The organism is Sphingopyxis sp. CCNWLW2, assembly GCF_037095755.1.
In the GTDB taxonomy this organism is placed as follows: domain Bacteria; phylum Pseudomonadota; class Alphaproteobacteria; order Sphingomonadales; family Sphingomonadaceae; genus Sphingopyxis.
In genome coordinates this window covers 2,144,142-2,201,812 of record NZ_JBAWKJ010000001.1, presented here as the reverse complement: position 1 = coordinate 2,201,812, position 57,671 = coordinate 2,144,142, and the positions used below count along the sequence as shown (strand labels likewise).

Sequence of the window (57,671 nt, the reverse complement as noted above, 5' to 3'; positions counted from 1 at the left end):
CGGCAATATGGCGCTGACCGACAAGGTGTATCTGTCAGCGGGGCTGTCGCACAAGCAGCGCGACGGCTTCGAATATAATGAGACAACGGGCAATGACGTCAACGACCTCAACCTGACGACGGGCCGCGTCGCGCTGCGTTTCGTGCCCACCGACACGCTCGACATCATCCTGCGCGCCGACATTTCGCATCAGGACCAGAAGGGCAATCCGCGCCACAATAATTGCGACACCAGCTTTCAGGGCGGCATCCACTGCGTCGGCATCAACCCCGATCCACGCGTCGTGAACGCCTATATCGACGGCGAGGTCAAACGGACGATCCAGACCTATTCGGCCGAGGCCAACCTCGACCTGCCGTTCGGGACGCTGACCTCGCTCACCGCGCTGCGCAAGGTGAAGTTCAATTTCGTCACCCCCTTCTTCAGCAACCCGGTCAACCCGCCGGCGCAGATCGAATCGACGAGTTTCGGCGAAGAAGACAACAGCCAGTTCAGCCAGGAGCTGCGCCTGTCCTTCGACGCATGGGGCGGGCGCCTGAAGGGCCAGACGGGCGTCTATTTCCTGAAGGAGAATAACGATCGCGTCGAAGGGCAGATCCAGGATTTCCCGAGCCCCGCCAATTCGGGGATCGGCATTTATCCGCAGTCGGTCAACGCGCGCAGCGTCGCGGTCTTCGGGCAGGTCGATTTCGAGATCGTCCCGTCGCTGACCGCAACGGTCGGCGCGCGCATGACATGGGAACGCAAGAGCGGCCGTTTCGCGGGCTTCAAGGCCGACAGCGGCCCCGGCCTGCCGCCGCCGCTGGGCTCGCTCGCCGGCTATGACGTGACCGGCAAAAAGAACTGGAAGGCCTTCACGCCGCGCTTCGCGCTCAACTGGAAGGCGACCGATGACGTGCTGCTCTATGCCTCGGTCGCGCGCGGCTACAAGAGCGGCGGCTTTCAGGGACTGTCGGGCACCGCGGCGGGGGCTTCGACCCCCTATGACCCCGAATTCGCCTGGGGTTACGAGGTCGGGGCGAAGACCGACTGGCTCGACCGGCGCCTGCGGCTCAACGTCGCGGCGTTCCGCACCGACTATTCGGACCTCCAGGTCTCGCAGCTCGTCCCGCTGTGCTGCGTCGTCGTCAGCAACGCAGCGAAGGCGCGGATCAAGGGGATCGAGGTCGAGGCGGTGGCGCGGCCGTTCGAGGGATTCCAGATTGACGGCAGCTATGCGTATCTCGACGCGAAGTTCACCGAATATACGATCCCGGGCCTGAACTATACCGGCAACCAGCTGCCGCGCTCGCCGAAGAACAAGTTCAACATCGGCGGCCAGTTCGAAACCCCGGTCGGCGACCTGTCGGCAAAGCTGCGCGTCGATTACAGCTGGGTCGACGATGCGTTTTTCGAGGCGTCGAACATCCCGCAGCAGCTCTGGCCTTCGCACGACAATCTGGATGCGCGCCTTTCGCTTTCGGGTCCCGACGATCGCTGGGAGTTGTCGCTGTGGGGCAAGAATCTGACCGACGAGCTGACGCCGACTTACGTCACCTATTTCGGACCCTTTCGCCAGATCCTGACGCCCTACGCGCCGCCGCGCACCTACGGCGTAACGGTCGCATTCAAGATGTGACCCGCGGGCGCGGCGGCACCCCTTTCGCCGCCGCGCCCGCTCCCCTGCACTAGTGAGAGGATGACCGATGGAAGAACCCCGTTTCCGCTACCTCTGTTCGTACAGAGCCAGCTTCACCGAGCCGCAGCAGATGATCGGCAAGGCGCATTTCGGGCGCCGGATGATCGCTGCGCTGACCGGCGGCGAGGTCGAGGGCGAGCGGCTGCACGGCCGCGTGATGCCGAGCGGCGGCGACTGGGCGACGATCGACGACAATGACACGCTGCGGCTCGACGCGCGCATCACGATGGAAACGCACGATGGCGCCTTGATCTATGTCTCCTATCGCGGCGTGCTGCGCCCGCTGTCGGCCGCGCACAAACATGCGCGGAACGGCGGCCCGCGGACGCCGGAGGAAAAGGCCGAAGTCTATTTCCGCACCACCCCGATGTTCGAGACCGGGGACGAGCGCTATCTATGGCTCAACGACATCGTCGCCGTCGGGCTCGGCGCCAGCATCGGCGGCGCGGTACGCTACGATGTGTTCGAGCTGCTTTAGGAGGGTCCGATCGCCGGCGAACTGGACTTCCGGGAGCGCATAGCGGACCTCGGAATCGCTCGCAGGAAAACGCAGGCCGCCCCCCTCGGTGTACCCAGTCGGTTGGCGACCATGGCTCGCCCCCCTCTGGAATCAGGCTTCTATGACCTGGATCCTGCGGCGGAGCAAAAAGAGCCCGCCAGCAAGCATCGCCGTCGGGACAAGCATCAGCGTGAACGCGGTGCGCCCGTCGAGATGCGCGAAGATGGCGCCGGTAATGACCGATCCGGTCGTCCCGCCGAGCGCCGAGAAGACGACGACGAGCCCCATCAGCGACGGGTGCTGGCGATTGGGCATGGCGCTCAGCATCACCGAAATGATCGTTGGATAGACCGGCGCCAGCGCGATGCCGATCAGCGGAAAGAGGAAGGCCGCGATCGGCGCGTCGCCCCACCTATGGATCGCCCCGGGGGCGACGCCGTCGGCAAGCGGCAGCACGAGGATGATCAGCGCGGCAAGCGATGCGAGGCAGACGTTCAGTACCGGATACCAGTCGAAGCGCGCCATGACCGCGCCCGCGCCGAAGCGCCCGATCGCGAGGCACGCAGCGAACAGGCTGGCCGCCTGCACGCTCATCTGCGCTGGCAAGTGCAGCACCTCGTTGTTGAAGGTCGGCAGCCAGCTCTGGATTCCCTGTTCGATCAGCACGAACAGAAAGGCGCAGGCGACGAAGACCAGCACCAGCGGCAGCGCCGCGAGCTTGAGCATCGCGACGAACGGCGGCCCCTCGCTTGCGGCCGCTTCTTCGCCCTCGTGCGTGCGATGTTCGTCGACCCGCGCTGTGAGTAACAGCGCGAGCGCCAGTGCCGTAATCGCGCCGAGCACCCAATAGGCGTTCAGCCAGCGGAGGCCGGTCGGGTCGATGAAGGCGCTGAACACCCAATAGGAGGAGAGGACGCCGACCATGAACATGCCTTCGATCAGGCTGGTCAGGCTGGCATGCTTTCGCGGGCTGTCGGTCACGAGGCCGATCATCGAATAGACGACCACCTTGGCAACCGCAAAGGCCGCGCCGACCATCGCGAAATGGAGCTGCGCGGCGCCGAAGCTGCCAACCAGCGGCATCACGATACAGCCGGCGATCGCAAGGATGAGCGCGCCGATCAACGCGTTGCGAAGGCCAAAACGCGGCAGATAGCTCGCGGTCACAAACGACACGACCGCGATCGTGATGTCCTTGAACCCCTCTAGCGTGCTCGCCTGCGGCTTGGTGACATCGAAACTGGAAATCGACTGAAGGATCACCGTCCCGACGCTGTTGAGCAGCATCGCAAAGGCGACATAAGTCAGGATCAGCGCGGCGATCAGTCGGGTGCGGGCCATCGGCTGTCCTTAGCAGAAAAAGAAGGGGTGACCGCGAAGAGGCCGCGGCCACCCAGGGAGGGATGATCCTCTAGAATTTATAGGCGGCGCTGAAGCGGAACGACCGGCCGAGGATCGGGCGCGCGTTGACGACTTCGCCCCCCGTCTGCCCCAGGGTGCGCGGATCGCCTTCGGTCAGCCCGACCTTGTCGGTCAGATTGTCGCCGGTCACCGCAAAGGTCAGCGCGTCGTTGACATCGACGGTCACCCCCGCATCGATCTTGAAATAATGCGGCAGCGACTGGGTGTTCGCGGTGTCGGAGAAGCGGTCGCCGACGTAGCTGAAGGTCGAATAGAGCGAGACCTTGCTATTGTCGCCGAACTCGATGTCGTACGACGGCGTCACACGCCATTGCCATTTCGGCTGGCGTTGCACGCGGTTGCCGCTGAGGTCGATCGTCCCGCCACCCGCGAAGAAGTCACGGTATTTCGCGTCGAGCCAGGTGCCCGAAAAAGCGATGGCGAAATTGTCGATTGGGCGGATCTGCCCTTCGAGCTCGATCCCGGTGCTGCGCGCGCCGCCGATGTCGGCAACCGGCGCGCCATTCTGGATCACCGTCGTCACCAGCCCCTTGAACTTGGTATGGAACAGCGTGGCATAGAGCGACACGAGATCGGTGCGGACCTTCACCCCGCCCTCGAAATTGTCGACGCGCGGCGACACGAAAATCCCGTCGCGCAGATTGTCGAAAAATGGGTTGGTGTTGCCGCGGTTATAGCGGGCATAGACGCCGACCGACGACGAGATGTCGTAGTTCAGCCCCGCAGTCCACGACCAGGCGCCCTTCTTGTACGCGATGTTGCGGAAGGTGCCGTTGAGCACCGCCGTGCCATTGTTATACAGCGTATTCGGGTTGTTGTCGGTGTCGACCGAGCTGTTATTCTCGATCGTGCCGGTCGCCTTGTAATTCTGGTAGCGGATGCCCGCGTCAAATCGCAGTTCGGGCGTAATCTGGAATTCGTCGACCGCATAGAAGGCATATTCGCGGCCGTCATAGGCGGCGTTGACGTTGAAGAACGACCCTTGGGTGAAGCCGTTGCTCGACGCGACCCGGCCATCGGCGAGCGTCAGGTTGAGCAGGCGTCCGTGGTTTTCGGCGGTCAGCAGGTGGACGTTGCCGAGGTTCCATTGGTCGTTCGACGAAAAGTCCGAATAATAGGCGCCGACGGTGAACTTGTTGCTCCCGCTTTCCCATTCGACCGCGAGATCGTTGGTGAAATCCTCGATCTGCTTGCGCACGATCCACGTGCCCGCACGGATCACCTGCTGCGTGCCGGCGACCGCCTGCCCGCCGTTGACATAGGTCAGGCTGCCGACGGCGCTGCCGAGCGAGGCGGCATAGGCGTTAGCGGTCGTTGCGGTGCTGGCGGGGACGAGACCGGTCGTGTCGGCATCACCCTTGAGATAGCTCGCGCGATAACGCAGTTGGAAACCCTCACCGATCTCATAATCGAAATTGGTGCCGAGGTTGACCAGCTTGGCGCCGCGACCGTCGGCGAGGTCGGCGCGCGTCCCGTCGGGAAGCGTGCTGAGCCGCGTTTCGGGGCCGGCGAGCACCCCGGTGCCCGGATCGATATTGCCGAACTGGCGCACCTTGTTGCCGTCGCGGATCACGGGGATCGGCAGCAGCCACTGCCCGCGATCATTGAGGTAGCGCGCGAAGACGAGGATCGAGCCCTTGTCGAGATCGTGGCGGATATTGCCGGTGATCTGGCCACCCTTTTCGGCCGTGAAGCCGGGGCTGCGGATGCCCTCGCCGCTCGAATAATAGCCGCCGACCATGAAGCTGGTGTTCTCACCGAGCGGGCCCGAGAGCAGCATGTCGCCGCGCAGGTCGCCATAGTCGGTGATGCTGGCCTTCACCAGACCCTCGAAATCGCGCCCGCCTTCCTTCTGGACGAAGTTGACGGTGAGGCCGGGCTGACCGCTGCCAAACAGCGCGCCGGTGCCGCCGCGAACCGCCTCGACGCGCTCGATCGTCTCGTCGATGCGGATCAGCTGGGTGTTTTCGAGGAACGACAAGGTCGGGGGCGAGAAGAAGGGAACGCCCTGCACCATCAGCGTGACGAATTCGGCGTCGCCGCCCGACGGATAGCCGCGCACGAAGATGTTCGCGCCATTCTGACCGCCCGAGCTTTCCGCCGACACGCCCGGGATGACCTTGAACAGGTCGGCGGTGCTGTTCGGCGCGGCGCGATCGATCGCGTCCGAATTGATGCTGGTGATCGCGAACGCCGCGTCCTGGCGGTTGACCCCGCCGCCGGCGGTGCCGGTGACGATGATTTCTTCATTGGCCGCCGCCGCGTCGTCGGGCTGAGGCGCTTCCTGGGCGAAAGCCGTGGCCGGCAGCGCGATCAGCGCAATCGACGACAGCAGATAGGTTCGATTCAACATGGCATATCCTCCACTTTACCTGTTCTGATTGAAAGGCGTCCGCGCGCCGCCGCTTCCTGTTCTGCCGACAGGATCCGGTCGAGCGTCAGATCGCCTATGGCGGTGACGTTGATCTCGGCATCGGGCAGCGCCTCTTCCGGCCCGATGCCAATGGCCACCATGCCCGCCGCATGGATGGCCGAAATTCCGGCGCGCGCGTCTTCGACGCCGATGCACTGTCCGGGAGACAGGCCCATGCCGTCGGCACAGGCCAGAAAGATGTCGGGCGCGGGTTTTGCGTGGGCAACCGCGCCGGCGTCGGCGATAAAATCGAATTCGCCCGCGATGCCGAGCAGGCGCACCACGTCGGGCGCGTTGCGGCTGGCCGACGCGAGGCCAATTTTCATGCCCGCCGCGCGGCACGCCGCAAAGAGCTCGCGAACGCCGGCGAACAGGTTTGCGGGCGAATAGCCCGCCAGCCGCTCGCGATAGAGGTCGTTCTTTTCGGCGAGCATCGCGTCGAAGGTCGCGGGATCAACCGCAGCCCCGGCATGATCGAGGATCAGGCGCAGCGAACCCGCGCGGTCGACGCCCTTCAATTGGTGGTTGGTTTCGCGGTCGAACGCTAGCCCGTGCCGATCGGCGAGCGCCTGCCACGCCTGATAATGATCCTCGGCCGTATCGGTGAGCACGCCGTCGAGGTCGAAGATCACGCCTTTCAGCGTCGGCCGCGGCGCGGCCACCGGCGCGTCGCTGATGCGCAGCGCGCGCCCATGGTCGACGATATCGAGCGGCGCGCCCGACAGCAGGCGATAGGTGCAACCCGCCGCGTCCACCGCAAGCTCGATCACGCTGCCGCGCCATTGCAGGCGAAAGCGATAGGCTTTCCACGCGGCGGGAAGCTGCGGCCGGAACGACGGCACCGCGCCGGCGAGAGAAAGGCCGCCCCAGCCTTGCGCGAGGATAAGCCAGCTACCGGCCAGCGCCGCCATGTGGAGGCCGTGCGAGGTGTTGCCGTGCCGATCCTCAAGATCGACGAAGGCGCATTCGCCGAGGAAACCGAGCGCAGCCGCCTCGTCGCCGAGCCGCGCCGCGATGATGGCGAAGGACACCGACGACAGCGTCGAATCATGCGTCGTGACGCGGGAATAATAATCGAAATTCCGCCGCTGCCGCGACAGCGGCACATCGACGAGGTCCATCGCCATCGCCTGGACGACATTGCCCTGTTTCGCAACCTGATGGCGGAACAGGATCATCGGGTGATAACGCATCAGCAGCGGACCATGACCGCCGCGCGACGCAAGATCGGGCAGCTCCGGACGGCCCAGAAACGCATCATCCTGCGGGTGGACACCGAGGACCGGGTCGGCGGGCAGCCACATCGCGTCCGCCGCCTTGCGCCAATCATCGATTTCGGCGTCGCCGAGACCGATCGCGCTGGCCAGCGCCGCAAAATCGCCGCGGGCGCGGAGCCAGTCCGCGGTCTCCGCAGCATAGGCCAGATGGCGGCGCGCGATGGCGTTGGTGTAAAAATCATTGTCGACAAGCGCCGAATATTCGTCGGGCCCGGTCACGCCATAGAGGCAGAAGGCGCCGCCGCGCCGCGCGTCGAACGCCCCGATCTCCATCCACATGCGCGCGGTTTCGAACAGCATTTCGGCAGCTTCGGCGCGAAAATCCGCATCGCCCGTCGCCGCGACATAGAGCGCGAGCGCATAAGCGATATCGCCATTGATATGATATTGCGCCGACCCCGTCGGATAGTGCGACGAGCATTCTGCCCCCGCGATCGTCCGCCACGGATAGAGCGCGCCGCGCGCATGGCCGAGCGCCTTTGCATGCGCGCGCGCGCGGTCGAGCTTCCCCATGCGATAGGCGAGCAAGGTCCGCGCCTTGTCGGGCGCCTGCAACGCGAGCACCGGCAGCATGAAGGTTTCGGCGTCCCAGAAATAATGGCCTTCATAGCCCTCGCCGGTCAGCCCCTTGGCGCCGATGCTGTGGTTCGGGTCGCGGCTTGCCGACTGGTGGAGCTGGAACAGGTCGAAGCGAAGCGCCTGCGTCAGCGCATCGTCGCCGTCGATCGCGAAAGCCGCGCTGTCCCATAGCGCCTCGACCGCTGCACGCTGGCTGGCGGCGATCGCGTCGAAATCGGTTGCCACATCGTCGAACACCGCGGGGTCGACCGGGCGGCCGCGCGCCGATGCCAGCGCGACCACCCGGTCGATCGTCAGGGTGCCGCCGGCGACCAGCGCGCCGCGCACGACATGCCCCGCGCCCTCGGCCGCCACTTCGGCGGCGGGGGCGGCGACATGCTGGCGATAGGCGAGCTCGACGGCATCCTGCGCGAACCGGGTAACCGTGGACGGGTCGCCCGGCAGGGGGGTGGCAATGGTCCAGACCGGCCGCAACCGGGCCGAGATGCGCGGATCGTCGGCTTCGCCGCCGCTCGCGCCCTTGTCTTCGATCCCATAAGTCAGCGATGCCTCGACCGCTCCGCCGAAATCGATCGGCCGGAGGCGGATGCGCGACGTGACACAAGCGCCGCCAGCGAGTGGGACGATGCGGTCGACCGCAATTTCGAGCGTGCCGACGCCGGCAAGCCGCCAGCGCGAGACGCGGCGAAGCTGGCCGGTCGCAAAATCGAGCGCGCTTTCGGTCGAGACGAGTTCGGCGGCGCCAAAGTCTACGGGCTGGCCGTCGATATGGAGGCGCAGCAGCACGGGGCTGGGGCACGGGACGCGCGTATCGGTCGCACTCGCATAACCCGGAAAGCTTTCATGATAGGCGATCGGCCGGCTGACATAGGCGTCGGGCAGATAGGCGCAGGGCCGGTCCGCGCGCTCGTCGATCACCCCTTCGACGCCGACCAGCCCGTTGGCGAGCGCAAAGAGCGCCGCCGCCTGCGCGCCGGTCGCGGCATCGCCATGGCGGACAAGCCGCATCGCTTCTGAAGGATTTTCGATTGTCGCCACGCACCCTCACCCACGGCGAAGGCTGCTTGGCCCTCCGCTCTGGGGCTCGGTTTCCCGCAAAATGGTATCGATGTCAAGGTATCGATACCATTTTGCGGGAAACCGCTGGAAGGCAATGATAAACTATCCTGTGAGCTAGCTGTCGCGGACGATCAGTGCGACCGGCATCGCGCGCGATTCGACCGCTTTTCCGGCGACGAGGTCGAGCACCTTTTGCGCGAGCAACTCGCCACCGAAGCCCCAATCCTGCCGAATGCTCGTCAGGCGGGGCGAAAAAAGCGCGGCGCCGGGCGAATCGTCGAAACCGACCACCGACACGGCACCGGGCACATCATGTCCGCGCGCCTGCAGCGCCTCGATGGCGCCCATCGCAATCGCATCGCTGCTCGCAAAAATGCCGTCGAAGCCGGGCTTGCCGCCTTCGAGCAGCGGCGCGACCGCGTCGCGGCCCGCGGCGAGGGTGAAGGCGCAGGGAATATTGGCGACCAGCACCGCGTTCGAACCCGCGAGCCCAGCATGGAAACCATTGAGGCGATCCTCAGCCTCGCCATGCTCCGCGTCGCCGAGGAACAGGAGCCGTCGCCGTCCGCGCCCGAGCAGATATTCGGCCGCGAGCCGCCCGCCCTCGCGATTGTCGCTGCCGACGACGATCCGTTCGGGCGGGCCATGTTCGGCGCCCCACACGACATAGGGCAGCCCGGTCGCCTCGATCACGGCGGCGGCGTCGTCATGCACCCCCTGCCCCAACAGGATCACGCCGTCGGCCGAGGGCGGCGCTTCCGAAAACAGGTCGATGGTGGTGAGCACCATATTCTGCCCCGCCGCGCTCAGTTCCTGAAGGATGCCGCCGAGCAGCAGCAACGGATAGGGCTCGCTCATCAGGCGCTCGTGCGACGGCGTCATTTCGATCACGACCGCGATCGTCCGCGTGCGCTGTTGCCGCAGGTTGCGCGCCGACACATTGAGCCGGTAACCCATGCGCTCGGCCGTCTCGCGGATCAGCGTGCGCGTGCTGTCCTTGACCGTCGAATGGTTCGACAGCGCGCGCGAAACGGTGATTTTCGCGACGCCCAGTTCGCGGGCTACATCGGCCATGGTCGGCCGCGCGCCATCGCTGGGCTTTGCTTTACTCACCCGCGGCATCGCATGGTGACGGATGGCGAGAATCGATGCGCTGAGCCATGCCGCACCCCTAACGCCCGACGGCCGGCTTTCACAAGCCGCTTCGCAGCCAGCGGCATCCATGACGGTTGACGCTCCCCGAAGCCGGCGCCAAGCCTCCGCAAGTGACGATCACCCTCTCTCTCAAGGAAGCGCGCCGGATCGCGCTCGCCGCGCAGGGTTTCGGCGTCGGTCGCCCCGAACAGCCGACGGCCCTCCATTTGCGCAAATCGCTGGGCCGCCTGGGGCTCTTCCAGATCGATAGCGTCAACGTTCTGGCGCGCGCGCACTATCTTCCCGCCTTCTCTCGGCTCGGCAGCTATGATCGGACTTTGCTCGAGCGCGATGCCTGGGGCCCCACCCGCCAGCGGCGCCTGTTCGAATATTGGGCGCATGAAGCCTCGCTGCTTCCGCTCGACCTTCATCCGCTGCTCCGCTGGCGGATGGCGCGCGCCGAGCGGGGCGAGATCGGCTATCAGGCCCTGAAGCGCTTTGCGATCGAGCACCGCGCCGAAGCGCAGGCGGTGCTCGACCGGATCATCGCCGAAGGGCCGTTGGCCGCCGCCGATTTCGAGAATGGATCGAGCAAAAGCGGTTGGTGGGAGTGGAGCCACACCAAACACGCGCTTGAATTTCTGTTCTGGTCGGGCCGGATCACCACCGCGACGCGACGCGGCAGCTTTGCGCGGGTCTATGACCTGCCCGAACGCGTGTTGCCCAAGGCCGTACTCGCCCTGCCAACCCCCGACGCCGCAAGCGCGCAGCGCGCGTTGATCGAACGGAGCGCCCGCGCGCTTGGCGTCGCGACGGCCGCAGATTTGCGCGACTATTATCGCCTGAAGCCCGACGAAGCCGATCATGCGATCGCTGCTGAGGCGGAGGCCGGCACCCTCATCCCCGCATGCGTCGAAGGGTGGAGCCAGAAGGTCTGGATGCACCGCGACGCCCGCCTGCCCCGCCGCGTGACCGGTGCGGCGCTGCTCGCCCCGTTCGACCCGCTGATCTGGGAGCGCAGCCGCACCGAACGTCTGTTCGGGTTCCGCTACCGCATCGAAATCTATGTCCCGCAGGACAAGCGCACCCATGGCTATTACGTCCTGCCCCTCCTGATGGACGACGCGCTGGTGGCGCGCGTCGACCTCAAGGCCGATCGCCAGGCCGGCGTCCTGCTCGCGCACCGGATTACCCTCGAACCGGGCGCTCCTGCCGAAACCCTCGAGCGTCTCGCGATCGAACTCGACCGGATGGCGGCATGGCTTGGCCTGGAAGGCGTCCGGATCGGCCTGACGGTCGCGTCATCCTGAGGCAGAAGCCAATGCCCTGATCGCCCTGGCGAGCATGTCCACGTCGCCCGGCCCGTTGAACAGCGCCGGCGTGATCCGGACGCATGCCCCGCGCGCCGGCCCGCCGCGATGCACCGAGAAGATCCGGTGATCGTCGAGCAGGCGTTTGGCGAGCGCGATATTGTCCGCTTCGCTGGTGCGCCCGGCGAGACGGAACGATGTGATGCTGCCGTGCAGCCGTGGATCGACCGGGGTCAATATCTCGACCCCCGGCGTGCCGCGCAGGGGTTCGGCCCAGCGATCGCGTAAATAGCGCAGGCGCGCCGCACGCGGCGCATCGCCGATCGCATCCTGGAAATCGAGCGCGGCGGGAACGGTGAGCTGCGCCGCGAAATCGACCGTGCCCGTATGCACGCGTGCCTGGGCGGTCGCGGCGAACGGCGGGTCGTTGGCGATGTCGGGATCGATCAGCTCGACCTTGGTCTTGCGGATATAGAGCGCACCGACCCCCAGCGGGGCTCCCATCCACTTGTGCAGGTTCAGCCCGACGAAATCGGCGCCCAAATCGGGAAGCGAGAAATCGAGCTGTCCCCAGCTGTGCGCGGCGTCGACGATCGCATCGACGCCGCGGGCGCGCGCCATCGCGACGATTTCGCGGACCGGAATAACCAGGCCGGTCCGGTGGCTCAGATGCGTGAGCAGGATCAGGCGGACGCGGGGGTTGGCCTTGAGCGCGGCTTCGTAGCAGTCGATCAGCCCCTGATGCGTCGAGGGTTCGGGCAGCGCGATGCGCATGACATCGACGCCGCGACTCTTCTTGAGCGAGTCGCAGCACGCCTGCATGCTGTCATAATCGAGATCGGCATAAAGCACGGCGTCCCCCGCGCGCAGCCGGTTATACCCGCCGATCAACGCCTTGAGCGCCTCGGTCGCGTTGCGCGTGAAGGCGATTTCTTCGGGCGCGACGCCCAGCTTCGCCGCGACGCGCGCGCGCACCGCGAGAAGGTCGGGGAAAAGCCCGCGGCGGGCGTAATAGCTCGTCGCGCGATTCACCCGCCGCACGGCGGCTTCATAGTGCTCAAGCACGGGCCGCGCCATCATGCCCCAATTGCCGTTTTCGAGCTGAATGATGTCGTCGATCACATCATATTGCGCCGCGATCTTCGCCCAATATTGCTCGTCGTCGGGGCGGGCGCCCGCCGGCAGCGGCGCGGCTTCGAGCCGCCCCGCCACCGGCGCCGCCGCGGCGGCCATCAGCATCTGCCTTCGATTCAGCTCCACGCCCGCTCCCTTTGCCGTCAGAAATTGATCCCGACGCGGACATAATATTGACCGCCGTCGGTGTCATAGGGGGCATTGCGCGAATAGATGAGCCCGCGCACCGCCTGGTTGGTCGCCTCGTCGGGATAGGTGTCGAAGATATTCTCGGCCCCGGCGCGGATCGACAGATGATCGTTCAGCTGGAGACTGGCCGACAGGTCGAACATCACCATCGATCCGAAGCGCTGGAAGACCTCGCCCGTCGCATTGCCGCTGACGTCGGTCCACGCGCCATAATAGCGCGCGCGGCCCTGCAACCCGAAGCGGCCGATCGTGTAGCCGAGCGAGGCGGTGCCATTATGCTTGGGCAAGCGGTCCTCGAACAGGACCCGCTGCGTTTCGTTCCCGATCGACGCGCTTGTGCCGCTCGTCACCCGCGTCTGGTTGTAGTTGTAGGCGAGGCTGATGTCGGCCTTGCCCGGGCCGACGTCGCGCGCATAGGCGAGCACGACGTCGATCCCGCGCGTGCGCGTGTCGAAGTCGTTGGTGAAATAGGTAACCGCGGTGAAGCGCTGCGGATTGGGCAGATTGGCCGGCACCGCGAAGGTCGCCGACTGGCCGAAACGGTCGCGCAGCTTGATCTGATAGACGTCGATGCTGCCCGTCAGTCCGAAGTCCGACTGGAAGGTCAGGCCCGCGGTCAGCGTACGCGATTTTTCAGGCGTCAGCGGCTTGGCGCCGAGGGCGACCGCGATCGGGTCGCTGGGCGACAGCCGTCCGGTGTTAAAGATCTGCAGCGTCCGCGTGTCGAGCCCCTGGCTGGTGGTGAGCGCGTTGAGCTGTGCCGGGGTCGGCGCGCGGAAACCCGTCGACCAGGTCGCGCGCAGCGCCACGCCGCTCAGGGGTTCGAGACGCGCCGACAGCTTGTAGTTGAACGTGTCGCCAAAGGCCGAGAAATCCTCGTAACGCCCCGCCGCGCCAAGCGTCAGCATCTGGGTCGGCTTGACCTCGACATCGAGATAGCCGGCGTAGCTCGTCTGCGACCATTCACCCGCGCTCAAGGGGCTGAAACCCGGGAAGCCGTTGCTGTTCGGCGCCAGCCCCGTCGCTGCGCCGGGACCGATCGCGTAGGAAGCGGGATCGCCGGGCCGGATGGCATAGCTTTCGTTGCGCCGTTCGGCGCCGAACGCGATATTCGCGGGTTCGGCCAGCCCAAGCGGCAGCCGGTAGACGAAATCGGCGTTCAGGTTGAACTCGTTCTGCCGCAACCGCCCGAGATAGAAGCTGGTCGGGCTGTTGGGGCCGAGCGACGCGTTGAGCGACTCGCCCATGTTATAATTGATGCGGCTGCGTCCCAGCGCCGCGCTGAGGTCATAGGTAAACTGATCGCCAAGCCCGCCGCGAAGCCCGCCCGCGGTCTGGAAATCGTCGTATTTTGTGCCGAACCGCGGCGTAAAGCCGGCCGGATACAAGCTCCGGAAACTGAAGCCGGGGAACGCCGTGCTGGGGTTGTAGACATTCGCAGTGCCGGCGGGATTGCGCCAGTTGAAGTCGGTTACCCCCTCGCCGCTTCCCACAGTGCCAAAGGCATAGACGGTCGCGCCATCGGCAATCTCGTAATCGGCGTTTACCGCGCCGCGTACCGAGCGCAGGTCGGGCTGGCCCCAGCGTTGCACCGGGTTCGGGACGTCGAGGTTCGGGTTCGCCGCCTGGAACGCCTCGGCATCGGGGCGCTGCCGCGTGCGCGAGGTCGCGTCGGACTTCGAAAATTCGCCAGCGAAGACCAATGTGCCGCGATCGCCGAGCGCTACGCCGCCCTGCCCGCCGGTCTGATAACTTTGCCCGTCGCCTTCATAATAGCTCGAATATTGGCCGAAGGCGGTCATGCCGGGCTGGTCGTCGAGGATGATGTTGATGACACCCGCGATCGCGTCCGAGCCATATTGCGCCGATGCGCCGTCGCGCAGCACCTCGATCCGCTTGATCGCAAGGTTCGGGATGGTGGCGAGATCGGCCGCCTGCGCACCGCGCGTCCCGAGCAGCGCGGAGCGGTGATAGCGCTTGCCGTTGACGAGGACGAGCGTCTGGTCGGGCGACAGCCCGCGCAGCGTCGCGGGGCGCACAAACGCCTGACCATCGGCGGCGGGCAGGCGCTGCACGTTGAACGACGGCAGGAGCTGCGCGAGCGTATCCGACAGGTCGTTCGACACGCTGCTGTCGATCGCCCGGCCCGACAGCACGTCGATCGGGGCCAGCGTGTCGAACTGGGTCCGCCGCGCGTCGCGCGTGCCGGTGACGATGATCGTCTCGCCCTCGGCGCTTTCGGTTCCGGCCGTCGCCATCTCTTCGGCCGAGGCCGTCGCGGGCGCAACAAATTGCAGCGCGACAAGCGCGCAGGCGGTGAGGCTTTTCATGGATGCTCCTTGGATCTCGACGGGGGAGAGTTATGTTTTGATTGCCGTCGCGACCTAGGAATTCATTGTGACAAACCGGTGTCGCTCGATGCGGATCGGGAGCGTTGCTGCGGGCGGCGGTTCCTTTCCGCATCATTAGCGATTAGGCCCATGATCCGTCACACGCCGGTTTGGGAGAGGAGGACGTCTTGCGGCAGCTCGCCAGATTCGATCTCAACCTGCTGCGGATATTCGACGCGATCTTCGTCAAGGGCGGCGTGTCGGCGGCGGCTCGCCACCTGAACCTCTCGCAGCCGGCGATCAGCCACGCCCTGACACGATTACGAACACAGTTCGACGACCCGCTCTTCGTACGGCAGGGCAATGGGCTGGTGCCAACCCCGGCGGCGCGTGCGATCGCGGGGCCGGTGCGCGAGGCATTGCGCGGGCTCGACGCGGCGCTCGACGCCGCGGCGTCATTCGACCCCGCCGAGGCGACGCGCGAGTTCCGCATCGGGGTGCGCCTGTCGGGCGAGATGCCGCGCTTCTCCTCGCTCGTCGCGCGCGTCCGGCGCGAAGCCCCGCATGTCGCGCTCGCCAGCGTGACCTTCCGCCGCCGCGACCTCGTGATCATGCTCGCGAGCGGCGACCTCGACCTCGCGCTGGATGTCGCGCTGCCCGCCGACGACCGGCTCCAGCGCCATTATCTCGGGACCGAGCCCATCGTCGTTGTCGCGCGCAAGGGGCATCCGCGCGTCGACGGCGCGATCGACCTCGATACCTATCTCGCGCTCGAACATATCATCGCGACCTCGCGGCCTTATGGTCCCGGGATCGAGGACATTGCGCTCGGCCGCATGGGCCTCGCCCGGCGCGTAGCGGTGCGCTGCCAGCACGCGATCACCGCGTGGCAGATCGTCGCCACGTCCGACATGCTGTTTTCGCTGCCGCGCTCGCATGCCGAGGTGTTGGGCGCGATGTGGCCGATGCAGCTCGTTGACCTGCCGCTGCCGGTCGAACCGGGCGGAAGCTATCTCTACTGGCATCAGGCGGCGCAGGCCGATCCGGGACTTGGCTGGCTGCGCACGATCATCGCCGACGAGCTGGCGCGGCCCGCATAGTCATTCACTTCGCGAATATCCTATATTCGCTCCTATCATTTTCCTTGATGACATGGTGCGGCTAGACTGCGGGCGAAACCCAGCGGAGAATTGCCATGACCGAGATCGAACTCGAAGCCGAACTCAACGACCTCAGAATGTCGAAGGAGGCGCAGCCGCTGTTCGACGCGGTCAAGCGCCACATCGCCGAGAATGTCGATCCGATCACCGAGGAATTTTTCCGCCTCGGTGAAGGCCGCGCCGATCGCTGGAGCTGGGCGCCGGGCCAGCTCGAACTGCTCGAAGGCGCGAAGGACAAGGCGAAGGCCGCGGGCCTGTGGAATTTCTTCCTCCCGCACGGCGACACCGGCACCCCGCTCAGCAACCTCGACTATGCCTATATCGCTGCCGAGCTCGGCAAGTCGCCGCTCGCGTCGGAATCGCTCAACTGCTCGGCGCCCGACACGGGCAATATGGAAGTGCTCGAAATGGTCGGTACGCCCGACCAGAAGGAGCGCTGGCTTAAACCCCTTTTGAACGGCGAAATCCGCTCGGCCTATGTGATGACCGAGCCCGGCGTCGCCTCGTCGGATGCGAGCAACCTCGAAACGCGCGCGCGGCTCGAAGGCGATGAGTGGGTCATCAACGGCGAGAAATATTTCATCAGCGGCGCCGGCGATCCGCGCTGCAAGATATTGATCTGCATGGTCAACACCAACCCCGAGGCGGCGCGGAAGGCGCAGCATTCACAGATCCTCGTGCCGATGGACACGCCCGGCGTGCAGGTCCTCGGCCCGATGCACGTCTTTGGCGCCGACCATGCGCCGCAGGGGCATATGCACATGCGCTTCGACAATGTCCGCGTGCCGAAGGACAATATCCTGCTCGGCGAGGGCCGCGGGTTCGAGATTTCGCAGATGCGCCTCGGGCCGGGGCGTATACATCACTGCATGCGCACGATCGGCAAGGCCGAACGCGCGCTCGACCTGATGGTCAAGCGCGGCAATTCGCGTACCGCCTTTGGCCGCCAGATCTCGCAGCTCGGCAAGAATCTGGAAGTGATCGCACGCGCCCGGATCGAGATCGAGGCGATGCGCCTGATCGTGCTCAAGGCCGCGAAGGCGATGGACCTGCTCGGCAACCGCGAAGCGCGCGTCTGGGTCAGCATGGCGAAGGCGATGGTTCCCGAACGCACCTGCCAGATCATCGACCAGGCGATCCAGATCCACGGCGCGACCGGCATCTCGCAATGGACGCCGCTTGCCGACCTTTATGCCGATGTGCGCCACCTGCGTTTCGCCGATGGTCCCGACGAGGTCCATTATATGGTGGTCGGCCGCGAGGAACTGGGACGACACTGACGGCCCCTACAGTGACGGCCGCACCTTCGCGCCCGGGATCGGGCGCCGCGAACGCTTCTGCGGACGCGGCGCCGCCCGCGCGGCATGGATGGTGTAGCCGCAGAGCAGGCCGTAGAGCGCCAGCCCCTCGACCTGCCAGAACGGCATCGTCGCCATGTTGAGCAGGAAGAAGGCGAAATGCGCCGCGAGCAGCTTGAAGCGCTCGCCGTGCGCTGAGGCGGCCGCGGTGAACATGACCGTCCACAGCGCGATCATCGCCGCCACGCCGAACCAGCCGAGTTCGTAGAGCGTCGCGATCAGTGTGTTGTGCGGATAGACCTTGAACACGCCCTCCCAGCTCTCCGGCCCCAGGCCGAACAGATGCTGGAGCGGCGTGCCCGCGGCCCAGGCATAGATATAGCTGCTCCAGATCAGCGGCCGCCCGGACATCACCTGCCGTTCGAGCAGGTCGAAGTCGCGCGGCGGTTTGATCAGCCCGGCGGGGTCCGCGAGGAAGGCGGAAAGGTCCGCGAAACTCGCGCTGTACGACAGGGCGGCGACCGAGACGAGCAGCACCCCCGCGACCATGGCCGTCACCGCCATCGGCGCGCGCTGGTCGCGCCGCACGCTCAGCGTCAGCCCGCTTAGGAAGGCCGCCAGCGCGAGCGGCGCGAACGCGAGGATCGTCGTGCGATAACCCGCGAGCAGGATGCCGATCAATGTCGCGAGCAGGAAGGCGATGCGCACCGCGCGCGGCGCCGACCGGGCGAAACAGCCGACCAGAAACCCCGTCATCATCGCGACCGAGAAGGCCGCTTCGTGATTATAGCCGCCGATCCAGACCAGCCCGTCGCCATCCTCGGACCCCTTGGGCAGGTTGAGCGCCAGCGACAGCGCCTGAAAGACGAGCAGCGGCAGAAACGAAACCATCGCCCAGCTCAGGAACCGCGCGTCGGGATCGCTGCGCAGCGCCTGGAACACCGCGAGCATGATGACGATCATATAGGCATATTTGACCGCCACGTTGATCCCGCCGGTCGCATCGCCGTTGAGCGCGGCGCTGAACAGCGCGAGCCCGACCAGCGCGTAGACGGGCAGCAGCCATTTGAGCGCCAGATTGGCCGGCCGCACCACAAAGAGCAGCCCGAACGCGGTGACCCCGATCGAAAGCAGGGCATTGCCCGAAAGCCCGCCCGCGAGCGGCTGGAACATATAGAGATGATAGGCGCCCGCCGTGTAGCGCATCCACAGCGCCACCACGACGAATGCGCCCGCGACGCTGCCCGCCCGCCGCGCCGCGATAACGAGCGCGACGAGCAGCACCGCCGTGACCGGCAGCAGGATGCCAAGCCCGAACGCCGGGCCATAAGGTAGCGCCTGCGCGGTCACGGCGCCGCCGGATCAGTCGGCATAATAAGGACGGTACGCCTTCAGGAAGGTGCCGCCATCCTCATAGCCCGCCCGCTCCTGCTCGCGCACGTCGACCAGCGTCAGCACCGCGCCCAGCATCTCGGCATGGACATCGTACAATCGCCGCAGCGCCACCGAGGCCGCCTTGGCCGGCGTCTTACGCCAGCGCACGAGGAACACCACCCCGTCGGCCATGCTCGCGATCACGCGCGCCTCGTCGACCGGCAGCACCGGCGGCGTGTCGAGGATCACGAGGTCGTACCGCCCGCGCACTTCCTCGATCAGCTCGGCCAGCCGCGGGCTTTCGGTCAACCCGACGCCTTTGGAATCGAGCCGCTGCGGCAGCAGGAAAGCGCCCGACATGCTGTCCTTGACAATCGCCTGTTCCAGCGTCGCCTGCCCCGCCAGCACTTCGTCCAGCCCCAGCTTCACGCCGTCGGCGAACTGCCGGCTGGACGCACGCCGCCGTGCGTCGGCGTCGATCAGCAGCACCTTGCCGCCCGCCGCCGCCACCGCGCGGGCCAGCCCCATCGCGGTGGTGGTCTTGCCTTCGCCCGGCACCGCCGAGGTGATCGCGACGACGCGGATCGGGCCCGCCGCCTCGGCGAACTGGATCGACGTACGGAGCGTGCGGAAGGCTTCGGCATAGGTCGATTGGGGCCGCTTGAGCAGCAGCTCCGCCGGGGGCGCCGGCGGACCCAGCTTGCGATAGCCGGGCAGCGTGTTGGCGTCGGGGATCGAAGCGAGCGTCGACAGCCCCAGCATTTCCTCGATCGCATCGCTCGTTTCGATGCCGCGTTCGAGCAGCTGGAGCAGGACAACGAGCAGCACGCCGATGCCGAGCCCGCCGACCACGGCCATCGCCGCATAGATCAGCATGTTCGGCGAACTCGGCGCGCCGGGAACGCGCGCGCGGCTGACGACATAGGCATCGCTGCGCTCCAGCCCCGATTGCGCGACCGTCTGGCGATAGCGATCGAGGAACGCCTGATAGAGCGTCCGCGCCGATTCGGCGTTGCGCTCCAGCTCGTTCAGCCGCACCGATGCCGCATTGTCGCTGGCGAGCTTACCCTCGGACTGCGCCACCGACCCCGCGAGCGAACCCGCGCGCTGGTTGGCGATACTCGCCTGGATCGCGACGTTGGAGACGATGCGCTGCACCTCGGCCGCGATCTGCTGATCGGCGACGCGGAGCTGGCTCTGCGCGCGAACGAGATCGGGATGCCGGGGGCCATAGCGTTTTTCGAGCGCCCCGACCTCGCGCGCCACCTCGGCGCGCTGGGCGCGCAGCTGGCTGACCACGGGGGAATCGAGCGAATCGCCAAGCTCCTCGCCAGTCCGCCCGCCGCTCAGTTGCGCGCGCGCGGCCGAAAGGCGCGCCTGCGCCGCGGCATTTTCGGCCTTGGCTTGGGCAAGCTGGGTCGACAGCCCCGACAGCTCCTGCTGCGTCACACTGCTCGCTTCGGAGACCGCGAAAAGATTGTGCGCGGCGCGATAATCGGCGACCGCGCGCTCGGCGCCGACCACTTGCGCGCGAAGATCCTGAAGGCGCTCTTCGAGGAATCCGCGCGCGCGATGCGTCGCCTCGGTCTTCGATCCGACCTGCCCCGATACATAATCGTCGACTAGCGCATTGGCGATCTGCGCCGACTGCACCGGCGTGGCGCCCTCGAACGAGACGCTGATCGCATAGGATAGCCCGTCGCGCTTCACCGTCAGCCCGCCCAGCAGCGTACCGATCGCGCGCTGGCGCCCGATCAGGTCGGGCTGCGCGGTCGGCTGGCCCTGTCCGGCGGCCTCGTTGAACGCCGGGTCGCGTTCGAGCTTCAGCCGATCGACCACGCGCCCGATGAGCTCGGGCGAGCGCAAGACCTGCACCTCGGTATCGACCGCTGCCGAATCGGGATCGGTCGTGGGGATCACCGAATCGACCTTGATGACCTGCTCCGCCGTCCGTTCCAGCGCGACCTGCGCGGTGGCGAGGTAGCGCGGTTCGGCGGCGAGATAGGCGGCCGCGGCGATCACGATCGCCGCGGCCATCGCCGCACATAAGATCATCCATCGCCGGCGCAGCACACCGCCGACCCGGCGCAGGTCGATCAGCGCGCCGCGATCGACCTCAGGGTCCGCTTCCCGGCCGCGCGGAATATGCCGTGTTACTGCGTCCATATTATGCGGCAGCCAGAAAGGCACGCACCGCGGGCGCGATGTCAGGACGGGCGAGCGCGAGCGCGAGCGTCGCGGTCACAAAGCCGCTCTTGTCGCCGCAATCATAACGCTGACCTTGAAAGGTGACGCCGTGGAACGGCTGCTGGCCGATCATCCGCGCCAGTGCGTCGGTGAGCTGGATCTCGCCGCCCGCACCTTCCTCCTGGCTGCCGAGGACGTTCATCACCTCGGGTTGGAGAATGTAGCGGCCGATGACGGCCAGCCGCGACGGCGCGACGTCCGGCGCCGGCTTCTCGACCAGTCCCCGGACCTCGGTAATCGCCCCGGCGCTCGCACCCGGCGTGACGATGCCATATTTTTGCGTGTCCGCAGCGGCGACTTCCTCGGTGCAGATCAGATTGCCGCCAAGATCGGCATAGGCCTCGACCATCTGCTTGAGGCAGCCGGGTTCGCCGACCATCAGATCGTCGGGCAGCAGCACCGCGAAGGGTTCGTCGCCGACGAGGCGGCGGGCGCACCACACGGCATGGCCCAGCCCGAGCGGCTCCTGCTGCCGCACGATGTTGATGTCGCCCGGCGGGGGACGGGTGCCGTCGAGCGCGGAAAGCGACTTGCCGCGCCGGGCCATCGCTTCCTCAAGCTCGAAGGCATGGTCGAAATGATCCTCGATCAGGCTCTTGCCGCGGCTGGTCACGAAAATGAACTGCTCGATGCCCGCCTCGCGGGCCTCATCGACCGCATATTGGATGAGCGGCCGATCGACGACCGGCAGCATTTCCTTAGGCATCGACTTGGTCGCCGGAAGGAACCGGGTTCCAAGGCCGCCGATGGGGAACACGGCCTTGCGTATTTTTCGCATTTTTTCACCCTTTTCTGGTCGCTGGGTTCCCCCCCAATTAACCAGCATTGGATCGGCAGGCACGATCGCCGCGTACTGCCGGGGAGCGACCTGCGCCTTTACGCTGCATTGCAGCAAGAGCCCGGCGTCGAAGCGTGTGCAAAGTGCGCCAGGCCATTCAGAGCTTTGGAGGTGTTCCGGCAAAGGACACTCCGCCCGGCACCGAACCGCCGCCGCGCGAGCGGACCAGCGGTGTGCCCGGCGGAACCTGGATATCGTGCGAGCCGATGATGATTTTCGCCGGCCCATGATGCACGTCAAAGATCGGCCAGCCCCGGGCGCTCTTCACCACCAGATGCTCGATATGGATGATCAGCGGCTCGCTTGCGCCTTTCGCCGCCATGATCGTGAAATGGTTGGTGTCGCCGATCCCCCCGACCTTGACGGGATCGACGCTGGTGAGCCGCGTCGCGCGGATGCTCGACCAGAGCCGGAAGTTGCGCGCGTTGCGGCCGCTGATGCAATCGTCGAGCAAAGTCTCGGTCGACTTCAGGTCGAACCCGCCGTCGCTATTATCCCATGCGGCGCATTGGCGGAACAGGATCCGCGCATTGCCGCGTTCGGTCGAGAAACCGTCGCCGTTCCAATATTGCCTGGCCTTGCGCTGCCATTGAAAGCCGCGCATGGAGCAGCGCTCGACCCGGAAGTCGTGCGCCGTGCCGTCGAAGGCGATGCCCACGGGCAGGTCGGTCGCGCCCGTCGTCCGCATGCCGCTCGCGCTGACATCCTCGATCACCCCGTCATGGCTGTCATACCGGATTCGCGCGAAGCTGCGTTCGAGATTGCTCGCCTTCGCCCCCCGGACGCGAAGCCCGACGCTGCCCGCCCCCGCCCGTTCGGGTGCCGCCTTGTTCTCGATCACCCGGTAGCCGCCCTCCACCCGGATATCGGCGATCTGCACATTTCGCACCGGTTCGCGGATCACGAACAGGCCGTTGCCGACGTCGCGCGCGCGCACGCCGCGATAGACGGCGCCCGACTCCACGAAATAGACCGGTTCGCCCCCTGCATTGATCTGAACCGGCTTGGCGGCGAAACGAGAGGATGGGTCGTCCATGCCGCCGCGCTAATCGGAGCGCACCGATCAAGGCCAGCGCGATGCGGCGCGGCGTGGCGCGTCCGGGGTCAGTGCAGCGCGGGCGCCGCTCCACCCAAATCGTCGCCGCCGTCGCGCGCGGACGCACGCGCAAAACCGGCCAAAGGCTGGCGACAAACGTGCCGCGTCCGGCTGAATCGCCGGAAACCAGCTTCGCCGTGATCGATGTTGAGCGTCATGCCCGCATCGGCCTTCGCCGCGGACGGAATTCGCCCGTCGATCGCGATCGCCGCAGACAGCGTATGTTCGAGCACATGGCGGCGCTCCGCAGCATCGCGGCCGAAATACGTGATGGCGAGCGGCGGCGGTCGCCGATGGATCGTGGCGATCGCATCCTCGATCCGCGCATAATTGCGCAGCGGCAGGATCGGCCCCCGAAACTCCTCCTGCATCACCAGCATGTCTTCGCTGGCGTGGCGAATGATGTGGAGCGGCATTCCCGCCCCGCGCGGCTCCGCCGTCATCACCTCGCCTCCGCGCGCGCGCGCGTTATCCAATAGCCGCGCCAGCCGTTGCTGTTCGGCGCCCGGCAGCGCCGCTTCGTTCGCCCCGGGCTGCATCGCGGCGCGCCACAGCCAGGACGCAATCGCCTCTTCCTGCTCTTCGGGCACGAGAAGATAGTCGGGCGCGAGCGGTGCGCTTCCGCCCTTGAGGCGCTTGCGTGCGATCACATTGTCGGCCGCCTTGGCAAAATCGGCCGAGCGTCCGAGGATGACCGGCGACGGGCCCGAGCGCGCAATCATAACCCCATCACCTTCCTGCGGTTCGCTTGTCACCAGCAGGTCGAACGGCTGCTGTGCAAAGTCGCCATCGGACGCGACCGCCAGTTCGAGCGGATCGAAGAAATCGGGCGCGAGTTCGCCGATCAGCCGGCTCAACTGCTCCGAGGCCGCGTCGAATTTCAACGTCACCCGGTTGCCTGCGGCGAGCGCCCCCGCGAGGATGCCCGCCGTCCGGAGCAGCGGCAGCGACGCCGGCGCCGCGATGCCGATCACCCCGACCGGCAGATATTCCACATAGTCGCCGGCCCCGCGCAGCCGCGCGAGCAGGCTGCGCCCGCCTTTGGGGCGCATCCAGCGGCCCACTCCGTCGATCGCTGTCCGCAGCGCCGCCAGCGCCGGCGCCACTTCGATAAGCCTGGCGGAGTCCGAATCCTGATTCGGCTGGTCGGCGGCGAGGGCGTCGCACAGCGCGTCGGCGTTTTTTTCGATCATCAGCATCGCACGCCGCAGCCGGTCGCGGCGAAGGGCCAACGACACCGGCAAGTCGGCGAAAAATGCCCCACGTTGCGCTTCCAGCATCTCACCCTTCCCGCATTTTATCCCGTCCAGCTTCTACTCCGACGCTGACCCGTGGCAAGTTCAAGTCGAAGCGTTTCGTCGCATTGCAGCCAATTCGGCTGGCCGTCGTTTAGGCAAAGCCTCGAATTATCCGCTTCTAAACTATCGCATTTTTTCTCCCTGTCCCGTTCTGGGTCGGGATTTTGGGAACGATCATTTCGCCTTTCAATTGCCTCCGCTCAAAGCTGGCAAGTTGACCGTTAACCGTTGCGACGCGATTGTTCGCACGTGCAGCAAAAAGCCGACTTCATATAAAAAGGGAGCAACGCGTAATGCGTATCGTAATGATCGGGTCCGGCTATGTCGGGCTCGTTTCGGGCGCGTGTTTTGCCGATTTCGGCCATCATGTGACCTGCGTCGACAAGGACGCGAACAAGATCGCCCGCCTGCAGGCCGGCGGCATCCCCATCTATGAGCCCGGTCTCGACGATCTGGTCGCGCGCAACGTCGCGGCGGGCAATCTCGCCTTCACCACCGAACTGTCCGAGGCCGTTGGCGCCGCCGATGTCGTGTTCATCGCGGTCGGCACCCCCAGCCGCCGCGGCGACGGCCACGCCGACCTGTCCTATGTCCACGACGCGGCGCGCGAGATCGCCGGCGCGCTCTCCGGCTTCACCGTGATCGTCACCAAATCGACCGTGCCCGTCGGCACCGGCGACGAGGTCGAGCGCATCATCCGCGAGTGCAACCCGGCGGCCGAATTCGCCGTCGCCTCCAACCCCGAATTCCTGCGCGAAGGTGCCGCGATCGAGGATTTCAAGCGCCCCGACCGCGTCGTGATCGGTATCGAGGACGAACGCGCGCGCGCGCCGATGGAAGAAGTCTATCGCCCGCTTTCGCTCAACAAGGCGCCGATCGTATTCACCAGCCGCCGCACCAGCGAGCTGATCAAATATGCCGCCAACGCCTTCCTCGCGATGAAGATCACCTACATCAACGAGATGGCGGACCTGTGCGAACAGGTCGGCGCGGACGTCCAGGAGGTCGCCAGCGGCATCGGGCTCGACAACCGGATCGGCGCGAAGTTCCTGAATGCCGGCCCCGGCTATGGCGGCTCCTGCTTCCCAAAGGACACGCTCGCGCTGATGAAGACCGCGCAGGATCACGACGCGCCGCTGCGGCTGATCGAGGCGACCGTCGCGGTGAACGAACAGCGCAAGCGCGCGATGGGCCGCAAGGTCATCGCCGCGATGAACGGGCAGGTGCGCGGCCGCACCGTCGCGGTGCTCGGCCTGACCTTCAAACCCAACACCGACGATATGCGCGACGCGCCGTCGATCGCGATCATCCAGACGCTGCAGGATGCCGGCGCCAAGGTCCGCGCCTACGATCCCGAAGGCATGGACGCGGCGAAAGCGGTGCTGACCGACGTCGAATATGCATCCTCCGCCTATGCCGCCGCCGAAGGCGCGGCGGCGACAGTGATCGTCACCGAATGGGACGCGTTCCGCGCGCTCGACCTTAAGCGCCTGAAGGCCGCGATGGCCGAACCGGTGCTTGTTGACCTCCGCAACATCTATCCGCCCGCGCGGGCCGAGGAAGCGGGCCTGCGCTATGTCGGCATCGGCCGGCCGGGCCAGCCCGCGGGCGAAGCCGAAGCCGCAGACGAGAGGCACGCCGCATGACCGACGACAGCCCCATCCTGGTAACCGGCGCCGCCGGCTTCATCGGCCATGCGGTGTCCGAACGGCTCCTCGCGCGCGGCGAACGCGTACTCGGGCTCGACAATTTCACCGACTACTACGACGTCGCGCTCAAGAAGGCGCGCACCGCGCGGCTGGTCGATAATTTCAGTTTCCGGCTGATCGATGGCGACATCGCCAGCCCCGGGTTGATCAGCGAGCTGGTCGAGGCGAACGGCATCCGCCGCATCGTCCACCTCGCCGCGCAGGCGGGGGTGCGCTACAGCCTCGAAAACCCCTTCGCCTATGAGCATAGCAACCTCAAAGGGCATCTCGCGGTGCTCGAGGCCGCGCGCCACGCAGGCAACATTGAGCATCTCGTCTACGCCTCGTCGAGTTCGGTCTATGGCGACCGCCCGCTCGGCGGCACGGGCTTTCGCGAGGACGAGCCCTGCACCGCGCCGGTCTCGCTCTATGCGGCGACCAAGCGCAGCTGCGAGCTGATGAGCGAAAGCTATGCCAAGCTCTATCACCTGCCGCTCAGCGGCCTGCGCTTCTTCACCGTCTATGGACCCTGGGGCCGGCCCGACATGGCCTATTATGGTTTCGCGCAGAAGATCCTGCTCGGCCAGCCGATCGAGGTGTTCGGCGAAGGCCGGATGGCGCGCGATTTCACCTATATCGACGATATCGTCGACGGCGTCGTCGGTGTGCTAGACCGGCCGCCGGCGGGCGGCGAGAACCGGCTGCTCAACATCGGCGACTGCAATCCCGTCGGGCTGATGGACATGATCGCGGTACTCGAACGCGCGCTCGGCCGGCCCGCGATCAAGCTGATGCGGCCGATGCAGCCGGGCGACGTGACCGCGACCTACGCCGACATCTCGGCGATCAACGCGCTCACCGGATACAGCCCCAAGGTCCCGCTTGCCCGCGGGATCGAGCGGTTCGTCGACTGGTATCTGGGCGAAATAGAAAATGGTGGAAGAGGGCCGATGGCAGCGGTGGCCTGAACCGGAAAATCCGGCCGGGCGCTAATGGAGTTGAATATGCTGCAACGGACAAGTCTGTCTTCCAGCGCCCCCGCGGGCGCGCCTATCATCTGCGTGACCGGCCTTCGCGGCTTTCCGCATGTGATGGGCGGGATCGAAAGCCATTGCGAGGAGCTTCTCCCGCGGATCAAGGCGATCTGGCCCGATCATCGGTCGGTCGTGCTCGGCCGCGCGCCCTATCTGCCCGAGCCGGTGGGCGAGCATCGCGGTGTCGAGATCGTCGGTATCCCCTGCCCGCGCTCGCAAAATCTCGAGGCGGTGGTGTCGACGTTGCTCGCGGTCCTTTCCGCCCGCAAGCGCGGCGCCGGGCTGATCCATATCCATGCGATCGGCCCCGGTTTGCTCGCGCCGCTGGCCCGGCTGCTCGGTCTGAAGGTGGTGGTGACGCACCACGGCACCGATTATCACCGCGCCAAATGGGGCCTCGCCGCGCGCACCGCGCTGCGCGCCGGCGAGTGGCTAGCGCTGAGTTTCGCCAACCGGGTGATCGCCGTCTCGCCCTCGCTCGCCGCGCAGCTGCGGCAGAGCTTCCCGAAACGCGCGCACGCGATCTCCTACATTCCCAACGGCACGTCCGACCTGCCCGGCGACGCCGATCCGGCGCTCGTGCTCGAACGGCTGGGGCTCGAGGACGGCGATTTCCTCCTCGCGGTCGCGCGGCTCGTTCCCGAAAAGGGCCTGCACGACCTGATCGACGCGCATGAGCGGTCGAACTGTACGGCGAAGCTCGTCATCGCGGGTTCGGCCGATCACGAAAGCGAATATGCGCGCGACCTGCTCGCGCGCGCCAGCGACCGCGTGATCTTTGCCGGCGTCCAGTCACGCGCGACGCTGAAGTGCCTCTACGAGCATTGCGCGCTGTTCGTGATGCCCTCCTATCACGAGGGCCTGCCGATCGCGGCGCTCGAGGCGGCGAGCTGCGGCGCGCGGATGCTGCTGAGCGACATCTCCGCCAATCTCGACATTGGGCTCGACGCGCCGAACTATTTCCCGGTTGGCGATGTCGCGGCGCTCACCGAACGGCTGAACGCCGATTGCGCGGAATTTCAGATCGATCGCGACGCCGTGCGCGCGCGCTTCAGCTGGGACAAGGCGGCGGAGGACACGCTCGACGTCTATCGCGCCACGCTTGCGCCGGGCCGGACGGCGCCGCGCGCGCCCAATTATTCCGACGCGGTGGAAGCTTAGGCGCCGAGCCGGGCGAGGACTTTCGCCCGGTCCGCCGTATCGATCGGCCCGCTCACTTCAATACCCGCGCCGGTCCGCGTCGCGCGCGCGATCCGCGGGTGCCACGCGTTCTTGCGCCACTCCCAGCTGCGAATTCGCCAGCGCCCCGGCCCGTCGGAATCGATCGCCAGCGTCGGCCGTCCCGTCTTTTCGGACCCGGAGCCGGCATCTTTTACGTTACATGCACTGCCCGCGGCCGCGGCGGCCATCGAAGTCAGAAGTGTTCGTCGATCCATTGCCATATCCTATAGCTAGGGCGCGGCGATCTTTTCGGGCACTGTCTGAAGCGCGCGCGGCGTGCTGCCCCCGGCCACGCGCTTGATCATCGCCTTGCCCAGCCGCTGCCCGGGCAGCTCGACCAACCTGTAGGTCACAAAAGCAAGGGCATAGGTCACCGGAACCACGATCGCTCCGGTCAAGGCGAACCGCCCGGCGGCGCCGAGCCCGGTGCCGAATTGTCCGATGACCGCCGCCGCGACTGGCTGCAGGATCAGCAGGTGGATCAGATAGGTGCCATAGGACAGCTCGCCCAGCCAATAGAAGGGGCGGCTGCCGAACAGGCGCGAAACCCAGCCGATCACACCGAGCGAACGCCAATGAACCAGCGCGAAAAAGCCGAACACGAGCAGCTCGCGCACCGCGAAATGGAGCAGGTCCTGATCGCCCCCGATCGGGATCGCGGCGAGCAGCATCGCGGCGCCAAGGCGCATCCATAGCCGCGCAAGGCTCTCCCCCGGATCGGCGGCGATCAGCATGCCGGCGAGGAAAAGCTGGAGCTTCAACGGCAGGAAGGACGGCATCGGATAGTCGAGCCCCGCCGCCCCGGCGATCAACGCGATGGCCACACCGCCCCCCGCCGCGACCAGTGCCGCGGGGATCCAGCCGATCCGCCGTCCGAGCAGGATGAGGAAGGGAAAGAGCAGGTAGAATTGCATTTCGAGCCCGAGGCTCCAGTCGGGCAGCGGGGTGCGAAAAGCGTATTCGGGCAGCGCTCCGAACAGGAAGGTCAGATGCATCACGATATTGGTGAGGCCCCCGTCGGTATAGCGCTCGGCGGGCTGAAGCGCTTGCCCGAGGAAGCTGTCGATCGCGACGCGGTCTGCATAAATCGACGGCCCCGCGATCAGCGCCGCCGCGAGCGTCACATAAAAAAGCGGTGCCAGCCGGAAAAAGCGGCGCGTCCAGAAAGCCGCCCAGGTGCCGGGCGCATCCCAGTCCTCACTGCCCGCGCGCAGCCGGTACTGATACATCATCAGGAAGCCCGAGAGCAGGATGAACAGGTCGACGCCGAGGTCGGGCTTGCCGATCAGCGGCAAGCGGAAACCGGTCAGGATCATCATATGCCCGATGAGCACCCAGAGGGCCGCGACGCCGCGCAGGCCATCCAGACACTCGACTCGCCGAATGTCCATTAAATACCTCCGCAAAATCGTCCGTCGATGTTCGCCCTGATAGACGCCTCGCGGCGCGAAACCCCTTTAAATCGGCCAGTTGCCCCTGCGGGACGATGAAGCGGGCAAGCCTGTGTGCACCGCAACAAATGCCCGTGGTAGGAGTTCTCCAGAGGCGAATTCCGCCCGAAACTCCAGCGAGGAACCATGCTGCACCGAAAGCGGATTTTATTCGCGATCAACTCGCTCGCGGGGGGCGGCGCCGAGCGCGTCCTCGCCACGCTGCTCGGCGGTTCCGAGCCCTGGCGCGCGCGCTACGACATCCATCTCGCGCTGCTCGACGACGAGCCGCGCGCCTATGACGTACCCGAATGGGTCGAGGTTCATCAGCTCGATGCCCGGCACAAATTGCTGTCGAGCCTGATCCAGCTGCGCGCGCTCGTCGGACGCGTGTCGCCCGATGCGACGCTCAGTTTCCTGACCCGCGCCAATATCGCCAATGCCTGGGCGATGGCGGGGCGCGGCCGGCCCTGGCTGATCAGCGAGCGGGTCAACACCAGCGCCCATCTGGGCAGTGCGCGCGCCGCCAAGGCGATGGTCCGCATCGTCTATCCGCGCGCCGCGCATGTCATCGCGGTGTCCGAAGGCGTGGTCGACGATCTTGCCGCCAATTTCGGCGTCGCGCGCGCGCGCATGTCGGCGATCGCCAATCCGGTCGACCATCGGCGCATCGCCGAGCTTGCGGCCGAGCCGCCTGCCTTCGTGCCTGCCGATCGCTATATCGTCTCGGCCGGACGGCTCATGCCGAACAAGAATTTTCCGCTCCTTCTGCGCGCCTATGCGCAGGCCTCGCCGCGCGAACGCCTCGTCATCCTGGGCGAAGGCCCGGAGCGCGGAGCGCTCGAAGCGCTCGCCGCCTCGCTCGGGATTGCCGACCGGGTCGACATGCCCGGCTTCGTCGCCAACCCCTTCGCGGTGGTCGCGCGCGCGCAAGCTTACGCGATGCCCTCCAATGCCGAGGGTTTCCCCAACGGCCTCGTCGAGGCGATGGCGTGCGGGGTCCCTGTCGTCGCGACCAATTGCGCGTCGGGCCCATCCGAAATTCTGGCCGGCCGGTCGCGCGATACGATCAGCGGCAGGATCGATGTCGATTCCGGTGCGTTGGTGCCGACCGATGACGTCGAAGCCTTTGCCGCAGCACTCGTCGACGTGCTCGCCGAGCCGCGCCGCAGCGCTTGCGGCGCGCGGGCGCGCGACCGCTCGCTGGCGTACGGCGTCGAACAGGCGGCCGCAAATTACTGGACACAGATCGAGGCGGTGCTGCGCGCGCCGTCCGCCGCGTCCCAAATCGAAGACATATCAGCATATCGTCCGGGAGTAAGTTCATGAAATGGCATAGGCAAATCGCACTGGCGGGGGCGCTGATGGCGCTCAGCGGGTGCGCCGGGCAAACCCCGCTCGCGGGCAGCGGCGCCGCGCCGCCTCCCGCCACGGCTTTCGTCCTTTCGCCCGGCGACAAGATCAAGGTCGCGACCTATGGCGAAGAAAAACTCACTGGCGATTTCGAGGTTTCGCCCGCCGGCACGATCGCCTTCCCGCTGATCGGCGAGGTCAAGGCGGCGGGGCTCCAGACCGAAGAATTATCCAAGGCGATCGAGGCAAAGCTCGGCGACGGCTATCTGCTCGAACCACAGGTTTCGGTACAGGTCGCCAATTTCCGCCCCGTCTACATACTCGGCGAAGTGAACAAGCCCGGCGAATATCCCTATACGCAGGGCCTCACCATCCGCGGTGCTGTCGCGAAAGCCGACGGCTTCACCTATCGCGCCAACGAGAAACGCGTCTTCCTGAAGCGCGCGGGCGAGGCCGGCGAGCAGGAATATCCGATGAGCGCCGATTTCGCCGTGCTCCCCGGCGACACGATCCGCTTCGGCGAGCGCTATTTCTGATGAATATGGCCACTGCATCGCTGACGCCCGTGCCGGCGTTCGAAGAGCCCGCGTCCGACGAGGCGGGCAAGCCGCACCGGCGCGGCTGCCCGGTGAGCTTCGCTAAATTGAAGGCGTTGCTCGCCGCCGATCTCTATCGCTATGCCGGGCGTGTCAGCTTCGGCGCGTTCGCCAAACATTATGCCTTCACCCCCGGCTATAAGTATACGGTGCTGATGCGCACGGCGGGCTGGCTCAAGCTCAAGCCTGCCAAGGCTTTCGGCCTCTACCCTTTCGCCAAATGGCTGCTGCTGCGCGCGCGCTACAAATATGGCTTCGCGATCCCCGAATATATGGAGATCGGGCCCGGCCTGTTCCTCAACCGCTTCGGTGGCTTCTATTTTCACGGCGACACGGTGCTGGGCAGCAACGTCAACATCACGCACGGCGTCGTGCTCGGCTATATGAATCGCGGCAGCCGGCGCGGCGCACCGATGATCGGCGATCGCACCTTCCTGGGGTCGGGCGCCAAGGTGATCGGCGGCATTCATGTCGGCGCCGAGGCGGCGATCGGCGCCAATGCGGTGGTAACGAAGGATGTGCCCGAGCGCGGCGTCGTCGGCGGCATCCCTGCGAAGCTGCTCTCCGATCAGGGATCCGACGGCTATATCAACCGCCTTGCGCCGCCCGAACTGCTCGCGGCGTGCGAGGGCGCGCTCTACGGATCGCGCACAAAGCCCGGCTGATCGGGCCTAAAGGCCCGAGAAGGTCAGCCCCACCGAAACGCGATTGTCCGTAAATTCGCGGCCCGCGGTCGCACCCCAGCTCGACTGGGTGCGCCGCTGCAGGTCGAACCGCAGCGCCATCCGCTTGCTCACGAGGTACGACGCGCTGCCACGCCAGGTCCAGCGGTCGTCGCGTCGGTCTATGTTGTTGAAATCGCGCTTTTCCAGCTCGCCGCCGGCGCTGATGATCAGATTACGCAGCAACTCATAATCGGCGCGCAGCGTCATATTGGTCGCGAGATAGCCGGTCGCGCCATTGACGCCCGTTTCCTTGATGCCGCGATCGACCGTGCCGGTAATCGTCACCAACGGGGTGAGGAAATAGGCCAGCTCGCCGCGCACGAGGAGGCCCGAGACGTCCTCGAATTCGACCGGCCGGTAATCCTGCTGGAAATAGCCGAGCCGCAGCGCCCCGCGCGCCTTGCGGCCCAGTTCGAAACTCGCGCCGCCGGCAAGCTCGAAGCCTTTGGAATCGCGCGCCGGCACCGGCCCGATGCGCTCGCGATAGTCGCGCTTGTTAAGCGAGCCCGCGACGAACAGCGCGATGCTCGGGCTCAGCGCATATTCGCCGACCGCCGTGCCGGTGTAGGTCGTATGATCGCGGAAATCCTGATCGATCGGATCGCCGCCGGGGGTGACGCTGTCGCTGTAGTTGCGGTTCTCGACATCGACCACGCCGCGCACGCGCAGCCGGTTGAAGACATGCGTGTAGGTCGCCGTCCCTCCGCTCAGCGTGAAGCGGACCGGCCGCGATGCCTGCGTCGGACTATCGGGCGAGACGCGTTCCTGGCTGTAGCGCCCGTTGCGCAGCGTCAGGTTCAGCGTGTCCGACTTGCTGATCGTGTAAAGCGCGCCGGCATTGACCGAATATTGGGTGGCGTTCTCGCTCGCACGGCTGGCGTAGCGCAAGAGGTCGAGCTCGCCGTCGAGCGACAGCTTGAGCGTCGGCGAAGGTCGGACCAGCGAGACGCGCGGGCGAATGCGCAGATAGGCGTCGCCGATCCGGTCATTCTCCTGCGCATAGAGATTGTCGTCATAGCCGGCGCCGATCGCCATGCGCGGCATCAGTTCGAGGACGCCGAGCTGGATCGGTTCGGGCGTATAATCGGGCCGGCGGCGTTCGAGCACGCCGATATTGCGGTCGCGCCCGAAACTATTCTCGCTCGAAACCGATCCAAGCCCGTCGGTCGCATCCGATTGTTGGGCGAGCGCGGGCATCGCGAAACCGCAGCTGCCGAGCAGCGCAAGGGTGACAACGCGCTTCATCGGCGGGCCAGCGTCACGAGCAGCGGCAGATGGTCCGATCCGGTGGCGGGAAACCGCCGCGCCGACACCAGTCCCCAGTCGGGCCCGGCATAAAGCTGGTCGATCGGCAGCACGGGAAAGGCACGCGGCCAGCTAGGCAGCGCGCGCGTCATGCGGGTGAGCGGTGCGAAGGCACGGTCCTGCTCACGCATCGCCGCGGCCCAAGGGGTCAGGTTCATGTCGCCTCCAACGATCAAGGAGCCGCGTTCGATCCGTGCCAGCGCGCGCGCTACATCGTGTCTGCGCACCGCCTGATCGCGCGATGTCGGGCGCGGATAGTGGAGCGTCACCACGGTAAACGGATCGCCGCCGGGCTCCGCAACCCGCGCCCAGAGCATCGCGGGACCGAATTTGCGGCCGCCCGGATCCTTCAGGAAATAGCCGCTGTCCACGATCGGCCAGCGCGAGAAGATCGCGAGGTCGCAGCCCGGCGGGCATTTGGTGGAAAAAGCGAAATGCTGGTCCAGCGCCGCTAGCATCGGGCGGAAACTGCCATCCACCTCCTGCAGCATCACGACATCGAGCTTGGCGTCGATGATCGCCTGCGCCGTATCGGCGGGGTCGCGATTGCTCCGCCAGACATTGTGGGTGAGCAGCCGGATCCGGGTCGTGCTCTTTTGCGCGGTCGGAATCGCGCGCGTCAGCTCGGGCATCACGCCAATCGCGACCGGCGTGAGGCCAACCACGGCTGCCACGACAGCCCAGCGCAGCTGCGGCCGGGCGAGCAGCAATCCGACCAGCACCGCCACGCCAAATATCGGCAGGAACGACGCCAGCACATCGAGCATCGGCACGAGCGCGTCGGCAAGCGACAGCCATGCAGCAAGACACGCCCCGCCGGTGAGCAGGATGCCAAAGGTTCGGGCCAGCTTCACGCCCGCGCGCGAATCCGGTTGCGCAGGGCATAGCTCGATTGCCGGACCGATGCGGGGATCAGCTTCGCGGCGAGCAGCAGCGCCGCGGTGCCGGCCCCCTCGGGCAGATAAAGATCGCCCACCCGGATCGCCGTGCGGCCCGGATATTTCATCGCATAGCGCGCATAATGCGCGATTTCCTGGTTCACGAGCCGCCGCAGCAACGCCGTCTCGCGCGCCGTCGCACCAGCGAGCATCCCGCGCGCGGTCGCAACGAGGCAGGGCACGTCGAGCGTCGTCGTCGACTTGCTGACCTTGTTGTCGCTGTCGCGGTGAAAGACCGCGGTGACGCGCGGATCGTACCGCAGCGCGCCCTTGGCGAGCACGCGCAGCCACAGATCCTTGTCGCCGCCGCGCACCGCGCGCCCTTCGGGGAACAGCCCCGCCTCGAACAAAGTATCGCGCCGGATCGCGATCGCGCCGGTCCACATCGGACATTCGCGCACCGCCAGCCAGGCCGCAAGAAAGCCGGCGAGATCGAGGCTTTGCGGCTGCTCCAGCTCGGGCGCGATCCGCTGCGGCTGCGAACGATCCTCGAACACATGGTCGAACCGCGTCGCCGCCGCACGTACGCCCGGGTCCGCGCTTATGCCTTCGGCGAGCACCGCGAGATGATCGGGCTGCCACAAGTCGTCGGCGTCGAGAAAGGCGATCCAGTCGCCGCGCGCCGCACGGATGCCGATATTGCGCCCGGCATAGCCACCCGGCCCCGGCGTCGAAAGGTCGAGCAGCTGGATCCGCGCGTCACCGATCGCGGCAACGATCTCACGCCCGCCATCGGTCGAACGATTGTCGACCACCAGTATTTCGTGTGGCGGAAACGTTTGGGCAAATACGCTCTCGATCGCGGCGCGCACATGCGCGGCCTTATTATAGAGCGGCATCACCACGGAAAATCGTGGAGCGTCATGGGGAGGAGTCATCAGTCGCGTGCTGCCTTTCGTCCCCCCGCCAGATTGAGATATTCGCTCACCGCCACCCCGGCGAGCTCCAATGTCAGCCACATTACGGCCAGCCGCCGCCGAAGCGACAATTCGCGCGAGATCGCCGCGCGGCGCAGCCGCCGGATCGTATCGACCGCGGTAATCCCGAGCACATGGACAAGGCGCGGGCGCCGCCGCGTGCGATCCCAGCGCCCGCCGCTCAGCCGCTGCCGCTTGCGTACCAGCTCGGCGCGGCTCGCGCGAACCGGATGGCGCACCATCATCGCCGGCACATAGATCAGCGGGTGACCGCTGTCGCGGATGCGCAGCGCCATCTGCCGGTCGCCGCCCGATTTGAGCGCCGCATCGAACCCGCCCAGCGCCTTCAGCAACGCCGTCTCGCTCGCCCAATTGGCCGTCGCGCAATTGCCGCGCGCGGCGTGCGCCTGCGGAAAGCTGAACAGCCGCTCGTAATCGCCGAACACCTCGCGCTCCTGCGCGATCTCGTCGAACAGCTCTATCTTGCCCGCAAGCACGCCGAACCCCGGATTCGCCGCCGCCGCGCGCAGCACTTGCTCGAGCCAGTCGGGCGCGGGTTCGCAATCGGCGTCGGTAAACGCGATGATCGGCGCGCGGACGCGCCCGATCGCGAGGTTGCGCGCGGCATAAGAGCCAGGGCGGCGCTCTTCGAGGAGCTCGACACCCAGATAGCTGCGCGCAATATCACGCGTTGCGTCGCTCGATCCATTGTCGACGACGATGATCTGATAGGCCGCGCGTGGAAGCGTCTGGCGCGCGAGCGCGTCGAGGCAACGGCCGAGCACCTTTTCGCCGTTCCACACGGGTATGACGACTGCGACTTGAAACATAGATACGCCTGTCCAGTGCCCCCGCACCGTTCCAATCGGCTGTCGACGGCATGCCGGTCAACAATATGCTGCACCTGCGAAGACGAGTTGCCCCGTTGACCGGACGACCGGAGCGCCGGTGCCTTCGCTCTCAAATAATTGCCCGCTACCAAGGATCGCGTCGGCCCGTCGTTGGTTCTGAACCGCGCAGCCATGCGCAACCGCAAGCAAAAAGGCGATCCAAGTGGGTGATTCCCTACCCGAATCGGGCAAAACCACCGAAGTCCTGGTGGTGTCCCTCGAATCAGCCGCGGCGCGCCGGGCGGCCTTCGCCGCGCGCGCGGCGGACACGTCGCTTGCATGGCGTTTCTTCGATGCCTGCACCGGCCCGGCGCCGGGGATGACGATCGACGAGCCCGCGATCCGCAGCAACAAGGGCCGGCCAATGAGCAAGGGCGAGATCGGCTGCTATGCCAGCCATTTCTCGATCTGGCAGGACATGGTCGCGCGCGGCGTGCGGCAGGCGATCGTCCTCGAGGATGATACGGTGGTCGACTGGGCCTATCTCGAACCGCTCGCGCGTACCGATCTTCGCGCCGAGGGGATCGACTATCTTCGGCTTTACGCCAAGCGCCCGACCTGGCAGCGCGTGGTGCGGCGCGACTTCCTCCAGCATTCGCGCGCGATCGTCGAGCTGGTCGGGCTTGCCTATGGCACGCAGGGCTATGCGATCACGCTCGAAGGCGCGCGGCGGCTCGCCGAGCATTGCCGCACCGTCCGCCGCCCGATCGATGACGAGATGGACCGGTCGTGGGCGCACGGCCTGCCCAATCTTGCGCTCTATCCCGCGCCGATCCTCGAAGCCGCGATCGTCTCGGACATCGGCAATTCGCGCTTCGGGCCCAAGGCCGATCCGCTCTATCATTCGATGCGGCAAAGAATGTGGCGGCAGGTCGAACGCGCACGCATGCGGATGCTGAAAGCGAGACGCCTGCTTGAGCGCTGACCTTCCCGCCCGCTTCGACGACGGGTTACGCGCGCGCAGTCGCAGCTCGATCGGCTGGACGATCACGCGTTTCCTGTCGGACCAGATCTTCTCGTTCGTCGTCTTCGTGATCCTCGCGCGGCTGCTCACGCGCGCGGATATCGGCGCATTCGCCGTTATGGCGGTGACCGCCGAAGCCTTCCGCATCATCGCCACCGCCGGGCTCGTGCAGACGATAGCCCGCAAGCGCGACATCACCCCGGCCTTCCTCGACACCATCTATCGCTCGCAGCAGGGCTTCTCCTTCCTCTCCGCCATATTGATCATGGCGCTGGCGCAGCCGATCGCGAACTGGATGGGCGCGCCCGACATCGCGCTGCCGCTCGCGGTGATGAGCCTCGCGCTGCCGATCTCCTCGTTCGGCGCCACGCATATGGCGCTGCGCCTGCGCGAGTTCGGGCATCGCACCACTGCGCTCCGCTCGGTCGTCGGCGGGCTGATCGGCGGCACCTGCGCGGTCGCCGCCGCCTTTGCCGGACTCGGCCTCTGGAGCCTTGTCATCCAGCGCCTCGTGACCGAGATCGTCGGGGTCATACTCTCGCGCGCCTCCTATGACTGGAAGCCGGGCTGGCAATTCGACTGGGTCATATTGCGCGGCAATCTGATGCTCAATGCCAGCCTGATCTACGTCCAGCTCGCCTTCCTCGCGACGGTGCGCGTGCAGGAGATGGCAATCGGCGCCGGGATCGGGCTCGCCGCGGTGGGTGTCTATCGCACCGCCTGGCGCACCGTCGAGCTGATCGGCCGCGGCGCGATCCAGCCCTTTACGCAGGTCGCGGTACAGACGCTCGCGCGGGTCAAGGACGACCCCGCCGAGCTCAGCAAAGCCTATCGCTGGATGATTGCGCGCGCGTCGGCGCTTTCCTTTCCCGCGCTCGTCGGTTTCGGTGCGCTCGCGCCGGTCGCGATCCCCACCGTGTTCGGCGCCAAATGGGCCGAAGCCGGGCAGCTCGCCCAGATCTTCGCCTTCATGGCGGTGCCCTTCACGCTCAACTTCTTCGCCTCGCCCTCGCTCAGCGTGCTCGGCGCGTCGCGCAGCCTGATCTCGCTGTCGACGACGCAGCTGATACTCGGCGTGATCCTGACGCTCGCGGCGCTCCCTTACGGGCTTTTCGCGGTCGCCGTCTCATACGTCGGGCGCGCCTACCTCACCTTGCCGCTGCAGATCTGGCTGCTCCGCCGCGCCTCGGGCATTCGTCCGGTCGACAGCTTACGCGCGGTCGGCGCGCCGCTCATCGCATCCTCGGTGATGGGCGTCGCGCTCGCGATCGCGATGCGGCTGCTCGATACGCATCTGGCCGGCTGGCAATCGCTGCTGCTGCTCACCGCGATCGGTGCGCTCTTCTACGCGGTCGCGCTGCTCGCCATCTCGGGCGCGTGGCGCGGCCGTTTCCTGTTCCTGTTCAAACGCTTCAGAAAGAGCCCGATATGACCAAGAAGACCGCCGACCAGCTCGTCGGCGAACTCGCCCAGCGTTTCACGCGCACGCTCGATGCAGTGATCCCCGCGGGCCCGCTCGCGCTGGTCGACTTCCCCGATCACTCCAATGTCGGCGATTCGGCGATCTGGCTCGGCGAGATGGCGTATCTGCGCAAGTCAGGCCGCCTTCCGGCCTATTATTCGGCGATCGCCGATTTCGACGATACGGCATGCCGCGCGGCGATCGGCGACGGGCCGATCCTGATCCACGGCGGCGGCAATATGGGGACGCTCTGGCCCAAGCATGAAGCCTTCCGCCTGCACCTCCTTCGCACGCATCGCGGCCACCCGATCGTCCAGATGCCGCAGTCGATCCACTATGCCGACCCCGCTGCCGCGGCGGAAATGGCCGAGGCGATCCGTGCGCACGGCCAATTCACCCTGCTCGTCCGCGACGCCCGCTCGCTCGCCTTTGCCGAGCAGCATTTCGATTGCGATATCCGGCTTTGCCCCGATGCCGCGCTGATGCTCGGCCGCCAGCGCCGCGATCCCGCTACCGCGCCGGTCTTCGCGCTGCTGCGCACCGATCATGAACGCGCCGCCGGCGACGCCGCGCTGCCCGCGGGCGTCATCGCCGACGACTGGCTCGAAGAGGATGCCGGCCAGAAACGCCGCCTGCGCCTGTCGCTGGGGCTCGGCCGCCTCCTCACCCGCGATCCGATGGTACAGCGCGCCGCGCGGCAGCAGCGTCTGGCCGAATGGCGCTTCCAGCGTGGCCTTACGATGCTGTCGACCGGCGAGCTGGTCGTCACCGACCGGCTGCACGCGCACATCCTCTCGCTGCTGCTCGACATCCCGCATGTGCTGCTCGACAACATCTATGGCAAGGTCGCGGGCTTCGCCGATCAATGGACGGGCGATTATGCGGGGCTGATGCGCGCGACAAATCGCGCCGAAGCCTTCGACACCGCGTTGGCGTGCCGCGCGCCCCAAATCGTGGACGGCTAAGCGCCGTCCACGGGGCACCGTTCAATAAGCGTTGCGGTGGACGAGCACCTGCGCGGTGCGCGCGAGGATCGAAACGTCGCGCAGCAGCGACCAGCCGTGCTGATATTCCAGATCGGACTCGAGCCGGTCCAGAATATCGCGCCGGGTGTTGGTCGCCCCGCGAAACCCGCGAATCTGGGCGAGGCCGGTGATCCCGGGCTTGAGCGCGTGACGGTGCCAATATTGCCGGTCGACCCGCCAGAACAGTTCGTTCCCGGCGGTCGAACCCAGCGCGTGCGGACGCGGCCCGACGAGGCTCATCTCGCCCGACAGCACGTTGATCAGCTGCGGCAGCTCGTCGATGCTTGTCGCGCGGATGAACCGTCCGACGCGCGTGATCCGGTCGTCGTCGCGGCTCGCCGAGCGCGCGCCGTTCGCGTCGGTCGTCTCGGCGCGCATGCTGCGGAATTTCAGGATCCGGAAGATGCGGTTGCCGCGCCCCATTCGCTCCTGACGGAAAAAGACCGGTCCGGGCGAGTCGAGCTTGATCGCCAGCGCGACGATCAACAGCAGCGGCGACAGCAGGATCAGCGCCGGAATCGTCACCGCCAGATCGAGCGCACGCTTTTTCACCCGGTTCGCGCGGTTGAGCGGCCCCCACGACACCACCAGCGTCGTCACCCCGCCGCGCTGGCGCGTGGTTAGCGGCCCCAGTTCGGCAATCTCGGGCATCACGATCTCGCCGACGATGTTCACGCCCTTCAGCGCGCGCGCCCACTCGACCTTGTATTCAGGCGCGCAAACGATTGTCACCCGGTCGTAATCCTGAAGCACGGTGCCGAGGCGATCGAGCATATAGGGATCGTCGAGATCGGTGCGGAGCCCCGACGCGCGTGCGTCGATAATCTCGCGGCCAAAATAGGCAGTGGGCAGGTTCGCGCCGTCGACGATCACGAGCTCGGCAGTCATGTCGCCGAAAGCCCGGCGCACGATCCGGCACAGCAACAGCCGTTGGCTTACCAACAAGGTCACCGCGGTCACCATGCCCATGCCGACCGCCAGACGCGGCATCTTGCCGGTCAGCCGGAACGAAAAGGCGACCAGCAGAAAGACGAACAGAGTCGTCGCGAACGACAGCAGCGTCTGGCGAACGCTCTTGACCGGACGGGTCAGACAGCGCGGATTATAGGCCTGATTCTGGAAGGCGATCGCGAAATGGACGAACAGGGCGCCCAGCATCGCGGTCAACAATCCTTCCGAGATGCTCCGGGGCTGCTCGATCATCAGCGTCACGGCGAAGCCCACCGCGAGCGCCGCCGCGTCCAGCGCTATCAATCCCAGACAGAGCCATATCTTGGCATCGCGCCGCGCCGCTTTCGCGAGCGGCGTTCGAATGGGTGCGCCTTGGAGCGCCAAGTCGATTTTGGTCATGGGATGGGGAGCTCCCTGGGGTTGGCTATATTGTTGCAATGCAACATGTCTTGAGCGCCAGGGAATACAAGCGGGCCGCGCGGGCACGTGCCGGATACAAGATGATCCGTGCGGATACCATTTGGTACGCCGCAATGCGGGCAAAACGGCCCGGGCGGCGCGAACCGCCCGGGCCGTGCGTTTATCAGAAGGCTGCGGTCAGGCTGGCCACCACCGCGGCGTCGGCAATCGAACCGGTCCCGTCCCCACCCTTGCTGAAATTGGGCTGCAGGCGCGCCGCCTCGGACTTGCTGATGTTCGTATCGATATAGGACACGCCCAGCGTCAGGTTGCGCCAGCTGGCGTCCATACCGAGCGACCAATCCCAGTAGCTACCCGTCGGGGCAACGCTGGTGCCGTTGGGGCCGAGGCCAGGATTGCCGTCCGAATGGCCGACATGCGCCTTTGCGGTGAACGGGGTGCCGGGAATGGCGACCGCGCCGTCGCCCCACAGATACAGGTTATCGTCGCTCTGCCCGCGGCTGTTCGGTGCGTTCGAGACATTGGCGAGCGCATGTTGCTTGGGCGCATAGGCGGCCCCCGCAGTCAGGGCGGCCGGTCCGACGGTTCCCGACAGCTTTACATAAGGCTCGGCGAAATCCGATTCATCGGCGCCGCCGGGATACATGTACCAGACGAGGCCGACATCGAGCGCGGCCTTGTCGCTCAGCGGCAATTTATAACCGCCGATCAGATCGAGTTCCATATTGGCGCCCCCGAACGTACCCCACCCGGCGAGGTTCGATGCCCAGACACCTGCATAGAGGCCGCTTTGATGGGTCAGCGTCAGGCCGCCCTGAACGGCCATTTCTTCGTCGGACTGCGAGACGCCGCGGAAACGGTAATCGGATGCGATGGTCGCGGACCCCGTAATCGTGACGGATTTTGCCTCTTCTTCCTGCGCAAAGGCGGCGGCCGGCAAAAGGCCCGCGAGCAGGGCGGCGGCTGAGATAATGGTCTTCATATGATCCTCTGATATGGCCTCTTTCCGGAGTGGGGAGGCTGGCGAGGACGCCCAACTAGATCAGCGCGGCATTGGAAATCGAGAGGAACGGACGATCAATTGCATAGTGTTTTCGTTATGCTCCGGGCCGCCCGCCCGCCGGGGGTCCGGCAGGATTCTGCAAATCCCCTTCGAAGGAAAATGGCGCGTCCGAAACCCCGGGAGGCAATCGCCGCCATCGCACCGAAACCTCGACCGTTTCCCACAATCCCGGGCCGACAAACAGCAGGGCGCTTCCGGCGCTCGCGCTAAGGAAGGTCGCCGCCGACAGGATGATCATCAGCGCACCCGGATCGCGCGGTCCGGTGATCAGCGCCATGTGATGAAGCCTGAACGCGAACAGCCAGCCGATGCCGACGAGGACGATACCCAGAGCGCGCAGCCCGATATTGGCGGCGCGCGTTTCATGCCATTTCTTCATCTCGAACCTCCAACGGGAGGCCGTCCAATTACGCATGATCGCGTAGGAATTCGAGAGCGGGAAACCGGAACGCGCATTGAGATTGCGTATAATTCGGACGGCTTGCGGCGGAGGTCCGGCCTCAGCGCATCGCGTCGGCCAGGAAAGCGACCAGCGCGATGATCCCGCACATATAGATTGTGAGGATCAAAGGCCCTTGTGCGCCCAGCCAGTCGACGATCCGGTCGTGCTTCGACTGCCGCGAAGCGTGCGGCGGGGTTTTGAAATTGTCGCGAATCATGACGATTCAATAGGGGCTTGCGCCATTTTAAATCGAGAGCAGGTCAGCCCGAAGTCCATATGATCGGCATAGAATCTGCGCGATTTAATGCTCCCGTCCGGCTTCGTCGCCCGGCATGTCGCTCACCGACCGCAGGCGATAGCCGATTCCGAGTTCGTTGCTGATGATCTGCGGTTGTTGCGGATCGCTCTCGAGCTTCTGGCGCAGGGTGCGGACGAGAACGCGCAGATATTCGACATGATGCTCGACCTCGTGCGGCCAGACCTCTGCCATGATCTGCTTGTGCGTGATGACCCGCCCCGGGTGCCGCGCAAGCTGCGCGAGCACCGCATATTCCTTCGGAGTCAGATGGATCTCGCGGCCCGCTTTGACGACGGTGCGCGCGATGAGGTCGATCGTCACATCGCCCGCGGTCACCGCCAGCATTCCGCCGTCGCGGGTCATCCGGTTGCGCAAGGCGACGCGCACGCGCGCGAGCAATTCGTCGGTGTCGAAGGGTTTGGTCAGATAGTCGTCGGCGCCCAGATCGAGCGCGGCAACCTTCTGGTCGGTCGCATCGCGCGCCGAGACGACGATCAACGTCGTGTCCGACTGCTGTTTGACGAGGGGCACAAGCTCCAGCCCGTCGCGATCGGGCAGGCCCAGATCGAGCAGCACGATGTCGGGGCGCTCGTCGCGAAGCATTTCGAGCGCTTCGCGGGCACTCTCGGCTTCGACGATCGCATAGTCGGCGCGCGCCAGCGCGGCATGGATCAGGCGGCGGATATGCAGCTCGTCGTCCACGACCAGAACCTTGTGACGCACTTTCATGGTTGTTCCTTGTCGTCCAGATGCGTGATGATCAGCCGCTCGGGGATGCGAATGGTAAAGCAGGCGCCGTGCGGATCTTCATTGTTGCTCGCCTCGACCGACAGCCCCATCGCCTCGGCAAATCCCTTGACGATCGCGAGCCCGAGGCCGGTGCCGTGCTTCGCGCGATCGCTGCCCTCGAGCCGGGTGAAGGTTTCGAAGACGCGCTTCTCGTTTCCGGGCGCGATCCCCGGCCCCTGATCGATGATCGACATCGATATGGCATCGGCGGCGCGGCGGGCGCGAATGACGATCGGGGTGCCGGGGTCGGCGTAGCGCCCGGCATTGTCGAGCAGATTGATCAGGCAATGGTGGAGCAGCACCGGATCGACCCGCACCAGCGGGATATTGGGCGAAATATCGACCTTGACCTCGTGCCCGGCGAGCGAGGCGCGCGTATCGTGCGCCGCGCTGGCGGCGGCGTCGAACAGGTCGGTCGCCTCGACCTTCATCGGCAGCGCACCCGCCTCGACACGCGCCATGTCGAGCAGGTTCGACACGAAACGATTGAGGCGAAGCGCCTCGGTCTCGATCGTCTCGGCCAGCAGCGCCGAGGGATTGCGCCGGATTTCCTGCGCGGCCGAGAGGATTGTGGTGAGCGGGGTGCGAAGGTCGTGGCTGACCGACGACAGCAGCGCCGAGCGCAGGCGATCGCGTTCGTCGACCTGCCGCGTGCGAAGCGATTCTTCCTCAAGCTCCATGCGGTCGAGCGCGATCGACGCCTGATCGAGCAGGCTCATCAACAGCGGCACCTGATCCGAACGGACGGGCTCGCGCGCGTCGTCGCGCGTCATGCCGAGCACGCCGAGCACGCCGCGCGTCGTGCGCAAGGGATGGAACAGCCAGTCCGACGCGGTGAGGGTCGACGACCCGCGCCCCGCCGGCTGCTCATTGTCCATCGCCCACTGCGCCGCCGCGCGCTCGATCTGTTCGAGTCGATCTTCGGGCGGAACTGCGGCGCGCAGCATCGGACCATCGGCCGACGGCAGCAGCAGCGCGGTGCGGACATCGAGCAACCGTCCGACCTCGGCACAGATCGCGTGCATCAGCGTGTCCTGATCGGGCGCCGCGGTCAATTGCCGCGAGAAGCTGGCGAGCGCCGCATTCTGGCGCGCGCTCCACTGGGCCAGATCGGCCTGGGCGCGTACGCGCGCCGCAAACTGGCTGGTCACCACGGCGACGCCGAGCAGCACGAGGATGCTGACGACATTTTCGGGATTGTTGACGCTGAGCGTCCCGACCGGCGGCAGGAAGAAGAAATTATAGGCGAGGCTGGAGGCGAGTCCGGCAAACAGACCGGCGCGCAGGCCAAAGGTCGCCGCGGCGAACATGACCGGGAGCAGATAGAGCAAGGCAATATTGCCGAGATCGATAACGGCGAGCAGAAGACGGCCGAGCGCCGTCATCGCGGCGACCATCGCCAGCGACCAGAGATAGTCCGAAGGTTTGCCCCAGCGCCCCGGAACCATCAGCCGACCGCGCCGGGTCAGCTGCGCACCGGGTTCGCCGGGCAGCACATGCACCGCGACATCGTCGATCGTCCGCACCAGCTGGTCGACGACCGACCCGTGGCGCATTTCGAACCACCAGGGCCGGGCCGACTTGCCGATGACGATCTGCGTCGCGCGCGCATCGCTGGCGAAGCTGCGCAGCCCTTTGACCACGCTCTCCGCCGGAACGGTCGCGGTCGATGCGCCGAGCCGCGAGGCGAGCGCGAGCGTGTCGGCGAGCTGGCGGCGATCGGCGTCGGTCATATGCTGGCTGCGCCGCGTCTCGATATAGACCGCGGTCCACGGCGCCCTCAGCGCATCGGCAAGCCTTTTGCCCGCGCGGACAAGCTCGGCGGCAACGGGCAGCTCGCTGACCGCCACGACAATCCGTTCGCCAACGGCAAAGCTGCCCGCGAGCGCGTGGCTGCGCACATGCTCGAGCATCTGCGCATCGACCGCCTGCGCGGCGCGGCGCAGCGCGAGTTCGCGCAGCGCGGTGAGGTTCGATTTCGAGAAGAAATGGGTGAGCGCGCGCGTCGCTTCCTGCGGGATATAGACCTTGCCGTCGCGCAGCCGCTCGATCAGTTCGTCGGGCGGGATGTCGACCACCTCGATCTCGGCATTTTCGAGGATCGAGTCGGGCACCGTTTCGCGGACGCGGACGCGGGTGAAGGAGGCGACGACGTCGTTGAGGCTCTCGACGTGCTGGATATTGATCGTCGAATAGACGTCGATGCCCGCATCGAGCAGTTCCTCGACGTCCTGATAGCGCTTGGGGTGGCGGCTGCCCGGCGCGTTGGTGTGCGCGAGTTCGTCGACGAGGACGAGTGCGGGGCGGCGTTCGAGGATCGCATCGATGTCCATCTCGCCGAGGCTATGGCCCTGATGGTCGACGTCGCGGCGCGGGATGATCTCGTGGCCGTGAACCAGCGCCTCGGTCTCGCGCCGCCCGTGCGTCTCGACCACGCCGATCACGACATCGACGCCGGCCTCGCGGCGTTGCCGTCCGTCGGTGAGCATCTCCCACGTCTTGCCGACGCCGGGCGCGGCGCCGAGAAAGACTTTGAGACGGCCACGGCCTTCCTGCGCCGCCTGGCGCAGGAAGGCTTCGGGAGATGGTCGATCATTTCCTGTCACGCGGCGGGTTTAGCCCCAAAAGCATCGAGCCGTCGATTGAGCTTGAACACATTGACGCGCGGCTCGCCAAGAAAGCCGAGCAGCGGCTTGTCGACGCTCTGTTCGACGAGCCCGCGAACCGCCGCCGCATCGAGCCCGCGCGCCTTTGCAACGCGGTCGACCTGATAGAAGGCGGCGTCGGGCGTGATGTCGGGGTCGAGGCCCGAACCCGATGCCGTGACGAGATCCGAGGGCACGGCCTTGCCGGGTTCGGCGGTCTTCAATTTCTCGACATCGCCCTTGACCCGGTCGACGAGCGCCTGCGACGTCGGGCCGAGGTTCGACCCCGACGAGGCAAGCCCGTCATAGCCGTCGCCCGCCGCCGAAGGGCGCGTGTTGAAATAGCGTTCCGACGCGAAAGCCTGGCCGACCACGGTCGAACCGACGACCTTGCCATTCTCCTCGACGAGGCTGCCGTTCGCCTGGCTGGGGAAGAGTGCCTGCCCGATGCCCGTGAGCGCCAGCGGGTAAGCGAGCCCGAGGAGCAAAGCGAAGAGCAGCGTCATAACGAGCGCCGGACGCAGCGAGGTGATGAAATCCTTGTTCATTGTCATATCCTCAGACGAGACCCAGGCCGCCGACCGCGAGGTCGATCAGCTTGATGCCGACAAAAGGTGCCACCAGGCCGCCAAGGCCATAGACGGCGAGGTTGCGTGCGAGCAGCGGCCCCGCGCCCATCGGGCGATAGGTCACGCCCTTCAATGCGAGCGGAACGAGCATCGGGATGATCAGCGCGTTGAAGATGATCGCCGACAGGATCGCGCTCTCGGGGCTGGTCAGCCCCATCACGTTGAGCACGCCAAGGCTCGGATAGAGCACGATGAACATCGCGGGGATGATCGCGAAATATTTGGCGACGTCGTTGGCGACCGAGAAGGTCGTCAGCGCCCCGCGCGTCATCAGCAGCTGTTTGCCGAGGCCGACAACCTCGATCAGCTTGGTCGGGTCGCTGTCGAGATCGACCATATTGCCCGCCTCGCGCGCCGCCTGCGTGCCGGTGTTCATCGCGACCCCGACGTCGGCCTGCGCGAGCGCCGGGGCGTCGTTGGTGCCGTCGCCGCACATCGCGACGAGCCGCCCGCCCTGCTGTTCCTTGCGGATCAGCTCGAGCTTGTCCTCGGGCGTTGCCTGCGCGAGGAAATCGTCGACCCCCGCCTCGGCGGCGATTGCCGCCGCGGTGAGCGGGTTGTCGCCGGTGATCATCACCGTGCGGATGCCCATCGCGCGCAGTTCGCCGAAGCGTTCGCGGATGCCTGCCTTGACGATATCCTTCAGGAAGATCGCGCCGAGCAGCTGGCCGTCCTTCGCGACCGCGAGCGGCGTGCCGCCCGCGCGCGCGATTTCGTCGGTGATGCGGCGCAGTTCAGTCGCGGCAGCGGTCGCTTCCGCACCCGGATTGGCCTTGAGCACCGAGTCCACCGCGCCCTTCTGGATCACGCTGCCCGCATGCTTGATGCCCGAGATACGCGTCTGCGCGGTGAACGGAATGATCTCGGCGCCCCCCGGCAAGTCGGTCATCGTCTGGCCGAACTTCTCGCGCGCCAATGCGACGATCGAGCGGCCCTCTGGGGTTTCGTCGGCGAGGCTCGCCAGCAGCGCGGCCTCCGAAAGGACCGTCATCGACTGGCCGCCCACCGGACGGAATTCGGTCGCTTGACGGTCGCCGACGGTGATCGTGCCGGTCTTGTCGAGCAGCAGGACATCGACGTCGCCCGCCGCCTCGACCGCGCGCCCCGACTTGGCGAGCACGTTGAAGCGCACGAGGCGGTCCATGCCTGCGATGCCGATGGCGGAGAGCAAAGCCGCGATCGTCGTCGGGATGAGCGTGATCAGCAGCGCCGCGAGAATCGCGACGGGGATGCTTCCGCCCGCATAGCTCGCAAAGCTGGGGATCGTGCCGACAGCGATCAGGAAGATGATCGTGAGGCCGACGAGCAGCAGGGTCAGCGCGATTTCGTTCGGCGTCTTCTGCCGTTCGGCGCCTTCGACGAGCGCAATCATCCGGTCGAGGAAGCCCTGCCCCGGATTGACCGTCACCTGGACGCGGATTTCGTCCGAAATGACGCGCGTGCCCGCGGTGACCGCCGAACGGTCGCCGCCGGCCTCGCGGATCACCGGAGCGCTTTCGCCGGTGATCGCCGCTTCGTTGACCGACGCGACGCCGGCGATCACCTCACCGTCGGACGGAATGAGGTCACCCGTTTCGACGAGCACGACATCGCCGACCTTGAGCGCGCTTGCCGGCACGGCGTCCCATGCCTTCCCTTCGCCCTTCAGCCGCTTGGCGGTCAGTTCGGCCTTGGTGGCGCGCAGCGAGGCGGCCTGCGCCTTGCCGCGCCCTTCGGCGAGCGCCTCGGCGAAGGTGCCGAAGAGCACCGTCAGCCAGAGCCAGATCACGAGCTGCAGTTTGAAGCCCGTCGCGAGGCTGTCCTGGCCGACGACGAGCAGCACCGTCAGCAAGGTCGCCACGACCGCCGTGGTGAACATCACCGGGTTGCGGATCAGTTCTTTGGGATTGAGTTTGCGGAAGGCGTCGCCGATCGCCGGAACGATCAGCTCTGCCGTGAACAGGGACTTGGTTTGAGGCCGAGCCATTTGCGATAATCCTTAAAAGAGCTGGCCGTTGATCATCGCGAGATGATCGGCGATGGGACCGAGCGCGAGGCTGGGAAGGAAGGTCAGGCCGCCGACGATCAGCACGATGCCGACAAGCAAGCCCGTCCACAGCGGCCCCGTCGTCGGGAAGCTGCCCGCCGATTCCGGCGTATGTTTCTTCGCCGCCAGGCCGCCTGCGATGGCCAGCATGGGGATGATAATGAAGAAACGGCCGATCCACATCGCGGCGCCCAGCATGCCGTTATAGAAAGGCGTGTTGGCGGTGAGGCCCGCAAAGGCCGACCCGTTGTTCGCGACGGCGCTGGTGAAGGCGTAGAGGATTTCCGAGAAGCCATGCGGCCCCTTGTTCAGCGGCCCGGCCAGCCCCGCCTCGGTAACCGACGCGATCGCCGTGAAGCCGAGGATGATGAGCGGCAGGACAGCGATCGCGAGCACCGCGAGCTTCACCTCGCGCGCCTCGATCTTCTTGCCGACATATTCGGGGGTACGTCCGACCATCAACCCGGCGACGAAGATCGCGAGGATCGCGAAGAGCAGGAAACCATAGATGCCCGCGCCGACGCCGCCGATCACGACTTCGCCGAGCTGCATGTTGAACAGCGGAATCATCCCGCCGAGCGCGGTGAAGCTGTCGTGCATGCCGTTGACCGCGCCGCACGACGCCGCGGTGGTGACGACCGCGAACAGCGCCGTCTGGGCGATGCCGAAGCGAACCTCCTTGCCTTCCATATTGCCGCCCATGGCGCCAAGATTGTGAAGGATCGGATTGCCCGCGGCTTCCTGCCAATAGGTGATGGCGGTGCCCGCAACGAACAAAGTCATCATCGCGGCAAGGATCGCCCAGCCCTGACGCGGATTTCCGACGGCCTTGCCGAAGGTCCAGGTCAGCCCGACGCCGATCGCGAAGATCGAAAGCATCTGGACGAGGTTGGTGAGCGCGGTCGGATTTTCAAAGGGATGCGCGCTGTTCGCGTTGAAGAAGCCGCCGCCATTGGTGCCGAGCAGCTTGATCGCTTCCTGCGAAGCAACCGGACCCAGGGCAAGCGTCTGCTTGACGCCCTCGAGCGTCGTCACGTCGACCGAACCCGCCAGCGTCTGCGGAACGCCGCTCGCGATATAGAAGATCGCGATGGCGACACAAAGCGGCAGCAGCAGATAGAGCGTCACTCGCGTCATGTCGGCCCAGAAATTGCCGATCGTCTTCATCTCGCGCCGCGCGAAACCGCGGAACAGCGCGAAAGCGAGCGCGATACCCGTCGCTGCCGACAGGAAATTGTGGATGGTCAGGCCGAGCATCTGGCTGAGGTTCGACATCGTCGATTCGCCGCCATAGCTTTGCCAGTTGGTGTTCGCGGTGAAGCTGATCGTCGTGTTGAACGCGAGATGCTCGCTGACCCCGTCATAGCCGAGCGGATTGAGCGGCAGCACGCCCTGCAGGCGCAGGATCGCATAGGTGAAGAGCGCAAGCGTCGCGTTGAAGATGAGCATGTGAACCGCGTAGCGGCGCCATCCCTGCTCTTCCTTGGGGTCGATCCCCGACAGGCGATAAAAGCCCGCCTCGACCGGGCCGAGCACGCGATGGAGCGGCGTCCGCCGCCCTTCGTAGAGCGCGAAGAGCCATTGGCCCATCGGCTTGCAAAGCAAAAGCAGGATAGCGATGAACGCGATGATGAGAAACCATCCCTGAAAGGTCATGGGTTCGCCTCCCTTAGAAGCGTTCGGGCCGTGCGAGCACGGCGACGAGATAGATGAGAAGGCCGAGCGCTGTGGCGCCCGCGAGCCAGAGGTCGAGAGTCATGGACATCATTCCTTATGCGTCGTCGCACAGGCGCGCGTAGCCGAGGCTCGCGGCGAGCAAGGCGAGGATGATGCCGACCCAGATTAGATCCTGCATGGGTTTGCTCCAGCATGGCGCTGGCCACGGGAGGTGGCACGAGTCGTCTGCGGACTCCCAAATAGGTGAGGCACGCGTTTGATTGCGAGACAGTGAAACTATGCGCCGCATAGTATTCTCATATGATTTTGCCGATTTTCGCATTGCGGCGCGCCAGAGCCTCGGTTCGTCGCGCGATCGGTCGCCGCAAGCGTCGACCGCATAAGAAAATCTCAACGCTGCGACCGCCGGGCTGCTCTGGAGAAAATATGCGCCGCCGGCGCATAACGCCCCCGACTCTCCGGTCTCCCCTTCTCGGCCGGAGAGTCTTTCACTTCAGGGAAAGCTAATGTTCGAACCGCGCAAGCAGCGCCGCGCCATCCGGCCATCGCAGCCGATAACCGCCGCCAAAAATCCGTCGCCCGGCAAATCGAAACGCATCAGGGGGACATTGTCGCTCGATAGTTTCTGGGCGGCGATCGATGCGCCCGCGCCCGAGCGAACCGGCGGCTGAAACCCGCGCGCGCGCAAGTCCCGAAAATCCGCGTCACGCGCCGTCGGTCCGTCGATGGCCGCGCCACCTCCCCGGCCACCCTTGCCCAGGGCCGGGGAGGACAAGCGCTCGTGCGAAGCGAGCCGTCGTTGAAAACAAATGAAAATACAATGGGCGGCGCCATTCCTCGATCTCGAATCCCTATTCGCAGCTCAATAGATTGCCGGCATCGAGTCCCGATCTTCGGGGCATCGATTTGAGTAGCCAAGGAGCATCTCACCATGATTTCTGCGACTTCCGCGGAGCCCGACCCAGAAGGGGCGATATTATTCGTCGGCAGCGACGCGGCCGGCCACTGGCTCGTTCAAGGCCGCAAAGGACAGCTCGAAGGCCGGTTCATTTCGCACGCTGCCGCCTGGGCTTTCGCCCGCGCCGAATGCCGGGGCTTTCCGGGCGCGCGGATCGTCGCCGCGCTGCGTCCGCTGATCCCCGCCGTCTCGTTCGAGCCCTTGCGGCCCGACGAATGCGCGATCGACCGCGCGGCTTGAGGAGGCTCGTCATGCATTATCCCTATATCGCCCCCGCCGGCATCGTCTGGATGGCACCCGCCACAAGCGGGTGGGGAGCGCTGGTGCAAGGCGCGCAAAACCGCGCCGAGAAGGACCGTCGCTGGCCCGCGATGCTTCGCAAGCTCAAGGGCCTGCACAAACGCGGGCGCCGCGCCATCCGCATCGTCGACGCCGATTGCGGCGCCGGCGAGCTGCTGATCCACGCCGTCCGGCGCGCGCGTGAGATGGGTTTCGTCGCGATCGAAGGCCGCGGCATCGACGCCGATCCGCGCCTGATCGCCAGCGCGCGTCGCGCCGCCGCCCGGCACGGCGACCCCGCCATCGGCCTCGTCTTCGAACAGGACGACATGGACAAGGTCCTGCGCGAAGAGGCCGAATATCCGGCCGACCTGCTGCTCTGCCCGGCGTCCGAGACCGACGCACGCGAGCTAAAGGCGCTGGCCCGGACCGCGGCCGACACCGTCCTGTGGGACCGCAAGTCGAAACCGGAGCGCGGATGATGACCCAGCGTGACCTTTTCTGGCGCACCGCCGGGGCCGCCCTCGTCGGCGCGGGCTATGTCCTGACGCGCCTCGCAACCGAAGCCGGCGCCGACCTTGTCGGCATCACCGGCCTCCTCGTCGCGGCAGCCGGCCTGCTTCTCGTGCTTGCGGGAAAGAAGGTCGTGCTCGCCCTGCGCGTCGAGCGGAGCCGCCACCGCGAGCTGCCGGGCGCGATCCGCGCCTCGCGCCGCGCCCGGCGCGACCAGCTCTAACCCCCATCTCCATCCAAGGATCGGCTTCATGTCCTCGTTCCATTTGCTCGGCGGCGAAATGCACGCCGAAGCGGTTCCCCTCGCCTCGATCGCCGCAGCGGTCGGCACCCCCGCCTATGTCTATTCGGCCGGCGCGCTGCGCCACGCGGCGCAGCGCTTCCGCGCCGCGCTCGGCAAGGTGCCGCGCAAGCAGCTGATGTTCGCGGTCAAGGCCAACCCGTCGCCCGCGGTGCTTCGGGTTCTTGCCGACCAAAATTACGGCGCCGACATCGTATCGGGCGGCGAGCTCGATTGCGCGCTCGGCGCGGGGATTACCGCGAACCACATCGTCTACTCGGGCGTCGGCAAGACCGCGCCCGAACTCATCGCGGCGCTCGATGCCGGGATCGGACGCTTCAACCTCGAGCTCGAACGCGAGGGACAGCTGCTGTCGACGCTCGCATCGCAGCGCGGACGACGCGCGCCCGCCCTGCTCCGCATCAACCCCGACGTCGATGCCAGCACGCATGCCAAGATCACCACGGGCCGCCTCGACAGCAAATTCGGCATCCCGATCGACGATGCGCTGGCCATGTACGACCGGCTCGCGGCGCTTCCCGGCCTCGATCTCCACGGCCTCGCCGTTCATATCGGCAGCCAGATCGTCGACCCCGCGCCGCTCGAGGCGGCGTATCGCAAGATCGGCGAGCTGATCCGCGCGCTGCGCCAGAAGGGGCACCGCGTCTATCATGTCGACCTCGGCGGCGGGCTGGGCGTCTCTTATCGCCCCGACCTGCCCGGCGCCGATGTCGAAGCCTATGGTGCGATGGTCGCCGAGGTCACACGCGACTGGGACGCGACATTGCTCTTCGAACCCGGGCGTTTCATCGCGGCGGAGGCGGGGATTCTCCTGACGCGCGTGCTTTGGGTGAAGCCGGGGCCCCGCCACCCCTTTGTCGTCGTCGACGCGGCGATGAACGACCTCGCGCGTCCCGCGATGTACGACGCGTGGCACGAATTCGCCGCGATCCGCCCCACCGGCGAGACCTTCGTCGCCAATATCGTCGGCCCGATCTGCGAAACCGGCGACACTTTTGCGCGGGAGCGCGAGATCGACCGGGTGCAGGAGGGCGACCTGACCCTCTTCAAAGCCGCCGGCGCCTATGGTGCGTCGATGGCATCGACTTACAATTGCCGCGCGATCGCGCCCGAAGTGCTGGTCGACGACAATCGATACGCGGTGGTCAGCGAGCGCGTCGCCGCGCATCAGGTCCGACGGCAGCGGCTGGCGCCGTGGATGAACGACGGCGCTCCCTCGATCCGTGCCGCCTGACGACGGTCACGGCGCGGCGTTGAAGTCCGCCACCAGGTCGAAGCGGTCGCCGCGAAACAGCTGCCGCACATGCGTGACGACGCGCCCCGCGCGCCACGTCGTGCGGTCGAGTTCGAGGCAGGCGGCGCCCGCTCCGATCGTCAGCAGCGCCGCTTCTTTGCGCGTCGGGTTCACCGCGCGGATCACATGGCGCGCCTGCGTCCACGGAATGTGACCGAGCAGCCAGGTTCCCGGCGCCACCTTGGCAAAGTCCGCGCCCGCCGCCTCGGGGACTTCGCTAAGCGCGATGAACCGCCGTTCGAGGGCAAAGGCTTCGCCCGCCGCCATATGCACACCCTCGATGCGCAGCGCCGGACCGGAGAGCGGATCACCGCCTGCGTCGGCGGTCTCGAGCGACGCCAGCTCCCAGCGATAGGCTTCGCCGCGCGCGGCGATGAGTTCGGCCAGATCGGGCACGGTCATCACCGCCGAATGGACCGGCGGATGCGCAACGAAGGTGCCCGCCTTGCGGCGCCGTTCGACCAGTCCGGATGCGGCGAGTTCGCCCAACGCCTTGCTCACCGTCGCGCGCGCGCAGCCATAGCGCGCGGCGAGTTCCTGTTCGGTCGGGACGCGGTCGCCGGGGCGCCATTCACCCGACTGGATCGATGCGGCGATCTCTTCGCGGATGCGCCGCGCGGGATTCACGCGAGCAGCCGCGCGACACAGGCGCGATACGCGGCGCCGATGGTGTCGGTCTCGACATGGCGTCCCTTTTCGACGCGCTTGGTGCCCGCACGCCACACGCTGTCGACCGCGCCCGCGCGCGCCGCGAAGATCCAGCGGTCGAGCAAGGTTGCATCGTCGGTGCCCGCGAAGGCGGGGTGTTCGAGGTCGAGCGAGACGATGTCGGCGGCATGGCCGACGGCGAGCCCGGCAGGCACACCCAGCGCCTGCGCGCCGCCCTGCACCGCGCGCGCAAACAGGTTCGCGCCGACGAAAGGCGCCGTCTCACTCGCGAGCAACGCCCGCGCCCGCTGCGCCAAGCGCTGCGAATATTCGAGCGCGCGAAGTTCCTGCGCCGCATCGACCAGGATATTGCTGTCGGTGCCGATCCCGAAACGCCCGCCCGCGGCGAGATAATCGACCGCCGGAAAAATGCCGTCGCCCAGATTACCCTCGGTGATCGGGCACAACCCCGCGACCGCACCGCTCGCGGCCAACCGCAACACTTCGCTTTCGTCGAGGTGCGTCGAGTGGATCAGGCACCAGCGTTCGTCGACCCCGGCGTTGTCGAGCAGCCATTCGACCGGCCGCGCACCGCTCCACGCGACGCAATCGGCGACCTCCTTCACCTGTTCGGCGGCATGGATATGCACCGGCCCCGTCGGCGACATGGCGAGCAAGGCTGTCAGCTCTTCAGGCGTCACGGCGCGCAGCGAATGCGGCGCGACCCCTATATTGGCGTCGCCCGACAGCTTCGACCGCGAAGCCCCGAGAAGCTTCGCAAAGCCGTCGATGTCGTTGAGAAAGCGCCGCTGGCCGGGGCTCGGCGGCGCCGCGTCGAAATTGCCGTGCGCATAGAAAACGGGAAGCAAGGTCAGCCCGATCCCCGTCGCGGCGCTGGCCTCAGCAATCGCCCCTGCCATCTCGGCGGGGTCGGCATAGGCGGCGCCCGCCGGATCGTGATGCAGATAGTGAAACTCGCCGACGCGCGTGAAACCCGTTTCGAGCATCTCGGCATAGGCCTGCGCGGTGATCGCCGCGACATCCTCGGGCGTCAGCCGGTCGAGGAAGCGGTACATGATCTCGCGCCAGCTCCAGAAATTATCATCGGGGCGGCTGCGGCGCTCGGACAGCCCCGCCATCCCGCGCTGGAATCCGTGGCTGTGGACGTTGCAAAGACCCGGCAAGCCGACGCAGTGACGATCATCGCCCTCTGCTGCCTCGACGCCAACCTCGACCGCCGAAATCCGGCCGTCGGCGATGCGCAGCCGCACGTCTTTCGCCCAGCCACCATCGATCCACGCGCGTTCGAACCAGAGAGCCATCGTCGTTCGTCCTCATATTATGTCTAGACATAATGGCGCATTCGAACGACACTGTCCAGATGGAGCAGCTCTGGACGAACGCCCGACTCGCAACGATGGCCGACGATGCACTCGGCCTGATCGACGATGGCGTCGTGGCGGCGCAGGACGGACGGATCGTCTATGCCGGCCCCGCCGACGGCGCCCCGGCGACCGCCCAAAAGGTCGTCGATTGCGAAGGTCGGCTGATCACCCCCGGCCTGATCGACTGCCACACGCACCTCGTCCACGGCGGCAATCGCGCGAACGAATGGGCGATGCGCCTTGCGGGGGCGAGCTATGAAGAGATCGCGCGCGCGGGCGGCGGCATCGTCTCGACGATGCGCGCGACGCGCGAGGCGAGCGAGGACGAACTCATCGATAGCGCCCTGCCCCGCCTCGACGCGCTGATCGCCGAAGGCGTCACGACGATCGAGATCAAGTCGGGCTACGGCCTGTCAACCGGCGACGAACTCAAGATGCTGCGCGCCGCCCGCGCGCTCGGCGACCACCGGCCTATTCGCGTCGAGCCAACCTTCCTCGGCGCCCACGCGCTGCCCCCCGAATATAAGGGCGACAGCGACGCCTATATCGACCTCGTCGTGGGCGAGATGGTCCCCGCCGCCGCGCCGCTCGCGACCGCGGTCGATGCCTTTTGCGAGGGCATCGGTTTCTCGCCCGCGCAATGCACGCGCGTGATCGAAGCCGCGAAGGCGCACGGACTTGCGGTCAAGCTCCACGCCGAACAATTGTCGGCGCTCCACGGCAGCGCGCTCGCCGCGCTGCACGGGGCGCTGTCCGCCGATCATCTCGAACATGCGACCGACGACGATATCCGCGCGATGGCCGCGGCGGGCACGACCGCGGTGCTGCTCCCCGGCGCCTATTATTTCATGCGCGAGACGAAATTGCCCCCCATCGACGCGATGCGCCGCCACGGCACGCGCATCGCGCTCGCGACCGACAACAACCCTGGCACGTCGCCGACGACCTCGCTGCTTCTCATGCTCAACATGGGCGCGACTTTGTTCGGGCTGACCGTGGTCGAGGCGCTGCGCGGCGTGACGGTCAACGCCGCCGCCGCGCTCGGCCTGTCCGCCGAAGTCGGCACGCTCGAAGCGGGGAAGGCGTGCGACCTCGCGATCTGGGACGTCAGCGACCCCGCCGAGCTCGTTTACCGCATCGGCTTCAACCCGCTTCACCAACGCATCAAGGACGGACAATGATCATCACCCCCGGCGCCATGACACTTGCCGACTGGCGCGAAATTTACGAGGGCGCGAGCGCCGAACTGAGCGCCGGTGCATGGGATGCAATCGACGCCAGCGCCGCCGCGGTGGCGCGCATCGTCGCCAGGGGCGCCCCCGTCTATGGCATCAACACCGGCTTCGGAAAGCTCGCGAGCGTGCGCATCGCAGAGGACGATCTGGCGACGCTCCAGCGCAATATCGTGCTCAGCCACGCCGCGGGCACCGGCGCGCCCTCGCCCGCCCCGATCGTGCGGTTGATGATGGC

General features: G+C 66.4%; 50 protein-coding genes (2 of these 50 cut by a window edge). 21 read left to right on the top strand and 29 right to left on the bottom strand.

The annotated features are described in order from the left end of the window. Together V8J55_RS10495 and V8J55_RS10490 are read left to right on the top strand one after the other, a co-directional pair. Positions 1-1,618: the 3' portion of a TonB-dependent receptor gene (locus V8J55_RS10495; protein ID WP_336445543.1), read on the top strand. It extends 569 nt beyond the left edge of the window; 1,618 of the gene's 2,187 nt are visible here — the last part of the coding sequence; the start codon falls outside the window, past its left edge; its stop codon occupies positions 1,616-1,618. Between the two features lie 67 nt (positions 1,619-1,685). After that, a complete protein-coding gene (locus V8J55_RS10490; RefSeq protein WP_336445542.1) occupies positions 1,686-2,156 on the top strand; it encodes a DUF3237 domain-containing protein in 471 nt (156 codons plus the stop codon). Between the two features lie 132 nt (positions 2,157-2,288). On the opposite strand, the gene V8J55_RS10485 is transcribed toward V8J55_RS10490, so the two are convergent. From V8J55_RS10485 to V8J55_RS10470, 4 genes are all read right to left on the bottom strand, one after another. Then, positions 2,289-3,518, bottom strand: coding sequence for an MFS transporter (locus tag V8J55_RS10485; RefSeq protein WP_336445541.1), 1,230 nt, complete (start codon positions 3,516-3,518; stop codon positions 2,289-2,291). Between the two features lie 70 nt (positions 3,519-3,588). Further along, positions 3,589-5,952, bottom strand: a complete 2,364-nt coding sequence (locus V8J55_RS10480; RefSeq protein WP_336445540.1) for a TonB-dependent siderophore receptor — start codon at positions 5,950-5,952, stop codon at positions 3,589-3,591. Then, on the bottom strand, positions 5,946-8,906 hold the full coding sequence (gene pgmB, locus V8J55_RS10475; RefSeq protein ID WP_336445539.1) for a beta-phosphoglucomutase: 2,961 nt from the start codon (positions 8,904-8,906) through the stop codon (positions 5,946-5,948). Before pgmB ends, V8J55_RS10480 begins: the two co-directional genes overlap by 7 nt. Before the next feature lie 135 nt (positions 8,907-9,041). After that, positions 9,042-10,001 (bottom strand): substrate-binding domain-containing protein, encoded by a 960-nt coding sequence (locus V8J55_RS10470; protein WP_336445538.1) that lies wholly within the window; start codon positions 9,999-10,001, stop codon positions 9,042-9,044. 191 nt (positions 10,002-10,192) lie between these two features. On the opposite strand from V8J55_RS10470, the gene V8J55_RS10465 reads away from it, so the two are divergent. Beyond that, positions 10,193-11,371: a winged helix-turn-helix domain-containing protein gene (locus V8J55_RS10465; RefSeq protein ID WP_336445537.1), complete on the top strand. Its 1,179-nt coding sequence runs from the start codon at positions 10,193-10,195 to the stop codon at positions 11,369-11,371. Here V8J55_RS10465 and V8J55_RS10460 read toward each other — a convergent pair. Both V8J55_RS10460 and V8J55_RS10455 read right to left on the bottom strand, forming a co-directional pair. Beyond that, positions 11,363-12,631 carry an aminotransferase class V-fold PLP-dependent enzyme gene (locus V8J55_RS10460; protein WP_336445536.1) on the bottom strand — a complete coding sequence of 423 codons (1,269 nt, stop codon included), beginning with the start codon at positions 12,629-12,631 and terminating at the stop codon, positions 11,363-11,365. The two genes, V8J55_RS10465 and V8J55_RS10460, sit on opposite strands and share 9 nt — an antisense overlap. Positions 12,632-12,648: 17 nt before the next feature. After that, positions 12,649-15,024, bottom strand: coding sequence for a TonB-dependent receptor plug domain-containing protein (locus V8J55_RS10455; protein WP_336445535.1), 2,376 nt, complete (start codon positions 15,022-15,024; stop codon positions 12,649-12,651). A 188-nt stretch (positions 15,025-15,212) separates the two neighbouring features. Between V8J55_RS10455 and V8J55_RS10450 the strand changes: the two genes are divergently transcribed. Next, positions 15,213-16,124 (top strand): LysR family transcriptional regulator, encoded by a 912-nt coding sequence (locus V8J55_RS10450; protein ID WP_336445534.1) that lies wholly within the window; start codon positions 15,213-15,215, stop codon positions 16,122-16,124. 95 nt (positions 16,125-16,219) lie between these two features. After that, the gene (locus V8J55_RS10445) at positions 16,220-17,464 is read left to right on the top strand and encodes an acyl-CoA dehydrogenase family protein (protein ID WP_336445533.1); all 1,245 of its coding nucleotides are present in this window, start codon (positions 16,220-16,222) and stop codon (positions 17,462-17,464) included. A 6-nt stretch (positions 17,465-17,470) separates the two neighbouring features. Here V8J55_RS10445 and V8J55_RS10440 read toward each other — a convergent pair whose 3' ends face one another. The 5 genes from V8J55_RS10440 to V8J55_RS10420 form a co-directional block, all read right to left on the bottom strand. Beyond that, positions 17,471-18,832: a hypothetical protein gene (locus V8J55_RS10440; RefSeq protein ID WP_336445532.1), complete on the bottom strand. Its 1,362-nt coding sequence runs from the start codon at positions 18,830-18,832 to the stop codon at positions 17,471-17,473. 12 nt (positions 18,833-18,844) lie between these two features. After that, positions 18,845-21,022, bottom strand: coding sequence for a GumC family protein (locus V8J55_RS10435; protein ID WP_336445531.1), 2,178 nt, complete (start codon positions 21,020-21,022; stop codon positions 18,845-18,847). A 1-nt stretch (position 21,023) separates the two neighbouring features. Then, positions 21,024-21,881, bottom strand: coding sequence for a UTP--glucose-1-phosphate uridylyltransferase (locus V8J55_RS10430; protein WP_336445530.1), 858 nt, complete (start codon positions 21,879-21,881; stop codon positions 21,024-21,026). Between the two features lie 157 nt (positions 21,882-22,038). Continuing rightward, complete coding sequence (locus V8J55_RS10425; protein ID WP_336445529.1) at positions 22,039-22,977, bottom strand: hypothetical protein; 939 nt, start codon at positions 22,975-22,977, stop codon at positions 22,039-22,041. 68 nt (positions 22,978-23,045) lie between these two features. Next, positions 23,046-24,317, bottom strand: a complete 1,272-nt coding sequence (locus V8J55_RS10420) for an aldehyde dehydrogenase family protein (protein WP_336445528.1) — start codon at positions 24,315-24,317, stop codon at positions 23,046-23,048. Positions 24,318-24,628: 311 nt separating this feature from the next. On the opposite strand from V8J55_RS10420, the gene V8J55_RS10415 reads away from it, so the two are divergent. From V8J55_RS10415 to V8J55_RS10405, 3 genes are read left to right on the top strand one after another with little or no spacing between them, the layout of a single operon-like run. Beyond that, on the top strand, positions 24,629-25,981 hold the full coding sequence (locus V8J55_RS10415; RefSeq protein WP_336445527.1) for a UDP-glucose dehydrogenase family protein: 1,353 nt from the start codon (positions 24,629-24,631) through the stop codon (positions 25,979-25,981). Continuing rightward, on the top strand, positions 25,978-26,991 hold the full coding sequence (locus tag V8J55_RS10410) for an NAD-dependent epimerase/dehydratase family protein (protein ID WP_336445526.1): 1,014 nt from the start codon (positions 25,978-25,980) through the stop codon (positions 26,989-26,991). Before V8J55_RS10415 ends, V8J55_RS10410 begins: the two co-directional genes overlap by 4 nt. 36 nt (positions 26,992-27,027) lie before the next feature. Then, positions 27,028-28,218: a glycosyltransferase family 4 protein gene (locus tag V8J55_RS10405; protein ID WP_336445525.1), complete on the top strand. Its 1,191-nt coding sequence runs from the start codon at positions 27,028-27,030 to the stop codon at positions 28,216-28,218. On the opposite strand, the gene V8J55_RS10400 is transcribed toward V8J55_RS10405, so the two are convergent. Together V8J55_RS10400 and V8J55_RS10395 are read right to left on the bottom strand one after the other, a co-directional pair. Beyond that, complete coding sequence (locus V8J55_RS10400; RefSeq protein ID WP_336445524.1) at positions 28,215-28,493, bottom strand: hypothetical protein; 279 nt, start codon at positions 28,491-28,493, stop codon at positions 28,215-28,217. The two genes, V8J55_RS10405 and V8J55_RS10400, sit on opposite strands and share 4 nt — an antisense overlap. A 15-nt stretch (positions 28,494-28,508) precedes the next feature. After that, complete coding sequence (locus V8J55_RS10395; protein ID WP_336445523.1) at positions 28,509-29,669, bottom strand: acyltransferase family protein; 1,161 nt, start codon at positions 29,667-29,669, stop codon at positions 28,509-28,511. 186 nt (positions 29,670-29,855) lie between these two features. Here V8J55_RS10395 and V8J55_RS10390 point away from each other — a divergent pair, with 186 nt between their 5' ends. From V8J55_RS10390 to V8J55_RS10380, 3 genes are read left to right on the top strand one after another with little or no spacing between them, the layout of a single operon-like run. Beyond that, on the top strand, positions 29,856-31,037 hold the full coding sequence (locus V8J55_RS10390; RefSeq protein WP_336445522.1) for a glycosyltransferase: 1,182 nt from the start codon (positions 29,856-29,858) through the stop codon (positions 31,035-31,037). Further along, positions 31,034-31,597: a polysaccharide biosynthesis/export family protein gene (locus V8J55_RS10385; protein ID WP_336445521.1), complete on the top strand. Its 564-nt coding sequence runs from the start codon at positions 31,034-31,036 to the stop codon at positions 31,595-31,597. Before V8J55_RS10390 ends, V8J55_RS10385 begins: the two co-directional genes overlap by 4 nt. Then, positions 31,597-32,322, top strand: coding sequence for a serine acetyltransferase (locus V8J55_RS10380; protein WP_336445520.1), 726 nt, complete (start codon positions 31,597-31,599; stop codon positions 32,320-32,322). Before V8J55_RS10385 ends, V8J55_RS10380 begins: the two co-directional genes overlap by 1 nt. Positions 32,323-32,328: 6 nt before the next feature. On the opposite strand, the gene V8J55_RS10375 is transcribed toward V8J55_RS10380, so the two are convergent. From V8J55_RS10375 to V8J55_RS10360, 4 genes are read right to left on the bottom strand one after another with little or no spacing between them, the layout of a single operon-like run. After that, positions 32,329-33,627, bottom strand: coding sequence for an outer membrane beta-barrel protein (locus V8J55_RS10375; RefSeq protein ID WP_336445519.1), 1,299 nt, complete (start codon positions 33,625-33,627; stop codon positions 32,329-32,331). After that, on the bottom strand, positions 33,624-34,541 hold the full coding sequence (locus V8J55_RS10370) for an endonuclease/exonuclease/phosphatase family protein (RefSeq protein WP_336445518.1): 918 nt from the start codon (positions 34,539-34,541) through the stop codon (positions 33,624-33,626). Before V8J55_RS10370 ends, V8J55_RS10375 begins: the two co-directional genes overlap by 4 nt. Further along, positions 34,538-35,503 carry a glycosyltransferase family 2 protein gene (locus V8J55_RS10365; protein ID WP_336445517.1) on the bottom strand — a complete coding sequence of 322 codons (966 nt, stop codon included), beginning with the start codon at positions 35,501-35,503 and terminating at the stop codon, positions 34,538-34,540. The genes V8J55_RS10370 and V8J55_RS10365 overlap by 4 nt, the downstream gene beginning before the upstream one ends. Beyond that, on the bottom strand, positions 35,503-36,372 hold the full coding sequence (locus tag V8J55_RS10360; protein ID WP_336445516.1) for a glycosyltransferase: 870 nt from the start codon (positions 36,370-36,372) through the stop codon (positions 35,503-35,505). The genes V8J55_RS10365 and V8J55_RS10360 overlap by 1 nt, the downstream gene beginning before the upstream one ends. Positions 36,373-36,595: 223 nt before the next feature. Between V8J55_RS10360 and V8J55_RS10355 the strand changes: the two genes are divergently transcribed. The 3 genes from V8J55_RS10355 to V8J55_RS10345 are packed head-to-tail and all read left to right on the top strand — an operon-like array spanning position 36,596 to position 39,823. After that, on the top strand, positions 36,596-37,357 hold the full coding sequence (locus tag V8J55_RS10355) for a glycosyltransferase family 25 protein (protein WP_336445515.1): 762 nt from the start codon (positions 36,596-36,598) through the stop codon (positions 37,355-37,357). Then, positions 37,347-38,828 (top strand): lipopolysaccharide biosynthesis protein, encoded by a 1,482-nt coding sequence (locus V8J55_RS10350; RefSeq protein ID WP_336445514.1) that lies wholly within the window; start codon positions 37,347-37,349, stop codon positions 38,826-38,828. The genes V8J55_RS10355 and V8J55_RS10350 overlap by 11 nt, the downstream gene beginning before the upstream one ends. Then, the gene (locus V8J55_RS10345) at positions 38,825-39,823 is read left to right on the top strand and encodes a polysaccharide pyruvyl transferase family protein (protein WP_336445513.1); all 999 of its coding nucleotides are present in this window, start codon (positions 38,825-38,827) and stop codon (positions 39,821-39,823) included. The genes V8J55_RS10350 and V8J55_RS10345 overlap by 4 nt, the downstream gene beginning before the upstream one ends. 21 nt (positions 39,824-39,844) lie before the next feature. On the opposite strand, the gene V8J55_RS10340 is transcribed toward V8J55_RS10345, so the two are convergent. From V8J55_RS10340 to kdpF, 10 genes are all read right to left on the bottom strand, one after another. Beyond that, complete coding sequence (locus V8J55_RS10340) at positions 39,845-41,233, bottom strand: exopolysaccharide biosynthesis polyprenyl glycosylphosphotransferase (protein WP_336445512.1); 1,389 nt, start codon at positions 41,231-41,233, stop codon at positions 39,845-39,847. Between the two features lie 184 nt (positions 41,234-41,417). Next, positions 41,418-42,236: a TorF family putative porin gene (locus V8J55_RS10335; RefSeq protein WP_336445511.1), complete on the bottom strand. Its 819-nt coding sequence runs from the start codon at positions 42,234-42,236 to the stop codon at positions 41,418-41,420. Between the two features lie 115 nt (positions 42,237-42,351). Further along, positions 42,352-42,696 (bottom strand): hypothetical protein, encoded by a 345-nt coding sequence (locus tag V8J55_RS10330; RefSeq protein ID WP_336445509.1) that lies wholly within the window; start codon positions 42,694-42,696, stop codon positions 42,352-42,354. A gap of 121 nt (positions 42,697-42,817) precedes the next feature. Further along, a complete protein-coding gene (locus V8J55_RS10325) occupies positions 42,818-42,976 on the bottom strand; it encodes a hypothetical protein (RefSeq protein WP_336445508.1) in 159 nt (52 codons plus the stop codon). Positions 42,977-43,060: 84 nt separating this feature from the next. Next, positions 43,061-43,786, bottom strand: a complete 726-nt coding sequence (locus tag V8J55_RS10320) for a response regulator transcription factor (protein WP_336445507.1) — start codon at positions 43,784-43,786, stop codon at positions 43,061-43,063. Then, positions 43,783-46,452: a sensor histidine kinase KdpD gene (locus V8J55_RS10315; RefSeq protein WP_336445506.1), complete on the bottom strand. Its 2,670-nt coding sequence runs from the start codon at positions 46,450-46,452 to the stop codon at positions 43,783-43,785. The genes V8J55_RS10320 and V8J55_RS10315 overlap by 4 nt, the downstream gene beginning before the upstream one ends. Further along, on the bottom strand, positions 46,449-47,039 hold the full coding sequence (gene kdpC / locus V8J55_RS10310; RefSeq protein ID WP_336445505.1) for a potassium-transporting ATPase subunit KdpC: 591 nt from the start codon (positions 47,037-47,039) through the stop codon (positions 46,449-46,451). Before kdpC ends, V8J55_RS10315 begins: the two co-directional genes overlap by 4 nt. Before the next feature lie 10 nt (positions 47,040-47,049). Further along, positions 47,050-49,086, bottom strand: coding sequence for a potassium-transporting ATPase subunit KdpB (gene kdpB, locus V8J55_RS10305; protein ID WP_336445504.1), 2,037 nt, complete (start codon positions 49,084-49,086; stop codon positions 47,050-47,052). A 12-nt stretch (positions 49,087-49,098) separates the two neighbouring features. Next, entirely contained in the window at positions 49,099-50,802 is a 1,704-nt protein-coding gene (kdpA, locus tag V8J55_RS10300; protein WP_336445503.1) for a potassium-transporting ATPase subunit KdpA, read from the bottom strand. A gap of 13 nt (positions 50,803-50,815) precedes the next feature. Continuing rightward, on the bottom strand, positions 50,816-50,905 hold the full coding sequence (gene kdpF / locus V8J55_RS10295) for a K(+)-transporting ATPase subunit F (RefSeq protein ID WP_039576313.1): 90 nt from the start codon (positions 50,903-50,905) through the stop codon (positions 50,816-50,818). A gap of 424 nt (positions 50,906-51,329) precedes the next feature. On the opposite strand from kdpF, the gene V8J55_RS10290 reads away from it, so the two are divergent. The 5 genes from V8J55_RS10290 (at position 51,330) to lysA (ending at position 54,108) form a co-directional block, all read left to right on the top strand. Continuing rightward, on the top strand, positions 51,330-51,494 hold the full coding sequence (locus tag V8J55_RS10290) for a hypothetical protein (RefSeq protein ID WP_336445502.1): 165 nt from the start codon (positions 51,330-51,332) through the stop codon (positions 51,492-51,494). A 260-nt stretch (positions 51,495-51,754) separates the two neighbouring features. Beyond that, positions 51,755-52,021, top strand: coding sequence for a hypothetical protein (locus V8J55_RS10285; RefSeq protein WP_336445501.1), 267 nt, complete (start codon positions 51,755-51,757; stop codon positions 52,019-52,021). An 11-nt stretch (positions 52,022-52,032) separates the two neighbouring features. Then, positions 52,033-52,542 (top strand): SAM-dependent methyltransferase, encoded by a 510-nt coding sequence (locus V8J55_RS10280; protein WP_336445500.1) that lies wholly within the window; start codon positions 52,033-52,035, stop codon positions 52,540-52,542. After that, positions 52,542-52,796, top strand: a complete 255-nt coding sequence (locus tag V8J55_RS10275) for a hypothetical protein (protein ID WP_336445499.1) — start codon at positions 52,542-52,544, stop codon at positions 52,794-52,796. The genes V8J55_RS10280 and V8J55_RS10275 overlap by 1 nt, the downstream gene beginning before the upstream one ends. Positions 52,797-52,824: 28 nt before the next feature. After that, on the top strand, positions 52,825-54,108 hold the full coding sequence (gene lysA, locus V8J55_RS10270; RefSeq protein ID WP_336445498.1) for a diaminopimelate decarboxylase: 1,284 nt from the start codon (positions 52,825-52,827) through the stop codon (positions 54,106-54,108). Positions 54,109-54,114: 6 nt separating this feature from the next. Here the strand turns inward: lysA and V8J55_RS10265 are convergent, their stop codons facing one another. Next, the gene (locus V8J55_RS10265; protein WP_336445497.1) at positions 54,115-54,795 is read right to left on the bottom strand and encodes a UTRA domain-containing protein; all 681 of its coding nucleotides are present in this window, start codon (positions 54,793-54,795) and stop codon (positions 54,115-54,117) included. Beyond that, the gene (locus tag V8J55_RS10260; protein ID WP_336445496.1) at positions 54,792-56,138 is read right to left on the bottom strand and encodes a formimidoylglutamate deiminase; all 1,347 of its coding nucleotides are present in this window, start codon (positions 56,136-56,138) and stop codon (positions 54,792-54,794) included. The genes V8J55_RS10265 and V8J55_RS10260 overlap by 4 nt, the downstream gene beginning before the upstream one ends. Positions 56,139-56,170: 32 nt before the next feature. On the opposite strand from V8J55_RS10260, the gene hutI reads away from it, so the two are divergent. Next, on the top strand, positions 56,171-57,382 hold the full coding sequence (hutI, locus tag V8J55_RS10255; RefSeq protein WP_336445495.1) for an imidazolonepropionase: 1,212 nt from the start codon (positions 56,171-56,173) through the stop codon (positions 57,380-57,382). Continuing rightward, on the top strand, positions 57,379-57,671 hold the start of the coding sequence (hutH, locus tag V8J55_RS10250; RefSeq protein WP_336445494.1) for a histidine ammonia-lyase. Its footprint extends 1,228 nt past the window's final position; only the first 293 of its 1,521 coding nucleotides appear in the window; it begins with the start codon at positions 57,379-57,381; its stop codon lies beyond the right edge, outside the window. Before hutI ends, hutH begins: the two co-directional genes overlap by 4 nt.

Coding starts and splice junctions, on each gene's coding strand:
- V8J55_RS10490 (WP_336445542.1), top strand. CDS start 1,686: ATGGAAGAACCCCGTTTCCGCTACCTCTGTTCGTACAGAGCCAGCTTC.
- V8J55_RS10485 (WP_336445541.1), bottom strand. CDS start 3,518: ATGGCCCGCACCCGACTGATCGCCGCGCTGATCCTGACTTATGTCGCC.
- V8J55_RS10480 (WP_336445540.1), bottom strand. CDS start 5,952: ATGTTGAATCGAACCTATCTGCTGTCGTCGATTGCGCTGATCGCGCTG.
- V8J55_RS10470 (WP_336445538.1), bottom strand. CDS start 10,001: ATGGCCGATGTAGCCCGCGAACTGGGCGTCGCGAAAATCACCGTTTCG.
- V8J55_RS10455 (WP_336445535.1), bottom strand. CDS start 15,024: ATGAAAAGCCTCACCGCCTGCGCGCTTGTCGCGCTGCAATTTGTTGCG.
- V8J55_RS10445 (WP_336445533.1), top strand. CDS start 16,220: ATGACCGAGATCGAACTCGAAGCCGAACTCAACGACCTCAGAATGTCG.
- V8J55_RS10435 (WP_336445531.1), bottom strand. CDS start 21,022: ATGGACGCAGTAACACGGCATATTCCGCGCGGCCGGGAAGCGGACCCT.
- V8J55_RS10430 (WP_336445530.1), bottom strand. CDS start 21,881: ATGCGAAAAATACGCAAGGCCGTGTTCCCCATCGGCGGCCTTGGAACC.
- V8J55_RS10425 (WP_336445529.1), bottom strand. CDS start 22,977: ATGGACGACCCATCCTCTCGTTTCGCCGCCAAGCCGGTTCAGATCAAT.
- V8J55_RS10420 (WP_336445528.1), bottom strand. CDS start 24,317: ATGCTGGAAGCGCAACGTGGGGCATTTTTCGCCGACTTGCCGGTGTCG.
- V8J55_RS10415 (WP_336445527.1), top strand. CDS start 24,629: ATGCGTATCGTAATGATCGGGTCCGGCTATGTCGGGCTCGTTTCGGGC.
- V8J55_RS10410 (WP_336445526.1), top strand. CDS start 25,978: ATGACCGACGACAGCCCCATCCTGGTAACCGGCGCCGCCGGCTTCATC.
- V8J55_RS10405 (WP_336445525.1), top strand. CDS start 27,028: ATGCTGCAACGGACAAGTCTGTCTTCCAGCGCCCCCGCGGGCGCGCCT.
- V8J55_RS10400 (WP_336445524.1), bottom strand. CDS start 28,493: ATGGATCGACGAACACTTCTGACTTCGATGGCCGCCGCGGCCGCGGGC.
- V8J55_RS10395 (WP_336445523.1), bottom strand. CDS start 29,669: ATGGACATTCGGCGAGTCGAGTGTCTGGATGGCCTGCGCGGCGTCGCG.
- V8J55_RS10390 (WP_336445522.1), top strand. CDS start 29,856: ATGCTGCACCGAAAGCGGATTTTATTCGCGATCAACTCGCTCGCGGGG.
- V8J55_RS10385 (WP_336445521.1), top strand. CDS start 31,034: ATGAAATGGCATAGGCAAATCGCACTGGCGGGGGCGCTGATGGCGCTC.
- V8J55_RS10380 (WP_336445520.1), top strand. CDS start 31,597: ATGAATATGGCCACTGCATCGCTGACGCCCGTGCCGGCGTTCGAAGAG.
- V8J55_RS10375 (WP_336445519.1), bottom strand. CDS start 33,627: ATGAAGCGCGTTGTCACCCTTGCGCTGCTCGGCAGCTGCGGTTTCGCG.
- V8J55_RS10365 (WP_336445517.1), bottom strand. CDS start 35,503: ATGACTCCTCCCCATGACGCTCCACGATTTTCCGTGGTGATGCCGCTC.
- V8J55_RS10360 (WP_336445516.1), bottom strand. CDS start 36,372: ATGTTTCAAGTCGCAGTCGTCATACCCGTGTGGAACGGCGAAAAGGTG.
- V8J55_RS10345 (WP_336445513.1), top strand. CDS start 38,825: ATGACCAAGAAGACCGCCGACCAGCTCGTCGGCGAACTCGCCCAGCGT.
- V8J55_RS10340 (WP_336445512.1), bottom strand. CDS start 41,233: ATGACCAAAATCGACTTGGCGCTCCAAGGCGCACCCATTCGAACGCCG.
- V8J55_RS10335 (WP_336445511.1), bottom strand. CDS start 42,236: ATGAAGACCATTATCTCAGCCGCCGCCCTGCTCGCGGGCCTTTTGCCG.
- V8J55_RS10330 (WP_336445509.1), bottom strand. CDS start 42,696: ATGAAGAAATGGCATGAAACGCGCGCCGCCAATATCGGGCTGCGCGCT.
- V8J55_RS10325 (WP_336445508.1), bottom strand. CDS start 42,976: ATGATTCGCGACAATTTCAAAACCCCGCCGCACGCTTCGCGGCAGTCG.
- V8J55_RS10320 (WP_336445507.1), bottom strand. CDS start 43,786: ATGAAAGTGCGTCACAAGGTTCTGGTCGTGGACGACGAGCTGCATATC.
- kdpC (WP_336445505.1), bottom strand. CDS start 47,039: ATGAACAAGGATTTCATCACCTCGCTGCGTCCGGCGCTCGTTATGACG.
- kdpB (WP_336445504.1), bottom strand. CDS start 49,086: ATGGCTCGGCCTCAAACCAAGTCCCTGTTCACGGCAGAGCTGATCGTT.
- kdpA (WP_336445503.1), bottom strand. CDS start 50,802: ATGACCTTTCAGGGATGGTTTCTCATCATCGCGTTCATCGCTATCCTG.
- kdpF (WP_039576313.1), bottom strand. CDS start 50,905: ATGACTCTCGACCTCTGGCTCGCGGGCGCCACAGCGCTCGGCCTTCTC.
- V8J55_RS10290 (WP_336445502.1), top strand. CDS start 51,330: ATGTTCGAACCGCGCAAGCAGCGCCGCGCCATCCGGCCATCGCAGCCG.
- V8J55_RS10285 (WP_336445501.1), top strand. CDS start 51,755: ATGATTTCTGCGACTTCCGCGGAGCCCGACCCAGAAGGGGCGATATTA.
- V8J55_RS10280 (WP_336445500.1), top strand. CDS start 52,033: ATGCATTATCCCTATATCGCCCCCGCCGGCATCGTCTGGATGGCACCC.
- V8J55_RS10275 (WP_336445499.1), top strand. CDS start 52,542: ATGACCCAGCGTGACCTTTTCTGGCGCACCGCCGGGGCCGCCCTCGTC.
- lysA (WP_336445498.1), top strand. CDS start 52,825: ATGTCCTCGTTCCATTTGCTCGGCGGCGAAATGCACGCCGAAGCGGTT.
- V8J55_RS10260 (WP_336445496.1), bottom strand. CDS start 56,138: ATGGCTCTCTGGTTCGAACGCGCGTGGATCGATGGTGGCTGGGCGAAA.
- hutI (WP_336445495.1), top strand. CDS start 56,171: ATGGCGCATTCGAACGACACTGTCCAGATGGAGCAGCTCTGGACGAAC.